The sequence below is a fragment of the Variovorax sp. PAMC26660 genome (assembly GCF_014302995.1).
In the GTDB taxonomy this organism is placed as follows: domain Bacteria; phylum Pseudomonadota; class Gammaproteobacteria; order Burkholderiales; family Burkholderiaceae_C; genus Variovorax.
This window is the reverse complement of the sequence record NZ_CP060295.1, coordinates 6,946,783-7,000,815: the sequence shown is the minus strand read 5'-3', so window position 1 is coordinate 7,000,815 and position 54,033 is coordinate 6,946,783. Positions and strand designations below refer to the sequence as shown.

The window sequence follows — 54,033 nt, the reverse complement described above, 5'->3', positions numbered from 1 at the left end:
TGCGCCGCGCCTGCTCGAACTCGCCGGTGTGAAGGTACAGCCAGGTCAGGACGTTGCGCCGCCCGGCCAGGGCGAAGTCGTCGGCGGCCGCCGGCGGTGTCAGCAGTTCCGGCAGCAGCCGGGAAACCGCGCCGTTGTCGTCGCTGCGGATGGCCAGCAGGCAGCCGAGCAGCGTGAGCCGGTAGCGCATGGCCAGATCGAGGCGCCCGGGCGCCGCGCGCAGCCGTTCGATGCTGCGGGCGCAGTCGTCGAGCCGGTAGTCGGCCAGTTCGACCCAGGCCATCCAGAGACCGAGATGGATGTTGTCGCCGATCGCGGCAGGGTCGAGCTGGCGCACCAGCGCGATCATCTCGGCGATTCCGCCCTTGACGAACAGCGTCACCGCGCCGTGCTCGACCAGCCGGGCGGCCGTGTTGCGGTCGCCGGCGGCCAGCGCGTGCCGCACGGCCTGGTGATGCATGCCGCGAACCGCGAACGACTGGCAGGCCGTGGCGTGCAGCTTCAGGCGCTCGGCCTCGGGCCATGCTGCGAAGTGCGACAGCAGCACGCTGCGCAGCAGCGGGTGCAGTTGCCACCAGCGCTCGCCGCCCGTGGCCGGCGTCTGCGGTACTGCGGACAGCAGGCCTTCGCGCGTCAGCGGTTCGAGCAGCGCGGCGCACATCGCCGAGGTGACGCCGGCGCCCGCGAGGTCGGCGCACAGCGGCGCGCTGAAGCGGGTGGGCGGGGCGCAGCAGGTGAGCAGGCGCAGTTGCGTCGCGGACAGGCGCGGGAACACATGGGCGTGAAAGTACGCGGCAAACGGCTCGGGGTCGGGCACGCCGTGGGCCAGCGGCGAACGCACGCCGCGCCGGCGACGGCGCACATCGACGCTCGCCAGCCGCAGCAGCGCCGGCCAGCCTTCGGTCAGCCGGTGGATCGCGGCGGCGGCGCGCGCGTCGAGGTCGGGCAATCGCATGCCGAGGTAGGCGATCGACTCCGGCAGGCTGAAGCGCAGGTCGTCGTTGCGCAGCTCCAGCACCGTCTTCGAGGCGGGGGCGTGCGCCAGGGTCATGGGCAGGTCGTCCTGGCTGGCGAACACGCACAGCAGGTTCGGCGGCGCGTACTCCACGAGCAGTTGCAGGGCGTGCAGCACATTGCCGCTCTGCGCGCAGTGCACGTCGTCCACGATCAGCACGAGCTTGCGGTCGCGCGCGCCAATGCCCCGCACCAGCGCGATGACCAGCCGCTCGATCGCGTCGGCGTCCGGCCGGGCGTGCGCCACGGCATGCCGGGTGATGGCTGCGTCGATGTCGCCCAGGGCGGCCATGAGCGCGGTCATGAAGTGCAGGTCGCCCTCGGCCAGGTCCGCGAGCCGCACCCAGGCGATGTCGGTGTCTGCCGAGACCAGTTCGCGCTGCCAACTGAGCAGAAGGGCGCTCTTGCCGAAGCCGGCAGGCGCCTGCAGAACCACGCAACGGCGATCGTTCGGGCCGGTGAGCCGATCGAGCAAACCCCGGCGCGCGAGCAGGCGGCGGCTTCGGGTGCGCAGCGCCGGTGTTCCGTGGGAAGAGGCAGGTTGCATCTGCCCGAATTCTCATTCATCCCGCGCGCCAATCGCATCCCATGTTCGAGGGTTTGCCCATCCCACCCTTCTCGGGTGGGGTGGCGCGCAGCAACGCTGCCGATGACCGAAAAGATCCCGCCACACTTTGGAGTCCCCCGCATGTTCGATCTTTCGAATCTCAAAATCGGAGCCCGTCTGGGACTGGGGTTTGCGTTGTTGCTGCTGCTTCAGCTCGTCATCACGGGCATCGGCCTGCACGAGATGGCGAACCTTTCGGACCGCATCGCCTTTGCGACCGAGGTGGGCGCGCGCAAGCTGGACCAGTTGAACAACGTGCAGTCGGCCATCGGCAAGCGCGCCATTGCGGCGCGCAACCTGGCGCTGGTGGAAGACCCGGCCGCGCAGAAGGGCGACGTCGAACTCGTCGGGACCTCGCAGCGCGAGATCGACAGCGGGCTGCAGAGCCTCGCGACAGTCATGGCCGACCCGGTCTCCGCGAGCGCCGAAGAGCGCAGGATGCTGGAGAAGCTGCGCGCGCTCGAGGCGCAGTACCTGCCCATCGCCGGGAACGTCGTGGCGCTCGCCACGTCGCATCAGACCGAGGCGGCCGTGAAGGCGCTGACGCAGGAATGCATGCCGCTGCTGAACCAGGTGCTGGCGCACGTGTCGGCCTTCCAGGCGCTGCTGAAGAAAAGTGCCGACGAAAGCTCGGCGTCGGCCCAGGCGGCCTACCAGCGTGCCAAGTGGCTCATCCTGTCGATCAGTTGTGCATCGCTGCTCGGCGGACTGCTGCTGGCGTTTCGCATGACGCGCTCCATCACCCGCCCGCTCGGGCAGGCGGTGACGGTGGCGCAGCAGGTGGCGTCGGGCGACCTGACGGCGCGCATCGAAGTGGCCGACACCTCGGAGTCGGGCATGCTGATGCGGGCGCTGCGCGCCATGAACGACGAGCTGGCCAAGGTGGTGGGCCAGGTGCGCGAGGGCACGGATTCGATTGCCAGCGCGTCGAGCCAGATCGCGTCGGGCAACCGCGACCTGTCGTCGCGCACCGAGGCGCAGGCCAGTTCGCTGGAGCAGACGGCGGCGTCGATGCAGGAGCTGACCTCCACCGTCAAGCAGAACGCCGACAACGCGCGGCTGGCCAACCAGCTGGCCGACTCGGCTTCGCAGGTGGCCTCGCGCGGCGGCGCGGTGGTCGACCAGGTGGTGGAGAAGATGGCGTCCATCAACGCGTCGTCGCGCAAGGTGGTGGAGATCATCGGCGTGATCGACGGCATTTCGTTCCAGACCAACATCCTCGCGCTGAACGCGGCGGTGGAGGCGGCCCGCGCGGGCGAGCAGGGGCGGGGCTTCGCGGTGGTCGCGTCGGAGGTGCGCAACCTGGCGCAGCGCTCGGCGGCGGCCGCGAAAGAAATCAAGACGCTGATCGGCGACTCGGTGGTCGAGGTTGACGCGGGCAGCACGCTGGTCAACGAGGCCGGCAAGACCATGGAAGAGATCATGGGCAGCGTGCGCCGGGTGACGGACATCATGGCCGAGATCACCGCGGCCAGCCAGGAGCAGTCGGCCGGCATCGAACAGGTCAACGACGCCATCAAGCAGATGGACCGCACCACGCAGCAGAACGCGGCGCTGGTGGAGCAGGCCTCAGCCGCCGCGCAGTCGATGAACGATCAGGCGGCGGGGCTGGTGCATGCGGTGCGCATGTTCAAGCTGGCCTGACCAGGGCAGGCCCGAAGCGGCGGCTGCTCAGTTCTTCTGACGCCACTGCTCGCGCCAGAGCTTGTCGAGCTGGGGTGCGAGCGCGGCGGGCGGCGTGCCCACCAGCCGGTTCTTGCCGCTGCGCTGCACCAGGCCGTAGATGCGGCCCGAACCCTGGTCGTACAGGGCGATCGCGTTGTTGTCGTAGCAGTCGTGCGGCTTGCAGAACGCATGCAGCAGGTAGCGCGTGCCATCGACCGTCACCCATTGCGGCTCGGGCGAAGGGCCTTCGCGGCGCACCAGCCAGCGGTCGGTTTCGCGCGTGCCCAGCGCAGTGCTCCAGGCTTTCTGCATGGCGGGGCCTTGTGCCAGCGCGGCGGGGCTGCCGGTGGGCGGCGGCGGCAGCTTGGCGGCCGGGGGCTCGGTGGGCGGCGTCGCGGCGTGGGCGGCACCGTCGCAATGCCAGTAGCGCTGTTTCATCAACTCAGGGCCGAGCTGGCCGGCAACCGGCTTGTCGGCGTCCAGCATGATCAACTGGCCGCGCACGTCGCGGTAGACGAGGAAGGTCATTGCGCCGGCCTTGCCTACGCTGCTTATCAACGCCAGGTCGAAATTCGCCGGCGGCGGGCGGTTGCCGAAAAAGCTGTGCGCCGTCAGCGGTGCGTTGCCGACGACGCGGCGCTTGCCGCTTTCGGCGATCAGCATGTCCTGGCGCACCTGCAGCGTGGGCGCGCCGGCATCGGCGCAGGCGGTCGACCAGCGGCCGCCGTACTGCGCCATGGCATCGGCCGGCAGGCCCGGCGAGGCGGCCTGCGACCACGACACGGCCGGCATGCAGGCCGCAAGGCCAAGCAGGGCCGCGGCGAGGAACGTGGTGCCGCGGGACGAGGTCTTCTTCGTTGTCATTCGGTGTCTGTGTGTGCGTGTCGGAGGTGTTCTTCAGGCCGTTTTCGGCGCGGGCGTCTTGGGCTTGTAGTCGCAGAAGGCGGCGACCGCGCATTCCCAGCAGCGCGGCTTGCGCGCTACGCAGATGTAGCGCCCGTGGAGGATCAGCCAGTGGTGCGCGTGCAGCCGGTACTCGGGTGGGACGCGCTTCTCGAGCTTCAGTTCCACCTCCAGCGGCGTCTTGCCCGGTGCGAGCCCGGTGCGGTTGCCGATGCGAAAGATGTGCGTGTCGACCGCGATGGTGGCTTCGCCGAAGGCCACGTTGAGCACCACGTTGGCGGTCTTTCGGCCGACACCGGGCAGCGCCTCGAGTTCGGCGCGCGTTCTCGGCACTTCGCCGCCGTGCAGCTCGATCAGCATGCGGCAGGTCTCGATCAGGTGCCTGGCCTTGCTGCGGTACAGGCCGATGGTCTTGATGTACTCCTCCAGCCCTTCCACGCCCAGGTCGTAGATGGCCTGCGGCGTGTTGGCTACCGGGTAAAGCTTGCGCGTGGCCTTGTTCACGCCCACGTCGGTGGCCTGGGCCGAGAGCAGCACGGCGGCCAGCAGCTCGAAGGGCGTGCTGTATTCGAGTTCGGTCTCGGGCGTGGGGTTGGCCGCCTGCAGGATGGCGAAGAAAGGGGGAATGTTGTCTTTTTTCATGAGGGCTCTGTGGGGCGCGACGCCCGCCTGCTGCGCGCAGGAGGATGGCCGTAGCGCAATATATCGTTGAAAGCCGATGGCCTTACGCAGCTTTATTGCCCGCTGCTTTCGCGACAATGACGCCCAGAAAGTGAGACTGACCATGCAATTCGCCTCCCGCCTCGACAACGTCGAAACCTCCGCCATCCGCGAACTCTTCAAGCTGCTGGGCAAGCCCGGCATCATCAGTTTCGCGGGCGGTTTCCCGGACAGCGCCATGTTCGACGTCGAGGGCCTCAGGGAAGCGAGCCAGAAGGCGCTGACCGAAGAGCCCGGCGCCGCCCTGCAGTACGGCGCCACCGAGGGCTACGAGCCGCTGCGCACGCAGCTCAGTTCTTTCATGAAGACCAAGGGCGTCGATGTCGACCCGAGCGGCCTGATCGTCACCACCGGCAGCCAGCAGGCGCTCGACCTGCTGGGCAAGACCATGATCTCGCCCGGCGACAAGGTGATCGTCGAAGGCCCGACCTTCCTGGCCACCATTCAGTGCTTTCGCCTGTATGGCGCGCAGCTCATCAGCGCGCCCATCGACGCCAATGGCGTAAAGACCGACGAGCTCGAAAAGCTCATCGCCGAGCACAAGCCCAAGTTCGTCTACCTGATCCCGACCTTCGGCAACCCGAGCGGCGCCACGCTGAGCCTGGAGCGCCGCAAGAAGGTGCTGGAGCTGGCGGTCAAGTACCAGACGCTGATCGTCGAAGACGACCCGTACGGCGATCTCTACTTCGGCGAAGCCCCGCCGCCATCGATCATGGCTTTGGCCAAAGACGTGCCCGGCAGCCGCGAACTGCTGGCGCACTGCGGCAGCCTGAGCAAGGTGCTCAGCCCCGGCCTGCGCATCGGCTGGATGATCGCGCCGGCCGAACTGCTCGCCAAGGCCACCATGTGCAAGCAGTTCAGCGACGCGCACACGAGCACCTTTTCGCAGGCCACGGCCGCGCAGTACCTCAAGAGCGGCCGCATGCCCGCCACGCTGGCGCATGTGCGCGAGGTGTACGGCCAGCGCGCACAGGCCATGGGCGCGGCGCTCAAGCGCGAGCTGGGCGATGCGGTGAGCTTCACGCAGCCCAACGGCGGTTTGTTCTTCTGGGCACGCCTGACGGGTGCCAACGGCAAGCTGGCCGACGCCAACGAACTGGCCAAGCGCGCCATCGAGAAGCTGGTGGCCTTCGTGCCGGGCGCGCCGTTCTTCGCGGAGAACCCCGATCTGTCGACCCTGCGCCTGAGCTTTGCAACGGCCGACGTGGCCAAGATCGAAGAAGGCGTGAAGCGCCTCGGTCAGGCGCTGTAAAGCGTCAGGGCGAGCGGTGCAGGCGGGGCGCCGCCAGCAGGTCGAGGTTGTCCGCAACGGCCGCATCCACGTTCGGATAGCGGCCTTTCATCTTGGACAGCGTCATGATGGTCTGCAGCGCCTTCAGGTCCTTGACCGAGGGCGCCACCTTGATTTGCGCGATGGCTGCAGAGGCGTTGCCCCCGTTGACCAATGCCATCACCTTGCTTGCCCAGTCGTTTGCGCGCGCCATGTCTTCACCTGCTTTCAATTGAACCGCCGACTGTACACAGCGCGGCGCGTTACGATCACCCATGAGAAAAACCTTTCAGCTCCAGGTCGAGGGCAAGCACCCCGACCGGCTTCTTGAAGCCATCAAACACGAGATCCGCAAGTACATCAAGCGCGAGCGCCGGCGCGTTCTGCCCGAAGGTTCCGACTTCTGGGACTTCGATTGCAAGTTCGGCGCGGCCGAAGAATCCGCCGAAGTCGTTCACCTTTCCGCCATCACCGGCCTGATCGACGGTGTGGTCAAGGAAGCCGGCAAGCAGTTCTACGTAGAGGTCGTGGCCAAGCCCGGCAAGCGCGCGCCGCGCCAGCCCGGAGAACGGGCGGAAGAGCCGCCCGAAGAAGACTGACCAGCCTTCAGATCAGATCACCAGCGCGCGGGCCAGCGCCAGCCCGTGGCGCTGTTCCGCCTCCTGCAGCGAACGCGCAATCGACGGGTGCAGCCGCACCCCGTTCTTCGACTGCCCCTCCCGACGCTTCAAACCGCCTTCGCCCGGCAGCCGCACCGGCTTTGCAGGGTCGACGGGTGTGTTGTCCCGGCACTGGGCCGCCACATGGTCCATCTGGCGCAGGAAGGCTTCCTTGCCGCCGAAGGCATGCAGGTCGTGCAGCGTGATGTGCACGGTGGCTCCCCAGCCTTCTGGCGGGTCCGCACGGCCAAAGCCGGCCAGGCCACCGGTCAATGTTTCCACCAGCAGCGCCATCCCGTAGCCCTTGTGCCCGTGGCTCAGTCCGCCGACCGGCAGCAGCGTGCCGGGTGGCTGGTCGAACAGCACCTGCGGGTTGTTCGACGGCTTGCCGGCCGCATCGATCAGCCATTCCTCGGCAAAGGTCTCGCCGGCTGCGCGCTTGCGGTTGCTCATGCCGTTGGTGGTGATCGAGGCCGAAATATCGACCATCACGCCCCCCTGCGACAGCGGAAAGCCCATGGCCAGCGGATTCGGCGTGAACACCGCCTGCGTGCCGCCGAAGGGCGCGACGCTGGCGGTGTTGGGGTCGGAGCAGGCCAGCAGCATCAGCATGTCTTCCTGCAGCGCGCGCAGCATGTAGACCGCGAGGCAGGCGATGTGGTGGCTGCGGCGGATGACCAGCGAGGCGGTGCCGAGTTCGCGCGCACGCGGAATCAGCAGGTCCATGCCCTGGTCCATGAGCCAGGGGCCGGGCAGGCGCTTGCCGTCCCACAGCACGGCGGCGGGGCGGTCCGACAGCATCTCGGGGGCGCCGTCGCGGGTCATGCCGCCCGATTCGATCTCCTTCACGTAGCCGGCCAGCAGTGCCAGGCCGTGCGTGTCGTGGCCCAGCAGGTCGCCTTCGACCAGCGTGCGCGCGACGCTGTCGGCCATCGATGCGGCGAGTCCTGCCTTTTGCAGCAGGGCGCTGGCGTAGTCCCGGAGCGCGTCGGCGCGGTAGAGCGGGGCGGTTGCTGTGGTCATGTTGTGGTCTCCTTTTTGGCTTGTGTGCCGGGCTCTTGTTCGGGGCAGCTGTTTTTCAGGGCGGGTGCGAATGACACCGGGTGCTCCCCTCCGCGAATGTCCCCCGCTTCGCTCCTCCTTTATTTCGCTGCGGGGAGCACCTGACGTCATTCGCACCTGGGCACGCTGCTTGTGTATCGCCGATCAACAGCCGCTCTGTCCAACGCTCACGTCGATACGGGGCTCTTTTTCGCGAAATAAAGGAGGAGCGAAGCGGGGGACATTCGCGAAAAAGAGCACCGTGTCGGCGTGAGCGACCCCCTGAACAGTGCCCCAAAACGCATCAGACAGAAAAACGGGAAGTCATCTCAGAATATCCAGCAGGCGGTCAAGCCCACCTTCATTGATGGCCACCATGGCCTGCTCGCGCACCTTCGGCTTGGCGTGGTAGGCCACTGAAAGGCCGGCTTCGCCCATCATCGGCAGGTCGTTCGCACCGTCGCCCACGGCGATGGTTTCCTGCGCAGAGATGCCCATGAGCGAGGCAATTTCGAGCAGCGTGCGTCGCTTCTCGGCGCCGTCGCAGATGTCGCCCCAGCTTTGCGTGACGACCTGGCCGGTGAGGTGGCCGTTGGCTTCGTCGAGCAGGTTGGAGCGCGCGAAGTCGATGCCCAGCCGCTCCTTCACACGGTTCGCGAAGAAGGTGAATCCGCCAGAGACCAGCAGCACCTTGAGGCCCGCTGCCTTGCAGGCCGCCACGAGTCGGTCGGCGCCCGGGTTGAGCTCCAGCCGCTCGTCGTACACCTGCTGCAGCGCCGCGACCGGCACGCCCTGCAGCAGCGCCACGCGGCGGCGCAGGCTTTCCTTGAAGTCCTTGATCTCGCCGCGCATCGTGGCTTCGGTGATTGCGGCTACCTCGGCCTTCTTGCCAACGGCATCGGCGATCTCGTCGATGCATTCGATGTTGATCAGCGTCGAGTCCATGTCGAACGCGATCAGCTTGAAGTCGGCCAGTGCCAGCGGCGGCTTCACGCGCTGGATGACGAGGCCGGGGGAGATTTCTGTAGCGCTCATGCGGGGGCGGGTTCCTTGACGAGGGGTTGTCCGAGGCTGCGCAGCACATCGCGCACCATCTGCGCACGCTCCTTCGGCTCTTTCAGTTCGCGCTCGATGCGCAGCTTTTCGTTGCCGGCGAGCTTGATGTGCTTGTTCTTCTGGATCAGCTGGATGATGGCCATCGAATCGACCGGCGGATCCTTCTTGAAGGTGATGTGGATGATGCCCGGCGCGGCATCCACCTTGACCACGCCATACGGCCGCGCCAGCACGCGCAGCCGGTGCGTGTCGATCAGCGTCTGCGCCTGCGGCGGCAGCTTGCCGAAGCGGTCGACGATTTCTTCGAGCAGCGTGTCGATCTGGTCGGAGGTCTTGGCGGTCGCGAGTTTCTTGTAGAACGACAGGCGCAGGTGCACGTCGCCGCAATAGTCGTCGGGCAGCAGGGCGGGGGCGTGCAGGTTGATCTCGGTGGTGACCGACAGCGGCGACAGCAGGTCGGGCTCCTGCCCGGCCTTGAGCGCGCGCACGGCTTCGCTCAGCATCTCGTTGTAGAGCTGGAAGCCGATTTCCATCATGTTGCCGCTCTGGTTCTCGCCGAGCACTTCGCCCGTGCCGCGAATTTCCAGGTCGTGCATCGCAAGGTAGAAGCCCGAGCCCAGCTCTTCCATCTGCTGGATGGCGTCCAGGCGCTGCGCGGCCTGCTTGGTCAGGCCCTCGATGTCGGGGACCATCAGGTAGGCATAGGCCTGGTGGTGGGAGCGCCCGACGCGGCCGCGCAACTGGTGCAACTGCGCCAGGCCGAACTTGTCGGCACGGCTCATCACGATGGTGTTGGCGGTGGGTACGTCGATGCCGGTCTCGATGATGGTCGAGCACAGCAAGAGGTTGTAGCGCTGCGCCACGAAGTCGCGCATGACGCGTTCCAGCTCGCGCTCGGGCATCTGGCCGTGGGCTACCGCGATACGGGCCTCGGGCAATATCTCTTCGAGCTTCTGGCGCCGGTTCTGGATGGTCTCGACCTCGTTGTGCAGGAAGTAGACCTGCCCGCCGCGCTTCAGCTCGCGCAGCACGGCTTCGCGGATCACGCCGGTGCCTTCGTTGCGCACGAAGGTCTTGATGGCCAGCCGGCGCTGCGGCGCGGTGGCGATCACGCTCAGGTCGCGCAGGCCTTCGAGCGCCATGCCCAGCGTGCGCGGAATCGGCGTGGCGGTGAGCGTGAGCACGTCGACCTCGGCGCGCATGGCCTTCATCGCCTCCTTGTGGCGCACGCCGAAGCGGTGCTCCTCGTCGATGATGAGCAGGCCCAGGTTCTTGAACTTGATCGACGGCGACAGCAGCTTGTGCGTGCCGATCACGATGTCGACCGTGCCCTCGGCCAGCCCCTTGGCGGCGGCCGAGATTTCCTTGGCCGAGCGAAAGCGGCTCATCTCGGCCACCCGCACGGGCCACTTGGCAAAGCGGTCGACCAGCGTCTGGTAGTGCTGCTCGGCCAGCAGCGTGGTGGGCGCGAGGAACGCCACCTGCTTGCCGCCGGTGACGGCGATGAAGGCGGCGCGCAGCGCCACTTCGGTCTTGCCGAAACCCACGTCGCCGCAGACCAGGCGGTCCATCGGCTGCGGCGAGATCATGTCCTGCACCACGGCGTGGATTGCAGCCTTCTGGTCGGCGGTTTCCTGGAAGCCGAAGTCGTTGGCGAACACCTCGTAGTCGGCGGCCGAATAGCGGAAGGCGTGGCCCTCGCGCGCAGCGCGGCGGGCGTAGATGTGGAGCAGTTCGGCGGCCGAGTCGCGTACCTGCTCGGCCGCCTTGCGCTTGGCTTTTTCCCATTGGCCGGAGCCCAGCCGGTGCAGCGGTGCTTCATCGGCGCTGACGCCGGTGTAGCGGCTGATCTGGTGCAACTGCGACACCGGCACGTAGAGCGTGGCCTTGTCGGCGTACTCCAGGTGCAGCATTTCCTGCAGCAGGGGCTTGCCTTCGGCATCGATGCCCTGGCCCAGGTCCATGTGGATCAGGCCCCGGTAGCGGCCGATGCCGTGCGCGGTGTGGACCACCGGGTCGCCGACATTCAGCTCCGACAGGTCCTTGATGAGCGCTTCGACGTCGCTGACCTGTTCCTGCTTCTTGTTGCGCCTGCGCGTGGTGGGCGCGGTGGCGAACAGCTCGGTCTCGGTGACGAGGTCGATGCTCTGCTCGCGCCATGCAAAGCCAGAGGCCAGCGCGGCGGTGGCGATGCCGATCTTTTCGTCGGGCGAGGCCTCGAACTCGGCCAGCGAGTCGAAGGCCGGCGGGCTCACGCCGCTGGCGCGCAGGAAGTCGAGCAGGCTCTCGCGGCGGCCGTCGCTTTCGGCGATCAGCAGCACGCGGTGCGGCGTGGCCTTGATGTGGGCCTTCAGGCCGACCAGCGGGTCTTCGGCGCCGCGCACCACCGCGAAAGGCGGCAGCTTGTCGAATTCGGCGTAGGGCGTTTCGGTGGGCACGTCGCCGCGAATGGCGAGCTGTGCATGGGGCTTGGCGCGCTGGTAGAACTGCTCGGCGTTGAGGAAGAGCGCCTCGGGCGGCAACGCCGGGCGCTCGGGGTCGCCTTGCACCAGCCGGTAACGCTCGTTCGTGTCCTGCCAGAAATGCTGGAACGCGGGCTCCAGGTCGCCGTGCAGCACGATGGTGGCGTCAGGGCCGAGGTAGTCGAACACCGTGGCCGTCTCGTCGAAGAACAGCGGCAGGTAGTACTCGATACCGGCGGTGGCCACGCCGTTGCCCATGTCCTTGTAGATGCGGCTCTTGGTCGGATCGCCCTCGAGCAGTTCGCGCCAGCGGCTGCGAAAGCGCCCGCGGGCGTCGTCGTCCATCGGGAATTCGCGGCCCGGCAGCAGGCGCACTTCGGGCACCGGGTACAGGCTGCGCTGGGTGTCGGGGTCGAAGGTGCGGATGGTGTCGATCTCGTCGTCGAACAGGTCGACGCGAAACGGCACCAGCGAGCCCATGGGGAACAGGTCGATCAGGCCGCCGCGCACCGCGTATTCACCGGGGCTTACCACCTGCGTCACATGGCTGTAGCCGGCCAGCGTGAGCTGGGCCTTGAGCTTGGACTCTTCCAGCTTCTGCTTGGCCCTGAAATGGAAGGTGTAGCCGGCCAGGAAAGCCGGCGGCGCGAGCCGGTAGAGCGCGGTGGTGGCGGGCACCAGCACCACGTCGGCCTCTTTCTGGCTGATGCGCCAGAGCGTGGCCAGGCGTTCGCTGATCAGGTCCTGGTGCGGCGAGAAGCTGTCGTAGGGCAGCGTTTCCCAGTCGGGGAACAGGGCACAGCGCAGATCGGGCGCGAAGAAGGCGATTTCGTCGATCAGCCGCTGCGCGTCGTTGGCGTCGGCCGTGAACATCGCGGTGGCGCGGCCGGCGGCCTTCTCGCGCATGCCCAGCTGCGCGAGCAGCAAGGCGTCGGCCGACAACGGGGGACGCGGCAGCGTGAAACGCTTGCCCGCCGTGAGGAGGGGGAGGTCCATGGAACGCTTACTGGAAATGCACAACACCCCGCGCCGGCTGGCGAGGGGTGTGCGAAGGGCAATTCTAGAATGGCGGCCCTTTATCCGCTTGTCGGCCATCGCCCCGTACAGGACCTCATGTCTTCTTCCCGACTTTTCGTGCTGATTCCCTGTGCCGGCTCCGGCCACCGCGCGGGGCATGCCCAGTCCACGCCGCCCAAGCAGTACCGGCGCCTGGCCGGCCAGCCGATGGTGGCGCACACGCTGGAGGCTTTTCGTGCGCTGGCGGGCCGGTTTGCCGGATTGGCGCTGGTGGTGTCGCCGGACGATCGCGATGTGGACGCAGCGCTGCCGCGCTTTCCGGCGCAGGACGAGCACTTGCTGCGCGTCGGCGGCCTGACCCGCGCGGCCACGGTGCGCAACGGCCTGCTGGCGCTGCGGCAGAAGGGCGCCGGCGCGCACGACTGGGTGCTGGTGCACGATGCGGCGCGCTGCCTCGTCACGTCGAGCCAGATCGAGGCGCTGATCGCGGCCTGCGAGCACGATGCCGTCGGCGGCCTGCTGGCGCACCGGCTGGCGGACACGCTGAAGGCATCCACCACCGAAAGCCGTGTGGCCCACACCCTGCCTCGCGCCGACAAATGGCTGGCGCAGACGCCGCAGATGTTTCGCCTGGGCATGCTGCTCGACGCGCTGGAGCGCGTGGGCGACGCCGTGACCGACGAAGCCAGCGCGATCGAGGCCATCGGGCTGTCGCCGCTGCTGGTGCCGGGCAGCGCGCAGAACTTCAAGGTCACCTTTCCCGAAGACTTTGCACTGGCCGAGGCGGTTCTGCTCGGTCGCAAGAAGGCCATGGCATGACGACGAAGCCGTTCAACATCCGCGTCGGCGAAGGCTGGGACGTTCACCAGCTCGCCGAAGGGCGCAAGCTGATCCTGGGTGGCGTCGAAGTGCCGCACATCACGGGCCTGCTCGGGCATTCGGATGCCGACGTGCTACTGCACGCGATCACTGACGCGCTGCTTGGCGGTGCCGGTCTGGGTGACATCGGCCGGCACTTTCCCGACACCGATCCGCAGTTTCGCGGTGCCGATTCGGCGGTGCTGCTGGCCGAGGCGGCGCGCCGCGTGCGGGCGGCCGGCTGGGAGATCGGCAACGTCGACAGCACCGTGATCGCGCAAGCGCCCAAGCTTGCACCGCACATTCCGGCCATGTGCCAGCGCATTGCCGACACGCTGGGGCTTGCGGTCGATCAGGTGAATGTGAAGGCCAAGACCGCCGAAAAGCTCGGCCCGGTGGGCGAAGGCCGCGCGATGGAAGCACGCGCGGCCGTTCTGCTGCACCGCTGAAGCCAGCCCCGGCGACGGGGCGGCATCAGTTTCAGATCTTCTTGCCCGGCGGCAATTCGGCCGGCTTGGGTGTCGGTTTGCCTTCGGGCATGGCGCGCGGCATGCGGATGTGCGCGGCAAGGCCGCGCCCCGGGGTGCTGGTCAGCGCGAAGGTGCCGCCCATGCGTTCGATGTTCTTCGCCACGATCGACAGGCCCAGGCCGGCGCCAGCCGCCGAGGTTCGCGCCGCATCGCCGCGGAAGAAGGGCTTGGTCAGCTGCGAGAGCAGGGCGGGCTCGACGCCCGCGCCGTGGTCGCGCACCTTGATCAGCACCGCGTCGTTGTTGGCCTGCGCCTGGATCGTGACGTCGGCCACGCCCGTGGATGGCGTCTTGCCATAGCGCCGCGCGTTCTCGACCAGGTTGGAGATCACGCGCGTGAGCTCGACCTCGTCGCCCAGCACCCGCAGGTCGGCGGGCACATCGACGGTGATGTTCATCTCTTCGTAGTCCTGCACCGCGTAGGTACAGGCATCGACCACATCGCGCAGCAGCACAGGGCGCGGGTCGACATGGTCGGGGCGGGCGTAATCGAGGAACTTGTCGATGATCGCGTCGAGCTGCGCGATGTCGGCGGCCATGTGGTCGCGTGCGTCTTCGTCGGCCACGCTCATCTCGGTTTCGAGCCGCAGCCGTGCGAGCGGCGTGCGCAGGTCGTGCGAGATGCCGGCCAGCATGATGGCGCGGTCTTGTTCGATTTTTGCGAGCTGATCGGCCATGCGGTTGAAGCCGATGTTGACCGCGCGGATCTCGTTGGTGCGGGCGCGCTCGTCGAGCCGGTGCGCCTCGTACTCGCCTTCGCGCACTTGCATCGTCGCGCGCGAGAGCTGCTTGAGCGGCAGATTGATGAGCCGCGTGATCAGCGCCGCGCCGGCCAGCGACAGGGCCATGGCCGTGCTCAGCCACACCAGCCAGGTGCGTCCGCCCACGCGGCTGAAGCGCGTGGGGTCGAGCAGCAGCCAGTAGGTGTCGCTCTCGATGGTGAAGCCGATCCACAGGCCGGCTTCGTCGTTCACGCGGCTGGCCACTGTGGTGCCTTCGCCGAGCTGGTCGATCAGCTCCTCGGTCACACGCAGGTCGAGCGCGCCGCTGGTGTAGGGCTGGAAACGGTCGTTGGGCTCGCGCGGCAGGATGCGAACGCCTTCCTGGTCAGCCAGCGTCTTGATCAGCGACACCCGGGTGATGGCGTCCGAATACACCAGCGCCGCGCGCGTGAGGTTCACGAGCGATGCGATCTGGTGCGCGGTTTGAATGGCACGCGGCTCGTATTCGAGCGAGCGGAATGTCTGCAGCCAGGCGACCGTACAGCCGATCAGCAGCAGCGCGAGCAGGAAGAAAGTGCGCCAGAAAAGACTGAAGCCGACCTTCAGGCCGGGGCGACGGTCACGCGCGCCGCTGCCCTCCAGAGGGCTCGGCATCGTGACCTGTGCACCGTCGTCCTGTGCGTGGCCGGGTCTGGCGGATTGGCCGATGGCCACCTCTCAACAGCGCGTCAGGCCGTGCCGTCCGGCACGAACACGTAGCCCACGCCCCAGACGGTCTGGATGTAGCGCGGCGCGGCGGCGTCGGACTCGACCAGCTTGCGCAGGCGCGAGATCTGCACGTCCAGGCTGCGGTCGAAGGGCTCGAACTCGCGCCCGCGCGCCAGCTGGGCCAGCTTTTCGCGCGACAGCGGTTGACGCGGATGGCGCACCAGCGCCTTCAGCATCGCGAACTCGCCGGTGGTCAGCGAGAGTTCTTCGCCATCCTTCTTCAGGGTGCGCGAGCCGAGGTCGAAGGCGAACGGGCCGAAAGTGACGGTCTCGTTCTCCGTGGAGGGTGCGCCCGGCGCTTCGAGCGGCGGACGGCGGCGCAGCACGGCGTGCACACGGGCCAGCAGTTCGCGCGGGTTGAACGGTTTGCCAAGGTAGTCGTCGGCGCCGACTTCGAGACCGACGATGCGGTCCACGTCTTCGCCCTTGGCGGTGAGCATGATGATTGGCGTGCGGTCGTTGGCGGCGCGCAGGCGGCGGCAGACGGACAGGCCGTCTTCGCCGGGCATCATCAGATCGAGCACGATCAAATCGACCGTGTCGCGCAACAGGATGCGGTTGAGCGCCTTGCCGTCTTCGGCCACGATCACTTCAAAACCTTCCTGCGTCAGGTAGCGGCGCAGGAGGTCGCGGATGCGGGCGTCGTCGTCGACGATCACGATCTTGTCGGTGCGAGCGGGAACTTGAGTCATTTCTACAACGATGAATTTGTAACAGGGCCGATTCTGAAGGCGTTAAGGTCCCGTTGAGCCAGATTTACTTATGGTTTGACACTAAGTTACAAAACTTGCGGACGCTCGCGGTCTGGTCATCCGACGTTCGCCCAGAGGTGGCAAAGTCCTTGGTACCCAATGACTTTTGCTCAATGAGACTACCTTTTTCTGCCTTGCCGTTCATCCTTGCTTGCGCCTGCGGTTCGGCGTTGGCGGCTTCCGGTGATTTCTTGAGGGTCGGCGAGGTGCGCCGCAGCGAGGTCCGCGATGCGGTGGCTGCGCACCGGGCGGCGCAGCGAGAGGAGATCCGTCGCGAGGAGGCCGTTGCCGGGCGTCGGCTCACGGCGGCCGAACTCTTCGAGCTGCGGCAGCAGGTCCGGGGCCAGTGGACGCCGCCAGCCGTGGGGGTTTCACTGAATTCGGCAGAATCGCAGCCAGCCGAGCGGATCGCACCGGCACCGCCGACCGCGGCCCGTCCGCTGACCGCACCGCGCAGCCAACGCCCCTGAGGGCGTCGGCGCGGGGCTTGTCTTTCATTCCAACCCAGGGAGTACTTCGTCTTGAAGAACACAATCAAATTGCTCGCGGCCTGCGCCGCTCTGGCCGTGGCCGGCACCGCGCTGGCCCAGAACGTCATCACGCCAGCGCCGCAGAACGTGCTTCAGCTCACCGCCTCCGGCACGGTCGAAGTCCAGCAGGACATGCTGAGCATGACGCTCGTGACCACGCGCGACGCGGCCGATGCGGCCACCGTGCAGACGCAGCTGAAGGCCGCGCTCGATGCCGCGCTCACCGAAGCCAAGAAGAATGCGCAGCCGGGCCAGCTCGATGTGCGCACCGGCAACTTCAGTCTGTCGCCGCGCTACTCGAAGGACGGCAAGATCAACGGCTGGCAGGGCTCGACCGAGCTGGTGCTGGAAGGGCGCGATTTCCCGCGCATCACCCAGGCCGCAGGCCGTATCACCACGCTCGGCGTCGGCAACGTGGGCTTCGGCCTGAGCCGCGAGCAGCGCACCAAGACCGAAACCGAAGCGCAGAACATCGCCATTGAGAACTTCAAGCAGAAGGCTGCAGAGCTGGCCAAGGGCTTCGGCTTCGGCGGCTACACGCTGCGCGAGGTGTCGGTGAATGCGAACGACAGCGGCCCGATCCATCCACGCATGATGGCAATGCAGGCCAAGTCGTTCTCGGCCGATTCGGCTGTGCCGGTCGAAGCCGGCAAGACCAGCGTGGTCGTGAGCGTGTCGGGCTCGGTCCAGCTCAAGTAAACAGGGCGTGCAGCGCTGGGCTACCCACTATTGGGCAGTCCAGCCGCCGTCCATGGCCCAGGCGACGCCTCGGACCTGGTCGGCCGCCGGCGAGCACAGGAAGACGGCAAGGCCGCCCAGTTGCTCGACGGTCGTGAACTGCAGCGAAGGCTGCTTTTCTCCCAGCAGTTCGTTCTGCGCCTGCGCGGCCGTGATGCCTTCGCGTGTCGCGCGGTCGTCGATCTGCTTTTGCACCAGTTGCGTCAGCACCCAGCCAGGGCAGATCGCGTTGACCGTGACGCCCGTCGTTGCGGTTTCGAGTGCCACCGACTTGGTGAAGCCGACGATGCCGTGCTTGGCCGCCACGTAGGCCGACTTCTGCGCCGAGGCCACGAGGCCGTGTGCCGATGCGATGTTGATGACGCGGCCCCAGTTGGCTTCGCGCATCGCGGGAATTGCCAGCCGCGTCGTATGAAATGCGCTCGTGAGGTTGATTGCGATGATTGCGTCCCAACGTTCGGCGGGAAAGTCCTCGACCTTGGCGACATGCTGGATGCCGGCGTTGTTCACGAGGACATCCACACGGCCGAACTTCGAAGCAGCGAACTTCATCATGTCTTCGATCTGCTCGGGCTTGCTCATGTCTGCGCCGTGGTATTCGACGCGAACGCCGAGCGCTTCGATCTGGGCCTTGGGTGCTTCGGCATCGCCGAAACCATTGAGCACGATGTTCGCGCCTTGCTGGGCGAGGGACTTTGCGATGGCCAGGCCAATGCCACTGGTGGACCCCGTGACAAGCGCGGTTTTGCCTTTGAGCATGAAGATCAATCTCCGGATGAATTAGGAGTGAGCCGACTGCATGGCCTTTCGCCATAGAGTTGCGAATTGCGGGCGTAGCTTCGCTTCCATCTCTGCGACGGTTTCCATGATGGGGAGGCCTGCGGTATCGGCCATGTAGGCGATCTCGCTTGCGTCCGGCTTCTCGGTGCCTTTCTTCCAGCGCGAGATCAGGCTTTGGTCTTTGCCTAGGTCTTGCGCCATCGCTCCGTAGCTTCCGCGCTTTTCTCTTGCTGTGTTGATGAGGTCGATCAGTTCCATATGACGCTCCTTCGTGTTTGGGGAATTCCCAAATAAGAACTCAGTATTTGGGGATTTCACAAATCCCGATAAAATTTGTGAAATCCACAAATTGGTGGATTTCACAAAAGTGATCCTACTTTAACTGGAGCCGGCATGCATCAGATTTCGTTCCCCGTCTTCGCGAAACAGCAAGCAGAGCGCGTCGCTGATTTCCTCGATTGCGCATCCCTGCCTGACTACGCCACGGCTGAAAGCTTGCCGGCTCCGGTCGTGGTGGGGCATGGGGTGCGCTCCCTGCGCGAGATTCGCCGTCAGCGTTGCTGCGCTGCGGTGACGGCTCGCATGCTCGACGGGCGGTTGTCGTCGTGGGGCCGATGGGTGTACGTCATTCACGGTTGTGACGGTCCGGTTGTTGGCCGCGTGATGTTGCGGCCCCAGCATGTGAATCGTTTTACGGATTATTTCGTCGAGTCGATTCATCGCGTGCAGGTGGCCGCATGACCATCGTCCGCGCCGCCGCTGGTCGGCCCCCTGTTCACACGGATATGCGCGGGTCTCCACCAGTGAGCAAGAAACACATCTGCAAATGGATGCGTTGCGCGTTGCTGGCGTCGAGCGGGTCTTTTCCGAAAAGGGAAGCTCGGTCGGCCCTCGGCCTGAGCTTCGGCGGGCTCTGTCCAGCTTGTCCCACGGTGACGTCCTGGTCGTTTGGAAGCTGGATCGGCTCTCTCGTGGACTGAAGGATCTTTTGGATCTGCTGGATCAGTTGAAGTTGAGCGGCTGCGGTTTCAAGTCATTGACCGAGCCTATCGACACGACAAACCCGTTGGGCGTCTTCATGCTTCAGATTCTTGGGGCCGTGGCGCAGTTGGAGCGGTCGCTCATACGTCAGCGCGTTCTCGCAGGGCAGGTGTCTGCATATCAGCGCGGGGTTCGGTGGGGTGGGAGTGCCCGTAAGTTGGACGACAGCCAGGTCGCGGAGTTGAGGAGGCTGCGGGCTGATGGTTTCACCATCATGGAGCTGGCGGAGCTATTTGGACTTGGGCGCTCTACCGTTTTTGACTATGTCAACGTCCGAAGGGTTAGCAAGCGTGAGCGGATGCCGGTGCTTGGCCCGCTGGTCGATTGTGGAGCTGGGGTTTCTGGGCGGTCGCTGTGAGGACGAAAGTCCGGTTGAAGTAGGATGCGACGAACCCATTATCCGCACCAGGACCCCACTGTTTTCATGACTGAACCGACGCTTCATTACGTGGCGTGCGACGACGCCCAGGGCGGCCATCGCATGGCCTATTGGCAATGGGGCGACGCACGCAGTGCGCGTGTCGTGATCTGCGTGCACGGGTTGACGCGCCAGGGGCGCGATTTCGACGCGCTGGCCCAGGCCATCGTGGCGCGCGCCGGTGGCAATGTGCGCGTGGTCTGCCCCGACGTGGTGGGGCGCGGCCGCAGCGACTGGCTGCGCGATCCGGCCTTCTATCAAGTGCCGGTGTATGCCGCCGACATGGTCGCGCTGATTGCGCAACTGCAGCGTGAACAGGCGATCGACACGCTCGACTACCTCGGCACCAGCATGGGCGGACTGATCGGCTTCGTGCTTGCGGGCCACAAAGAGCTGCCGTTGGCGCGGCCGATCCGGCGCTTCATCGCGAACGATGTCGGCCCGACGATCGAGCCCGCTGCGGTGCAGCGCATCGGTGCCTATGTGGGGCAGAGCGGCAGCTTCGCCAGCGTGCAGGCGGCTGCGGATGCGATGTGGGCGCTGTCGACCACGTTCGGCCCGCACACGCCTGCCCAATGGTTGTCGCTGTCGCAGCACATGGTGGTGCCCGCCTCGCAACGCACGGCGGATGGCGCGGCCAAGGTCGATGCGGGCGCCGACGATGCTGCGGACTCATGGGTGCTTCACTACGACCCGGCCATTGGGATTGCACTGCGTGCCATCACCCCCGAAGCCGCAGTACAGGGCGGCGCGATCATGTGGGGCCTGTACGACGCCATCGATGCGCGCACGCTGCTGTTGCGTGGCGCCGTCTCGGATCTGCTGTCGCGTGAAACGGCTTTGGCCATGACGCAGCGCGGCCCGCATGCAAAGCTGGTCGAGTTCGATGGTGTTGGCCATGCGCCGACCCTGGTCGATCCTGCACAGATCGCTGTCGTCACCGATTTCCTGTTCGATTGAGTGAAGCGTGAAGCGCGAGTCTTCGAGCCTCCAGACGGCACCCATGTCCGACACGGCCATGGTCGACTATCCGTTGTCCGCCGCAACGGCCGACCGCACGCCCGTGATCGAGAACATGCTCGCCCGCGCTCGTGCATTTGCCGAGCCGCTGATCGCAGATGAGAAGCTGGACACCGGTGAGAACACGCTCGCGCATGCGGATGCAGTAGCCACCATCGTCGCGAAGATGGGCGGCTCCGAAGCCATGCAGGCGGCGAGCTACCTGGTCTATTCCTGCCAGCACCTGAATCGCCCGCAGGAGGTGATCGCCAAGGTGTTCGGCGACAACTTCGCGGCGCTCGCGGTCGAGACCACCAAGCTGGTTCGCGTGCAGGAGCAGGCGCGTTCGGCCTCGCAGGGCAATCACCTTGAAGGCGCCGGCGCGCAGACAGAGAACGTGCGCAAGATGTTGCTCGCGTTCTCGCGCGATCTGCGCGTGGTGATGCTGCGGCTGGCTTCACGCCTGCAGACCTTGCGCCATGCGGCGGCCAGCAAGCAGCCGGCGCCCGAGAGCGTGGCGCGCGAGTCGCTGCAGGTGTTTGCGCCGCTCGCCAATCGGCTGGGCATCTGGCAGGTGAAGTGGGAGGTCGAGGATCTTTCCTTCCGCTTTCTCGAACCCGAAACCTACAAGCTGATTGCGCGGCTGCTCGACGAGAAGCGGATCGAGCGCGAGGGCCATATCGAGCAACTGCGCTCCCAACTCGAGGAAGAACTGCAGGCCGAGGGTGTGCATGCCGCGGTGCAGGGGCGCCCGAAGAACATCTACAGCATCGTCAAGAAAATGCGCGGCAAGTCGCTCGACTTCGCGCAGGTGTTCGACATCCTCGCGCTGCGCGTGGTGGTGTCCGACGTCAAGGATTGCTATGCGGCGCTGGCCTGGGTGCATTCGCATTTCGAGCCCATCGACGAAGAGTTCGACGACTACATCGCCCGGCCCAAGCCGAACGGCTATCAGTCGCTGCACACGGTGGTGCGGGAACTGGTCGACGGCAAGCCGGGCAAGCCCATCGAGATCCAGATCCGCACGGAGGAAATGCACGACCACGCCGAGCATGGCGTGGCCGCGCACTGGGCCTACAAGGAAGCAGGGCACAAAGGCTATGCGGGCGTCTGGGCGAGCGGCGAGTACGACGCCAAGATCGCGGTGCTGCGCCAACTGCTGGCATGGGAGCGCGATCTGTCGGGTGGCCTGCAGGGGCAGGGGTTGTTCGACGACCGCATCTATGTGCTGACGCCCGATGCGGCGATCGTCGAGTTGCCGCAGGGCGCGACGCCGGTCGACTTTGCCTACACCGTGCACACCACGCTGGGCCATCGCTGCCGTGGTGCGCGCGTTGACGGCGCGATGGTGCCGCTCAATACGCCGCTGTCGAATGGGCAGACGGTCGAGATCATCGCTGCCAAGGAGGGCGGACCGTCGCGCGACTGGCTCAATGCGGAGCTGGGCTATCTGGCCAGCCATCGTGCACGCGCCAAGGTGCGTGCATGGTTCAACGCGCAGATCACGCATGAGACCGTGGCGCGTGGACGCGAGGCGGTCGAGAAGTTGCTGCAGCGCGAAGGCAAGACGGCCATGCGGCTCGAAGACCTGGCCTCGCAGCTTGGCTTCAAGTCTGCGGATCATCTGTTCGAGGTCGTCGGCAAGGACGAGTTTTCGCTGCGCAACATCGAGACGCTGTTGCGTCCGCCGGAACCCGCGCCAGGGCCCGACGATGGTGTGCTGATCAAGAAGGCGCGCGGCAGCGAGAAGTCTGGCAAGGGCGGCGTGCTGGTGGTGGGCGTGTCTTCATTGATGACGCAACTCGCCAAGTGCTGCAAGCCCGCGCCGCCCGATGCCATTCGCGGCTTCGTCACCAGAGGCCACGGCGTCAGCGTTCACCGCGCCGATTGCAGCAACTTCCGCACGATGGCCACGCGAGATGGCGAGCGTGTGATCGATGTTGAATGGGGCGCCGCAAAGAAGGGCGCTGAAGTGCCGGTCTATGCGGTGGATGTGTCTGTGGAAGCTGCAGACCGCCAGGGCCTGCTGCGAGATATCTCCGACGTGTTCGCACGAGAAAAGATGAATGTGATCGGTGTGCAGACGCAATCGATCAAGGGCACGGCATGGATGACGTTCACCGTGGAAATCGCCGATGCAGCACGGCTCACACAGGTGCTTGGCGTGGTCACAGCAGTGATTGGTGTGCGATCTGCACGCCGCCGCTAAAAAGCGCGTTTTCTCCTGCTACAATAACTGCTTCTCGGACACATCCTTAGGCGCGTAGCTCAGCTGGTTAGAGCACCACCTTGACATGGTGGGGGTCGTTGGTTCGAGTCCAATCGCGCCTACCAATTTCTGTTCAACCCCGGCCAACCACCGGACCAGTTGAACAGAGCTTTCACCGGGTTCCCCGGTGTTCAAATCGTCCCTTGTGATGACGCAGCAAAAGACCTTAGCCATGTTGTTGTGCTACCTTGGTCGTTCTGCAAATCCTCTCCAATTTTCTTGATAAGCGATTCGATGAATACGCGATCGACGCTGGTTGATCGAGCGCATGCCGACAAGCGCGTGGCGGCACTGCTCAGGCAGGCTCCCATCGAGTTCGCGCGCGCCGTTTATGGCATCAACGACCATGCAAGTGGCCGAACTGACACCATGGCTGCGCGCGAGGTGGCGCGCGCCGAACGACAAGGCATGCCGCTGACCGAGGAGCGCGCCGAGCAGCGTGCCCGCGCCTACCTTCCGACCTTGGGTCAGGAGCACTGCCCGCGCTGCTGGGTGGTCTATGGACAGAAAAGTCCCTTGCGTTTTCGCGATGCAGTTGAAGAGCGCCCCGAGTCGGCGGTTTGCCACGCATGCGGTGCCGAGTACGCAACATCGCCGGACTGAGCAAAAGTGCGGGGCGCGGTCAGGGTAAACCTTGTCGCGGTGCAGCAAAACCGCTCCCTAGAATCATCCGATGACATGGGCGTCCATGTGAAGGAGTCCGCAGTGCAGAGCAAGAAGTCCGGGGTCAAGCCCGTACAACGTGTGATCAAGAAGTACCCCAACCGAAGGCTCTACGACACCGAGACATCCACGTACATCACGTTGACCGAGGTCAAGCAGTTGGTGATCCAGAACGCGCAATTCGTGGTGCGTGATGCCAAGACCGGCGACGACCTTACGCGCACCATCCTGCTGCAGATCATTCTCGAAGAAGAGGCGGGTGGCGCGCCGATGTTTACCGAGCCGGTGCTGGCCCACATCATCCGTTTCTATGGGCAGGCGATGCAGGGCTACATGGGGCCCTACCTTGAGAAAAACATCCAGGCGATGACCGAGGTGCAGGCCCAGCTTGCCGACAAGGCCGAGGGCCTGACGCCGGAGATGTGGTCGAAATTCATGACCATGCAGTCGCCAATGCTGCAGGGGCTGATGGGCAACTACGTCGAGCAATCGAAGAATGTCTTCCTGCAGATGCAGGAGCAGATGCAGAAAAACACCGAGCAGGTATTGGGGGCCTTTGGCATCAAGCGTCCCTGAATGCCCCGCCGTCACCGATAGCTGGGACAATAGAGGCATATGAGCGAAGTTGCCTCCCCCGAACGTACGATCAAGTCGACCGCCCCCAAGGTCGGCTTTGTGAGCCTGGGCTGCGCGAACGATACTTGAAATATACCCATGGCGACGCTGCCTCTATCGCACCCAATAGTGGACCAAGACGCTCCGGCATCGCCGCCTGAGGCTACTGCTGGAACGCAACGAGCGGCCCGAGGTGATGAGGTCGTCTCTGCGGTAGTTCCCCTGGCGATGGCGCATGTCACGAGGCTTGTGACTGGCGTGGCTGCGGCAAACCCGCGATCTCTTGGCCATGATCTTGCAGCTCAAATCGTCGCGGCGAGCATGCAGCAAATGGAAGATACGATCGCCCAGCAAAAAGCAGATTTGCGCTCGCTGTCGAAAGCGAATGACAGCCTGAAAGACGAAGTGGGGGAGCTGAAAACCGCGAACGAGGTTCTGCGTGAGCGCCTTGGCACCAAATCGAAGATCGAATCTCTCCGTGGTCTTTTTGGCGTTGGCGGTGCGGCGCTCCTAGGTGTCGCGATAGATCTCTATAAGGCGCAGTTTCCGATTGCCGTGGTTGTCGCAGCCGTGGGAGCCGTCCTGGTGGTATTCAGTGTTTTCGGCGTACCTGAGAGAAAAGCAAAATGATGCAAGGAACGTTAGGCGAACTGAGCCTGACAGGCGTGTTTGACCGTGGCATACCAAATGCTGAACGGATCGTGATCCGCGTGAATGAACACGTCGACATGGCCAGCTATGTTTTGATGCAAGGGTTGGCGAATGGTGGAGGTGGTGCAGTCCCGATCCGCGACGCAATGTTCTGGTTCGGCAACGGGTTGCTCGAACCGAACGACTGGATCTTCGTTTACACGGCCGCGGGCGAGCCAAGGTCGTTGGATCTTCCGCTGAACGATGGCAGCAATGGGACTCACAAACTTGTGATGCTGCATTGGTCGCGCACTCAAACCATGTTTCATGCCCCTAACATGGTGCCGATCTTGGCCCGGATTGACGCCCTCTTAACTAACCTTCCGGCACTGCCGCCTGTACCCGGTCTGGGCGTGCTCAGCGGTGTGTTCAATCGGAACACTCCAGATTCGGGCTGAGGGAGCCCGCTCGCTGCGGTATCCCTCAGCGCACCTCGTTCTTCGCGATGGGCTTGCTTAGCACGCGCAGAAATCCCTTTCCCTTGAGAAAGCCTCGGTAGCTGTTGACGGCCACGGCACGCGCCTCGCGGGCGACATCGACGCCGGCGGCGATGACCTCGCCATCCTCAGTTACGACTGCAAGGCGGGCAGGGCGACCGTCGACCGTGACCGTCAGTCCTTCGTGCGAAACCGCGCTGATTACGACGCCTTGGATGGCGCCAGTAGCTTGCGTTCCGATCATGTGGACGCTCCAAAGAGTGAAGGGAGAACACGGGAGCGGTCCTGACTGAGGCCGTTCGGTTTATCGAGTCGCCTCGGGTCGAGGTGCTCGCGGTAGCAGGCCTTGCAGCAGTAGAAAAGCTTGTGTACGCCTTCCGGTTCGCTGAAGAAGAACTCGCGGTCGGCCGGCCACCATTCGTCGCATTTGGCACAGAGCTTTTCAAGGCCCTCCGCAGTCTCGCGTAGCTCAACCGCGGCGAGCCCTGGTGGTCCTTCTCGGTCGCGGCCTCTAGCGCCTTGATTTGCAGCTTCTCGTCGGGGATGCGAGCGATGAGTAGGGCCTTGCTGCCGTCGATGTCGCCGGTCCGCAGCGCCTCACGCGGAGCACTTGTGAGCTCGAGCAGCTTCATGCGGCCATAGACGTAGCTGCGGCTCTTGCCAATGCGCTCGCCAACCTTGTCCTTGGCGATGCCGGTCTCGTCGCACAGCAGCTGGTAGCCCTCGGCCTCCTCGAGCTCGGACAAGTCGTCACGCTGCAGGTTTTCGACGATCTGGATCTCCAACACGGCCGCATCGCTGAGCTGGCGGATCATCGCGGGGATGGTGGGCTGTCCCGCGATCTTGCTGGCCCGGTACCGACGTTCGCCGGACACGAGTTCATAGGTGGGCAGCGGGTTGCCATCGCCGCGGTTGCGGAACGTGTCCTCGAGGCGATTGCTTGGCAGCGGACGCAGCAGGATGGGCTGGTGCACGCCGCTGGCGCGGATGCTCTCGGCCAAGTCCTGCATCTTGGCCTCGTTGAAGGTCTTGCGCGGGTTGGTGCGGCTCGTCGCAATCAGGTTGAGGTCAACGACTGCGAACTGGTCGACTGCGGCTGTGGTCTCTGTTTGCGCGTGGCCATCGGCCGCATCGAATTCTTTAAGGGACATGAGATCTCCAGCGGCTCAGGCCGCATCGGTGAGCCGAGGCGGCTCGGTGAGTGGGGGGAACGGGTAGATGCGATCGCCATCCGCGAAATGCTGGCGCAGCTGCAGGACGGCGAGATAGCCGAGCAGCAAACCGAGCTCGGCCTCGCGCAGGCTGAGTGCGTAGAGCGCGCTCAGTTGGTCGGGGGTGAACTTACTGGCGTCGCCCTGCTGCCCTTGACCAACTGGGCGGTAGTGCAGCTCTTCCGGAAGCGCGCGAAGGAACGCTGAGACTTCCGAGGACTCGTCTTTGGTCAGCGCGGTGACCGTGGCTGGTTGGATGGGCCAGAAGCGGCGGTTTTCATTGCCCGGAGACAGAAAGTCGCGGGCGCCGGTCGCAAAGACGATGTTCAGTTTCTCGCCCGTCGTTGGCATTTCTTTTCCAGCAGCTTGAACGGCGTGGAGCTCGTCGACCTCTGCACGCCATGCGGTTTGAAATGGTTCTGACGGAACGCGCGGAAGCGGAGCGGACCAGCCGGGAAGTGAAAAGCCCGTGTAGCCGTCAACGACCTGGCGCACCAGCACGCCATGCTTCAGGATTGGCTTGAAGGCGGCGGTGATCGCGCTGCGCTTGATGTCGAAGCGCTCGCAGATCTCGGCATGGGAGATGAACCCGCCCAAGGCTCGCAGATGAGCCAGCACCTTCGCCGGCGTGCTGCCTGCATGCGGTCGGTACTCGCCGCGCGGTTGGTAGACCGTTGGGAACTCGCGCGTCAGCGTGCGCGGCTCATCGATGCTGTTGCGTGGGCTGACCTTGAGCGGCTGCGGGGCGATCTCGCGTGGCACGTATACCGTTGCCGCCTCGTGATCGCCCGGCAGTCGCTTGCGCCCATTGAACAGGCTGGGAATAGCCATGGCGTCATAAGCACCAGGTCGGCTCGAACGCGTGAGCAACTCGGCGCCGGTGTATACGCCGGCCATCGCCATCTGGCGTGGTGCTGCGACGGTGCACACAATGAGTTCATCTGCCGGTTCGGCGCCCACGGCGTGGTCGTGCGCTGTTTGAAGTGGCGACGTCACAGGCACCCCGCCTTCTCGTATGCAAGGTGTACGGCACGCATCGCGCGCGCGTCCTCCAGCGCGTTGTGTGGCACCAGTGATTCAGCATCGAGATCGCGACGGATCTCCATGGTCAGCGGAGGGGTGTCGAGGCGTGTGCCGGGCCCGGTAATCAGCAGTCGACAGAAGTGGGCGATGTCTTCAGGCCAGTCCGCGACGAGGTGGATGCTCTCGTAGACCTCAAGCCACTGGGCAAGCGCACGCTGAAGGTACGCAAGCGTCCAGACATTGCTGGGCTGGCGTGAAGCGGGCGCTTTGCGCTCGGGGGCGAGACTGTAGAGGCCCAGAACAGGCAACACATTTGCGGCAACCCAAGGCTCGGGCTCTGCACAGTGCACGTAGCGATAGAAACTGGCCCCATCCTCGTCGACGAGAGCCAGCGAGATCAGTTCTCCCTCATGCCCGTTGAACTCGGTGTCGATCCAGATCCTCATGCTGGCACCGTCACGGTTGTGCCAACGATGCCGCTCTCGAGCGAGAGAAACTCGCCCAGCACCAGCTGCTGCAGGTGTCTGATGTCGTGGCTGTTGGTGAGGATGAGGTCCGGCGAAAACTCGCTGCCATCGGTCGCGCTGACGTGAGACCCTTCGGAGGTCGTTGCGTCGTTGATCCCCGGGCGCTTGATCTGCCAGATCTTCCCGTCCAGGCGGCGTACCGTGTCGGCTTCATTTTGGAAGCGGCAGTCCGTAATGACGATACGGCTCACTCCATCGCGCATGAGGTCAGTCGCGCGTTGCAAGAGTTGGCGCGACCAGTAATGCTCATGTTCCCGGCGGCGGTATTCGGTGCCCCACCACTGCAGGATCTGGCGTGGCGAACGCGGCTGGTCCAGCCACTCCGCAGAGATACGGCCCTCACTGTCGCGCGGTGCCGTACCTGGGGCCATGGCGACTGCAGCCAGGAACCCGATCGGTGCCTTGCGCATGGCCAATGCGCTCATTGGGTGGCAGCCAAGCGGCCGAACGGCTTCAAAGCACAAAGGCGATACGCAAGGAATTCCAGAACCTGCAGGCCGGACTGGCCGTCAGCGCGGCAAAGAACAACACACTGGAATCAGACAAGTACCAGGGCGAAGTCGCGAGGATTCAGCAGTCGTTGAGTGAGGCGCTCAAGCTCAACGACGACTACTACAACCAGCTCGATGCGAAGCGCACCGACTGGACAAACGGCGCAAGTACCGCGCTGCAGAACTACCTCGATGACGTCAAGAACGTGGCAAAGGGCACCGAGGAAGCGTTCACCAATGCGTTCAAGAGCGCAGAGGACTCCCTGACCTCGTTCATCATGACGGGCAACTGGCGACCTCTTTGCTGGGTGAGCCTGTCTCGCCACGTATGGCCGCAGTCGGCGACGTGGTGTTGTTGCTCAACGAAGGTCGTGAGCTGCTGGGTGTCTGCAACGGGGCGATCGCCATTGGCCCGGGGGAGAACGGCAGGCTTGCGCTCCAAATGTCGGCGGCCATCGTCGCCTGGAAAATCTGATGCCCACGCTCATTGCTCCAGTTGTTGCGTGGGCCACAGGACTCGGCGCCACCACCATGGCCGTGACGGCCATCTCGTGGGCCATCACGCTGGTTGGTGGCCTTGGGTTTTCCAGTATGCAAAAGCGCAAGGCTGAGCGTTCGCAGCGGGCGGCCTACGATGCTTCGGTGGTCGACCGCCTGGTCAACACGCAGACCACGGTCGGGCCGCGCGAGCTGGTGATGGGCCGCACGCGCAAGGGCGGCAACGTCTTCTTCCAGTCGGCAGTTGCCCCTTACAACTCCACGTTCGTGACCACCATCGCGCTCGCCGCGCATGAGATCGATGGTGTGGAGCGGATCTTCTTCAACGACACGCCGATCGACCTGGACGGCGCCGGCAATGTGACGACGGCGCCGTGGGGGAAGACAACTATCGAGAGCGTGATGCAGACCTCGATCTCGGCGGTCACGCTTCTGGATCGCACGCCGATTGCCGCATCTGTTCAGGTCGTCGAGTGGATCTCCCAAGGTAATGGCGAGGACGCTCAACACCAGCGAAGCCCGGTCCCGTTTTCGCTGAACGGCAATGTTGTGACCTTGACGAACCCCCCCGTTCAGGGGGCGACCTACTACATCAGTTATCAGTGGTCGAATTTCCTGTCAGTCGCGCGTGTCTACGTACACCTGGGCTCACCTGGCCAACCCGCTGACGCTCGGCTGCAGGCCTTCCTGCCAGGGACCTGGACCGCCGCGCACCGCGCCGCCGGCGTGGCCTATCTGCAGTGCGAGTTCGTCTACGAAGAGTCCGCCTTCCCGAACGGCCTGCCGAACGTGACTGCGCTGATTCGCGGCGCGCGCATGTACGACCCGCGAACCAACACTTTCGGCTGGTCCGAAAACCCCGCGCTGATGATGCGCAATGTGCTGACGCATCCCCAGTTCGGCAAGCGCACCAGCTTGACGGATGCGGAAGAGGCCCGGATCAGCGCCGCGGCCAATGCTTGTGACCTGCTGTGGAACTACACGGGCGCGGAATACGTTCCGATGTTCCGCGCCGCGCTGGTGGCCCAGTTCGGAGCTCCGGCGCGTGATGTGCTGGACGACTTGGCGCAGGCGATGGGCGGAGAGTGGGCCTTTGCGGCCGGCGAGTTCTTTGTACGTGCAGGCGTCTACCAGGCGCCGGTCATGAACCTGACCGATGCAGACCTGGCAGTCGTGCAGCGCAACAATGAGTCGGTCTCGCAGAGCTCGATCACGCTCAGCCCCCACAAGCCACGCAACGAGAAGATCAACATCGTTTCGGCGCGGATCTGGGACCAGGCCGCGAACTACGTCGAAACCCCGATCACGCCCTATCGGGCCGATGCGCTGGTGGCCGCCGACGGTGCTGAGCTGGCGCAGGAAGTGACGATGCCGGCCGTCTTCTATGCAGGGCAGGCGTTCCACATCGCCGGGATCATGTTGCGGGATGGGCGAGATCCGCTGACGGTCACGCTGCCGTTCAAGCTGCGGGCCTATCCCCTCGAGCTGTTTGACGGCATCACCCTCACTGTCCCTCGCTACGGTTGGACGGACAAGGAATTCCGGATCCTGTCTCGCACGTTCTCACCCGAGGGCCTGATGCTGACGCTCAAGGAGACGACTGCGCACATCTTTGTGCCTGGGCTGGCGTTCCTGCCGCAAGGCTATGCGCCGAACAGCGGGCTGCCGCGCCCGTGGGACATCCATCCGCCATCGATCGTTTCGGTCTTCAGCGGGGAGGACGAACTGATCGTTCAGAACGACGGGACCATCGTCAACGGTGTGCGCGTGACCTGGTTGCCGATTCAGGACGCCTCGATTGTCTCGAATGGCAACGTTGAGGTGCAGTACTTCGTGCTGCCGGATGGACCGTGGCGCAGCGTCGTCGTGCCGGGCAATGCGACCGAAGCGAAGTTCACAGGCGTTGAAGACTTGGCGATGGTGCTCATCCTCGCACGGACGCGGAATTCTCTTGCGGTCAGCGTCTGGAGCGCGCAAGTGCTTCACCAGGTCATCGGCAAGACCGAGCCGCCGCCCAACATGGAGAACCTGAACATCTCCGGGAGCGTGCTCACCTGGACGATGCCGCGACGTCCGCCTGACCTGGCCGGCTTTGTTTTCCGCTTCCACTATGGCAGCAATCTCGATTGGGGCAGCGCCACACGTCTGCACGACGAGGGCGTGGTCACCACTTCCCCCTACGACCTCGTGAGGCGCCCTGGTGGCGTTGTCACGATCATGGGCAAGGCTCGGGACACGAGTGGCAACGAGTCGCTGGCCACCGCCAACATCGTGATGAATCTGGGCGACCCTCCCATTGCGAACATCGTTGAGCAATGGGACTTCGCCGCCCTGGGCTGGCCGTTCGCGCCAGGCGAGCAATCGGGCTGGACGCTTGTCGGAGAGAAGCCCACAGCGGATGACCTCGATTCGTTCTACGGGACCGATGACCAGAGCTTCTACGGCCAGGACAACGACCCGTTCTACAAGGCCAGTTCCTATGCCCAGCTCATCTATGTAAGCCCGGAGGTCTCGCTGAACGCAGCGCTTGCGGGTTCGGTGATGACGGTCGTTGTCGAGACGCAGGGCATCGATCTGAAGATCGACTATCGGCTTTCGGGGCAGGGTTCGTTCTATGGGCCTGACGCCTCGTCGTTCTACGGTGATGACGACGAAGCACCGTTCTATCTGCCGCCCGGCGAATGGCAGCCTTGGCCCGGCCAGTTGGTGGTGTCAAACGACGTCTACCAGTTTCGCATCCGCCTTGGTGCAGGTGCCGTGCAGGGGGTGCTTGAGCAGCTGACCGTGATCGTCGACGCGCCCGACATCGAGGAAGAGATCGCAGATCTCCCGATCGCTGCAGCAGGGACTATTCCTCCCTTCACCAAGCCGTTCACTTCCATCAAGACCGTGCAGGTCACGTTGCAGGCCAACGGCAGCGGCGCGACGACCGCCGAAGTCAACAAGTCCGTGCCGCTGGCCCCTGTCGTCAGGTTGTTCAACGCGGCGCACGTCGCAGTTTCCGGCGCCACCGCCGACATCACTTTGAAAGGATATTGATATGCCCGCACCACCCGCAAGAGCCGAGCTCTCTGCCCCTTACCCCGCCCCATCCAGCGGCCAGGCCCGTGCAGGCATGGGCAAGTTGTGGGACTGGCTGACTGGGCTGCTCGGCGTCAACGGCGGAACTCCCGCCGAAGCCCGTGCGGCACTGGGCGCGCAGCTGGAGCCCGGCATCGTTTCCTATACCGCCGCGTCGACGCCGCCCGCTGGATGGCTGAAGCGAAACGGCGCGGCAGTTTCAGTCGCTGCCTATCCCGGGCTGGCGGCCGCCATCTACTGCGGTGACACCAACAACCCGACGGCGCTGTTTGGCTACCGCACCACCAGCACGTCGGCGCCATCGACGAACCGCAGCATTGCGGGTCAGTACATCGTTCTGCCTGACGGTCGCGGCGAGTTCGATCGCGGCTGGGACGATGCGCGTGGCGTGGATGTGGGGCGGGTTTTTGGCTCGGCTCAAGGCGATGCCTTCCGGGCTCACAACCACGGCATTAGCGGCGACAACGTGTTCGGCACAGCCGGCACTTTCTCGTACTACCCCGGCCCGGGGCGCACGCCCCACACCTCGGAGGTCGTTGGCGGCGCTGAAACCCGACCGCGCAACGTCGCCTACCTGCCGATCATCAAGTACTGAGGAACACCATGGACCAGAAAACCAAAACCGTCTTCGCGTTCGACCCTGCGACGCGCATCTATGTGGGGCCGGTGATCCTCGACGCCTCGGACCTGTCGCCAGTGGAAGAGGGCGTGTTTCTCATTCCCGGCAACTGTCTGGAGAGCGAGCCGCCGGCCGTGCCCGAAGGCATGCGCGCGATCGAGGCAGCCGGCGCATGGCTGCTCGAGCAGATCCCGGTCGTTCCGGTCGATCCGCCTGTCCCGCCGCTCACCGAAGCCCAGCGGATCGCGAACTTGCGCATCGACGTGCAACGCCACCTCGACGCCGCCGCCGTAGCGATGGGCTACGACGACATGCGCAACGCCGTGACCTATGCCGAAGAGCCGGCAGTGCCCAGGTTCCAGAACGAAGGGCGTGCACTGCGCGCGTGGCGCTCGCTGGTGTGGGCCAAGTGCTACGACGTGCTGGACGAGTGGAATGCGGGAGCCATCCAGGAGCCCACAAGCGCAGAGCTGATCGCAATGCTGCCCGAGCTGGTGATGCCGGCGTGAGCGGATGACGATTTTCATTGCCTGAAAGGACTTCATGCCTGAGCCCACCACCACCGCTGGCGTGATCGTTGGCGCCATCTCCATGGCCACGCTTGCATTGCTCGGCGTCGACTATTACTCGCTGCTCTGGGCGCTTGTGGGGGCGCTGCTCGCGCTCTACCAGGCCAATCCCATGGGCAAGGTTCGAACAGTGATCTTCATCCTGCTGTCGACGCTGATCGGTGCCGCGTGCGGTACGGGCGCGCTGGCTGCGATCAGCAGCGAATCGCGCCCTTTGCTGATCCTGGCCAGCCTCGTCGCAGGCTATGGCGCTCAGATCGTCGTGACAGCGCTTCTGAACGCGGGCATCAAGCGCATTGAAAAGCTGGGAGGCCAGTGATGGAGTCGATCCTTCGATATGCCGGCATCCTTGCCTGCGCACTCGTTCTCGCCGGCTGCATTTGCCGGATCGGGCTCATGCAGCGCAAGCGCAACCGGTTCGTCTGGTGGTTGATCTACGCGCTCCATGCCACGTACTCCGCTGGCGTGTTGCTCGATCTGCTCATGGCTCGGCGGGTCGATTGGTACGAGTTCGCCGGCGTTGGCGGTGTGCTGCTCTACCTCGAGGTGACGCGGCGCCAATGGCGCCACGGGCCGCCCCCTGAGACTCGATCCGATCGCGCGCCGCTAGGGCCATTATGACCAGGCGCACCGCATCCGAATGGGCTCGCATCCTCACCTCGTGCGGCGTGGCGGCCGCGACGGCCAGCCTGTGGGGGCAGGTCTTCAGCGAAGAAGTCAACGAGAGCACCTTCAGCCAGGGCGACGCTGACCTGGCCGACTTCCTGCCGAACATCCTGCACGAGTCGACGCTGTTGCAGCAGCTCGAGGAGAACCTGAACTACAGCGCGGCCGCGCTTGTGCCCACGTTCGGCGCGCACCGCATCACGCCGGCGCAGGCGCAGCGAGTTGGGCGCATCCCAGGCAAGCAGGCGGCCGACCAGCGCGCGATCGCGAACATCGTCTACGGCGGTGACTGGGGCCGAAAGAATCTCGGCAATGTCTTGCCGGATGACGGTTGGACCTTTCGGGGGCGTACGCCGATCGGCCTGACTGGGCGTGGCAACTACGAAAGGGTCGGTGACCTCGTGGGCCAGAACCTGGTGGGGATTCCGGATCTGGCGGCCCAACCGCGGTACTCGCTGGAGATCTGCATCGCCTGGTGGGAGGACAAGATCCCCGACAGCATGCTGGGCGAGACGACCGCCATTCGAAAGCGGGTGAACGGTGGCGACCTCGGCCTGGCCGAAGTCAAGGCGCTGACCTCTACGGTTCGCCGTGCACTGGGAGGACGTTGATGTACGCGTATGTCGCAACAGCCATTGCCGCGCTGCTCATCGGTTTCGCGGGCGGATGGAAGACGCAAGCCTGGCGCTTCGACGCCGCCGAGCTCGAGCGCGCGCGCGTCGAAGCCCGGGACCAGTTCAAGAAGATCGAGCGCGGCGATGTTGCCGCCGCAAACCATGAGGCTTTCAAGGCCGAGGAGCAAGTTCGCTATGTCTACCGCACGCAGCAAGTCGATCGGATCGTGGAACGTCCTGTGTATCGCGATGCTTGCTTTGATGATGACGGCCTGCGCGTCCTCAACGACGCGATCGCAGGACGTGCCCCTGCAGGCGAGCCTGCGACAACCCTGCCCGGACCTGGAGCCGGTGCCCGATAGCACGGGGAAGACGCTGCTTCGGTGGGCGTTGGCGACAGTGAAGGAATACCGGATCTGCCAGAACCGACAGATCAGAGCCACCGAGGCTGTGCAGACGCCTGCACCGATGGCTCAGTAAGACGTGGGGCCCTGACGTTGAGTCTTGCGCCAGTCCCAGGGCGCTACTGGATCGGCGTCGTGCCACAGGCCCACGCGCTTGGCCTTCGCCTCGGTCTCCGCGAACTCGTACTGCCCGCGCTCCTGCCGCGTCTGTTCGCGCGAGTAGGCGCGGTACCACCACGCCATGCCAACGGTGATCATCGCGAGGCCGGCGTCCAGAGTCTGCGGTCCATCTGGATTTGAAGCTGGGGCCACCATCACCTTGCACACGCTGCGCCGGTAGCGGTCGGTCTTAAAGCAGTCGAGTTCGATGTCCTTCATGTAGACCAGATCGGACATAGCCTGCTTGGCACGTTCGCCGAACGGCTGCTTTTTCTCGGGCGCGTCGATGCCGTTGATGCGTACCTTGACTTGCTCATACGCACCAGGCTCGCCACAGCGCGCGGTAATGGTGTCGCCGTCGCTGACGCCGACCACCAGGCAGTCGCGCGGCTCGGCCGCGGCGAGCAGGGGCAGGGCGAGCAGGCCGGCCAGCAGGAGCGAGCGGAACCCGTTCACTGCGGCGTGACCTCGGTGCCGTCGGCGGCCACCATCACGCCCGGGGTGTTCTCGGCGATCTCGATCAGCACGCCCATGTGCTGGGGATCGCCAATGGTCTTCGGGTCTGCCCCACACATCCGGCAGGACTCGTCGTACTCGTGCCGCTGCGCTGGCGTCAGCACGAACTTCTGTGGGTATGCGTTGTTGTTGGCTTTCCAGTGCGCAGAAAGCTTTTCGGTCATCGAGAGGTACAGGGTTGCCATGCTTGGATCGTAGCGGCCCGCGTGGGCTTAAAAGAGGTCGAGCTGGGGTGGCGGTGGCTTCGGCGTGCCTTTGGCTGCGCGCTTGGGCTCCCGCTCGCCGACGGGCCTCTCCTTTTTCGCCCGTGGAGCCAGCGGAGCTGGGTAGGTGTCGAGCTGGCCCATCCACTGCTGAAGGAACTTAGGTGCCAGGTGCACAGGGCAGGTTAGCCAGTCGTCGTAGTCTTCGGGATCGAGGATCACCACCATGCGCTTCTCGTCCCCTGGCTTGTGAAAGCGGGACATCACGGGATGGCCGTCCGCATTGATCGTGATCATCGCGAAACTGAACAGGTCTTCGCCGGTTTCCGGGTTGTGCCACTTGTCCCAAATGCCGGCGAGGCCCATGGGCACCTCGCCGGGCTGCTGGATGCGGTAGCGCACGGATTGGCCTTCGGCGGTCTCGTAGTAGGGCTCGAAGATCGCTTCGGCCGGGACCACGCAGCGCTGGCCCATGCGCCACGCGGTGCGGTAGCTGGGTAACGTGGCGATGGTCTCCGCCTTGGCGTTGTGCGTCTTCTTCCCGTACACGAGCTCTTTCGCCCAGCCGGGCAGCAGGCCGAAGGCGCCATCGTCGACGCGGCGGTTTCCCGAGCCGTCCTCGGCCAGCCGGACAAAAGGAGCCATGCCGGTCGGCCAGGTGAGCACAGGCCGTTCATCGTCTTCTCGAATGACCCCGAAAAATGACAGCAGACGGTCCGCGCGGGAGACGGTTTCGTAGTTGCTGCACATGGTGGGTCAAAAATATCCCGGTGAGTTGCCTGAGGCGGTCGCAGGGTCATAGGGCATCCGGCGCGTCGACCTTCTCGTCAATGTCTCGCCGATCTGTCGCGCCCCGTGCGACTCTTCCTGCTCGCGTTCGCGTGCCTGGCGGCGCGATTCGGCCGGACTGGTTTGGTGGTCCTCGTCATCGTCAAACCCGCCACGAGGGATGACCACTGGCCGGCAGAACCAGGTCTGTGGGTAGTTGTCGGACTTGATGTTTTTCGAGCCCATGCCGCGCGCGATCACCTCCACGCCGGAGATCAGGATGCCGCCCTTGATCCTTCGCAGGCGTGCCCGATCAAGGGGCGGGATCACATACGTTTCGCCATCCGGCTGCAGCAGCGTCGCGAGGAAGATGCTGCGCCCTGGCCGTGGGTCGTAGATGCGCTCCATGTACGTGAGCTCGCCAACCCTACGGGTGTGCTTGACCACCTCCACCGATTGGAGCTTCCCACCTTCGAAGCGGGTTCGGAATACCTCGTGGACGATTAGCGCTGACACTGTTTAAATATACAGTATCATCGCCAAAATGGAAGACTTGATGCCCCTGGAACAATGGGTTGCCTCATGTGCCAAGCAGCTCAAATGCCACTGGCGCACGGTCGACCCGGACCAGCTCGAGGAGCTGGCAGCCGACTTGGCCCGCGATGCGCGCCTGCGTGCGATGCACCCGATCTCGGCGGCGCTGACTTGGCAGGAGCCGGTCCTGCCTTCTGACGACGCCAAGCAGGGCGTTTAGTCGTCTGCGACGCTTTCGGCTGCCACCCAGCCGCCCTTGCGGTCGATGCGAAGCACGCGCGCCGTGCCGCCACCCTTGGCGCGCAGCATCAGATCGACAATGCCGCGGGGCGTCGTCGAGGGGTCGATGCCGCGCTGGAAGACCACGATCTCCTCGAAGGTGTCGGCCACGAGCTGGCGGGCTTGGAGGCGTGCGTCTAGATCCTGTGATTCGACGCCGGCGGCTAATTTGGTCCAGATCTCGTCGGCGCCTTGCAGATCCGTCCGCGCTACTGAAGCTAGCTCTCGCTCGGCGGCAGCGACTTCCGCGGCCGCATCGTTCTGCTCGACCTCGAGCGCGCGTGCGCGCTTGGCAAAGGTGGCCGGGGTTCCCCCGTCTTCGGCCGCCTCGAGCATCGCGTCGGTCAGACGCTCGAGCTTGGCCGTGAGGTCAGCATGCTTCGCGCGCGCGCTGGCCAGCCTGGCACGCGGACTCGCGGCGCGATCGCCGACATAGAGCGCTTGCAGGTTGAGCATGTCCGAGCAGTAGGCCATCAGCGCGCGCTCGATGGGGGCCACCGAGCTTGAGCCTGGCACTGGGCAACCGCCGTTGCTGTAGCTCGTGCAATGAAGCCGTCGGTGGCCATCTTGAATGCCGCCATCTGCCCGCCGATTCCGTGTGCCGATGTTCTGGCCCACAAGGGCGCGGCCGCAGTAGCCGCAGCGCGCTATCCGCATACCGGTGATGATGCCGGGCACGTCCCCGTGCTTGGCGGCACGACGGCCGCGGCTGGACGTCAATGTCTGCAGGTCATCCCACTCGGAAACGGTCAACAGGGCGGGGTAGTAGCCTGGCAGACGGTAGTTCTCCCCGTCGACCACGATCTCTTTCTCGCCCAGCAGCGCGCGCTGCTTGATCAGTCGGTAGATCTGCAGCGTCTGGGGCCCGCCCTCAGTGAGGGAGAGCTTGCGTTCGACCATCACGTCGAGGATGCGTGTGGCGCTGTATCCGCGCCGATAGAGGTCGAGGGCAACGCGGGCCGCTTCAACGCGCTCGGGAATCAGCGTCCACTTGTCGTCGACCAGGCGAAGCCAAACCGGGTCCTTGCCATTGCGGATCAGGCCCTCGTAGGTGCCGGCGATCCAGTTCTGGCACAGCCGTACGATGCTCGCCTTCACGCGCTTGCTCTTCGTGTCGGATTCTTCGTGAGCGCGGATCATCACGAGCAGCGAATAGACCAGGTCCATCGGGTTGGCCTTCAGGCGTTCGCGGCTGTAGGCCTTTCCATCGCTCGCCGTCACGACAGTGATGCCTGCATTTACAATCTGTGCCAGCTGGCCCTGTGCCTGAATCGGCTCAGCCCGCGAAAGGCGGTCCAGGCCCTCGACGACCAGGACGGATCCGGGTGGGACTTTCCCACTTTCGATCGCTGCCAGAAACACCCCCAGAGCCCCCGACTTGACGTGGTTCTGGTGATACGCCGAGAGACCTTCGTCCCGCAAGGTCAACGACTCGTCAAGTTTTAATCCATGTTCTGCAGCCCAGCGCGCCGCATAAGCCGCTTGACGCTCTAGACTGGACCCCTTTGCCTGACGCGGGTCGGAAAATCGGCTGTAGCTATAAACAAGACCTGACAAATGAGTTCCCCCATGAGTACCGTAGAAGAGCGCCCGAAGACCCGTCGTCCGAGTATAGGAATGGTATCGCTAGGGTGCCCCAAGGCCCTGACCGATTCCGAACTGATCCTGACCCGGCTGAGCGCCGAGGGTTACGAGACCTCCAAGACCTTCGAGGGTGCCGATCTGGTGATCGTCAACACCTGTGGCTTCATCGATGATGCGGTGAAGGAAAGTCTGGACACCATCGGCGAAGCGCTGGCCGAGAACGGCCGTGTGATCGTCACTGGTTGCCTGGGTGCCAAGACCGGTGACCAGGGTGGCAATCTGGTGCGCCAGATGCACCCGAGTGTGCTGGCCGTCACCGGCCCGCATGCGACGCAGGAGGTCATGGATGCAGTGCACGCGAACCTGCCCAAGCCGCACGACCCGTTCATCGATCTGGTGCCGAACGCTTTTGGCATCGCCGGCCTCAAGCTGACGCCGCGCCACTATGCGTATTTGAAGATCAGCGAAGGCTGCAACCACCGCTGCACCTTCTGCATCATTCCCTCGATGCGTGGTGACCTCGTGTCGCGGCCGGTCGGCGATGTGCTCGGCGAAGCCAAGGCCCTGTTCGAAGGCGGCGTGAAAGAGCTGTTGGTGATCAGCCAGGACACCTCGGCCTATGGTGTCGATGTGAAGTACCGCACCGGGTTCTGGGATGGCAAGCCGGTCAAGACCCGCATGCTCGAGTTGGTGCGTACGCTTGGTGAAATCGCCGAGCCCTACGGCGCTTGGGTTCGTTTGCACTATGTGTACCCGTACCCGAGCGTCGACGAAATCATTCCGTTGATGGCGAGCGGCCAGGTGCTTCCGTACCTCGACGTGCCGCTGCAGCACAGCCATCCCGATGTGCTCAAGCGCATGAAGCGTCCGGCCAGCGGCGAGAAAAACCTGGAGCGTCTGGCGCGTTGGCGCGAGGTGTGCCCAGAGCTTGTGATTCGCAGCACCTTCATTGCCGGCTTCCCTGGCGAGACGGAGCAGGAGTTCGAGCATCTGCTTGATTTCATCCGCGAAGCGCAGATCGATCGTGCGGGTTGCTTTGCCTACAGTCCCGTCGAAGGCGCGACCGCCAACGACATTCCGGGCATGCTGCCCGAAGCCGAGCGCGAAGCGCGCCGAGCCCGCTTCATGGAAGTCGCCGAAGCTGTATCGATTGCCAAGCTGCGAAAGCGAGTCGGCTCGACGATGCAGGTGCTGGTCGATTCAGCGCCCGGCATGGGTCGCAAGGGTGGAGTGGGGCGCACATACGCCGATGCGCCGGAGATCGACGGCACGGTTCGCCTGCTGCCGCCCGAGAAGATCAGCAAGACGCTGAAGGTCGGTGAGTTCACTCGCGCGCGCATCGTTGGCGCCGAGGGTCATGATCTGATCGCGCTGCCCGTTTGATGTTTCTGATTCAAGCGGACAAGAAAAAAGCCACCGGAGGCCGGTGGCTTGAATCGAATGACCTGGTAAGGGTCTGTTTGAATCTGGTGCCCAGAAGAGGACTCGAACCTCCACGATGTTACTCGCTAGTACCTGAAACTAGTGCGTCTACCAATTCCGCCATCTGGGCTATTTTTGCTTTTCAGCAAAGTCTTCGATTATACATATTTTGGTGCTGTCGTTTTGGCAATGCGCCGAAATTCGGTGAGTTTGCTCGTGCGCGCATGTGTCGTGCCGAAGGGCGCGGCCTGATCGCGTCGGTCGTTTGATGCGGATTCAAACGGCCATGAAAAAAGCCACCGGAGACCGGTGGCTTGAATCGAATGACCTGGTAAAGGTCTGTTTAAACTTGGTGCCCAGAAGAGGACTCGAACCTCCACGATGTTACTCGCTAGTACCTGAAACTAGTGCGTCTACCAATTCCGCCATCTGGGCCCACATAACTGCAGAAGCAGGTATGTTTTGAATTTCAGGAAAGAAGGAGATCATATCAAAAATAATGTCACTTCCAGCGGCTTGCTGGATGAATTCGAAGGCACTGTTCAAGGGCATCGCGATGGGCACGGCTTCGTGCAACGCGACGACGGCGAGGCAGACATCTATCTGCCCCCGAACGAGATGCGCGCAGTGCTTCACAAGGACCGCGTCAAGGCGCGTGTCGTGCGACAGGACCGGCGCGGTCGTCCCGAGGGGCGCGTGGTCGAGATCGTCGAGCGTCCCGAGCAGCCGATCATCGGCCGCCTGTTGCACGAAGGCGGCATCTGGCTCGTCGCACCCGAGGACAAGCGCTACGGCCAGGACGTCCTGATTCCCAAGGGTGCGACCGGTCCCGCGAAGGTGGGGCAGGTCGTCGTGGTGCAACTCACCGAGCCACCGGCCCTGTTTGGCCAACCCGTGGGCCGCGTGAAGGAAGTGCTGGGCGAGATCGACGACCCCGGCATGGAAATCGAGATCGCCGTGCGCAAGTACGGTGTGCCGCACGAGTTTTCCGCAGAGTGCCTGGCCGAAGCCAAGGCACTCCCCGAGAAGGTCCGTCCCGCCGACAAGAAGGGCCGTGTCGACCTGACCGATATCCCACTCGTCACCATCGACGGCGAAGACGCACGCGACTTCGACGACGCCGTGTACTGCGAGCCCGCGAAGGTGGGCCGTGGCAAGGGCTGGCGCCTGCTGGTTGCGATCGCCGACGTCAGCGCCTACGTGCAGACCGGCTCCGGCATCGACATCGATGCCTACGACCGCGCCACCAGCGTCTACTTTCCGCGCCGCGTCATTCCGATGCTGCCCGAGAAGCTGTCGAACGGCCTGTGCTCGCTCAACCCCGAGGTCGAGCGCCTGTGCATGGTGTGCGACATGCTGGTGGCGGCCGACGGCGAGGTCTACGCCTACCAGTTCTATCCGGCCGTGATGTTCAGCCACGCGCGCTTCACGTACACCGAAGTGGCCGCGATTCTCGGCAACACGCGGGGGCCTGAAGCTGCCAAGCGCAAGGACCGCGTGAAGGACCTGCTGAACCTCGCCGATGTCTACAAGGCGCTGCTCAAGCAGCGCGGAAAGCGTGGGGCGGTCGACTTCGAGACCACCGAAACGCAGATCATCTGCGACGACGCTGGCCGCATCGAGAAGATCGTGCCGCGCACGCGCAACGAGGCGCACCGACTCATCGAAGAAGCGATGCTCGCAGCCAACGTCTGCAGTGCCGATTTCATCGCCGAGAGCAAGCACCCGGGCCTGTTCCGAGTGCACGAAGGTCCGACGCCCGAGAAAAAAGAAATCCTGCGTGGTTACCTCAAGGCCATGGGCGTGGGCTTGAGCATCACCGACGATCCCAAGCCCGGTGAGTTCCAGGCGATTGCCGAGGCCACCAAGGAACGCCCCGACTCGCAGCAGATCCACACCATGCTGCTGCGCTCGATGCAGCAGGCGATCTACACGCCGTTCAACAGCGGCCACTTCGGCCTGGCCTACGAGGCCTACACGCATTTCACCAGCCCGATCCGGCGCTACCCCGACCTGCTGGTGCACCGTGTGATCAAGGCGATCCTCCACAAGACGCGCTATCAGTTGCCGATGCTGCCGACGCCAGGCGAGGCGCATGCCAAGCTGGCCAAGCGCCTGGCTTCGCGCGTGAAGGCGCCAACGACCAAGCCGCAAAAGGCGACGATCGCGCCGACCAAGGAAGTGCTGGCGTGGGAAGCCGCAGGCCTGCATTGCAGCGCCAACGAGCGCCGTGCCGACGAAGCCAGCCGCGACGTCGAGGCCTGGCTCAAGTGCAAGTACATGCGCGAGCACCTGGGCGAGGAATACGGCGGCGTGGTCACCGCGGCCACGACCTTCGGCATCTTCGTCACGCTCGACGCGATGTACGTCGAAGGCCTGGTGCACATCACCGAACTCGGTGGCGAGTACTTCAAATTCGACGAGATGCGCCAGGAACTGCGCGGCGAACGCACCGGTATCCGCTATGCCATCGGCACGCGTGTACGGGTGCAGGTGGGCCGCGTCGACCTGGACGGTCGCAAGATCGACTTCCGCCTCGTGCGCGAAGGCGAAGACCTGACGGCGCGTGCCATGAAGGACAAGGGTACGACGTCAGGCGGTGTGCCGGTCAAGGCATCGGCCAAGCGCAGTTCACGCCACAAGGCCGAAGCGAGCAGCGAGCAGCGGGCGGACCGCGGTGCGGTCGCTGTTGCCGCAGGGCCGCAGTCGGCCATGCAGGCCTTCAAGTCGGCAGTCAAGAAGGCTGCCAACAAGATGAAGGGGCGCAAGCCCCGTCGCGGATGACAGCAGGCATCACCTCACAAACGACAGACAAGCCAGAAGGAGACATTGAGCATGAGCGTTGAGAACAACAAGGGCCGCATCGCGATCGTCACGGGCGCGGGTTCGGGCATCGGCCGGGCGGCGGCATTGGCGTTGCTGGGCGACGGCTGGAGCGTGGCCCTGGCCGGCCGCCGCCTGGAGCCGCTGGAGCAGGTGGCCGAGGAGTCGGGCGCTGGTGCGCGCGCCTTCGCTGTGCCTACCGACGTGGCGAATGCCGAGTCGGTGCAGGCCTTGTTCGCGGCTGCCGTGGAGCGCTTCGGTCGTGTCGACCTGCTGTTCAACAACGCCGGCGTGGGCAACCCGCCGGGTCCGTTCGAGGACTGGACGCCCGAGCAGTGGAAGGGCGTGGTCGACATCAACCTGAGCGGCATGTTCTTCTGCATCCAGCAGGCGTTCCGCACGATGAAGGCGCAAACGCCGATGGGCGGCCGCATCATCAACAACGGCTCCATCTCGGCGACCACGCCACGGCCGAATTCGGCGGCCTACACGTCGACCAAGCATGCCGTTGAGGGACTGACCAAGACGGCATCGCTCGACGGTCGCAAGTACGACATCGCCGTGGGGCAGGTCGATGTGGGCAATGCCATGACCGAGCTGGCTTCGCGCATGGCCAAGGGCGTGCCGCAAGCCAATGGCGAACTCGGGATCGAGCCGCTGATCGATGTCAAGATCGTCGGCCAGTCCGTGCTCTACATGGCGAACCTGCCGCTGGAAGCCAACGTGCTGTTCCACACCATCATGGCGACGAAGATGCCCTTCGTCGGACGCGGCTAAAGAAGGCTCAGGCGGGCGCGCGGCGGGCCAGCGTGCCTGCCGTCAGCGGGGCTGCATCGGCGGGCCAGGTGTCTGCTATCTGGCCGTGTTGCCAGACGGCCTCTTGCGCGGCTTCGAAGGCCGGCCGATGGGCTGCCAGTGCGGCGCCGATCATGCCCGCCAGCACGTCGCCGGTGCCGGCGGTTGCGAGCCGGGCATTGCCGGTCAGATTGATGACGGCGGGCGCATCGCCCGTGCCTGCAATCACGGTGCCGGAGCCCTTCAGGACCACCACAACGCTGAAGCGCGAGGCGAGCGCGCGGGCTGCGGCCAGCCTGTCGGCCTGGACTTCGCCGGCCGTGCAGCCCAACAGGCGTGCCGCCTCCAGCGGATGCGGCGTGATCACGGTAGGCCGCCCGCGCTTTCCTCTCGATGCCAGTTGCGTTTGCAAGGCGCTGTCGGTGGCGATGGCATTGAGGGCGTCGGCATCGATCACCAGGGCAGCGGCCGTCGCCAGCACGCGCGGCAGCAGTTCGCGCACCGCCGTTCCGCCACCACAGCCGCAGACCGCCGTCATGCCCGACAGGTCCAGCGCATGGGCCTCGCGCAGCATCAATTCGGGTTGAGACGTGTCGACCGCCGCGGCGCTCGGGTCCAGCAGCCCCACGAACACGCGGCCTGCCCCGGCGTGCAGCGCCGCAGAGCCGGCCAGCAATGCAGCGCCGGCCATGCCGGGCGCGCCTCCGATCACGGCAACGTCGCCATAGCTGCCTTTGTGCGACGCATGCGTGCGTGATTGCGCCTTGGGCGAGCCGGCAAGGCGCGCGATGGGCCGGTCGGTGAGGGCCCCGCGCCCCAGGTCGTCGAACCAGACGGTGCCCGCCGCATCGCGTCCTTGGGCGGTGAAGAGGCCCGGCTTCAGGGTGAGGAAGGTGAGGCAGGCCCGGAGCGGCGCCGTGTCCGAAGGCGAGGGATCGACGTTCAGTGAAAGAGCGCCGGTGTCTGCGTTCAATCCGGACGGCACATCGACGCTCAGCACCGGTTGCGCGGTCGCGTGCATCTGTCGCAGCCACTCGGCGAGCGTGCCTTCGGGCGCTCGGGAGGCGCCGATGCCGAGCAACGCATCGATGGCCAGTTCGTACGCATCGGGCGGGTTCGGCGCAAAAAGCACACCGGCATCGCGCGCACGCTGCAGCGAAGCCTTGGCGTCCGGTGGCAGTCGAGCCTCGACGCCCGCGAAAGTCACGACCGGAAAAAAGCCCCGATGCCGCAACTGTGCAGCCGCCTCGAAGCCGTCGCCGCCGTTGTTGCCCGGCCCGCAAGCCACCCAGATCGTGCGCGCATGCGGCGCGATGGCCATGGCGAGCCGCGCCACCGCGAGGCCCGCGCGCTGCATCAGCGTGTGGGCGGGAAGGGCGGCTGCCGCGGTCTGTTCGATGCGCCGCGTGGCTGCAATGTCGAACAGATCGGCGACGGTGGCGGACGTGATGCGTTGCATCGATCCATTGTCGCGCCACCTATCATCGCCCGATGAAATTCAAGAGCCTTGGCTGGCTGCTGCTCCTGCTGCTTGCGTGGTTTGTCTTCTTCGTGGTCGCGACGCTGGCGTGGACGATCAGCATCGGGTGGGCCCTTGGCGTGCTGGGTGTCGTGTGGGGCACTTTCCTGCTGGCCGACGTGAAGCGATGGGTGCCGTTGCGGGATCTGGCCTGGGCCGCAGGCGTCGGCTACGGCTTCAGCGTTGTTCGCTGGCTCGAGGTGCCAGTCGAGGACGCTCCCGGCCTGATGCGCTGGCTGGTGCTGGGCGGCTACGCGCTGTGCCTCGCATTCTTTGCGCTGATCGCGCCCGCACTGCTGGGGCTGTTTGCCCAAAGATTCAGGCCGCCAGCGGAACCCGAGCCGCCGGTCGAGGCACCGGCCAGCCCGGAAATGCTGCGCCGGTGGGACCCTAAAGACTGAGCCGTTCGACGCCCAGGCCTTCGAGATCGACGCCCGGGTCCTGTCCGGCGATCAGATCGCCCAGCACGCGCGCGCTGCCGCACGACAGGGCCCAGCCGCTCGAACCGTGGCCGAGGTTGAGCCACACGCCCGGAATGCCGCTGGCGCCCAGCACTGGCGGGCCGTCGGGCAGCATGGGCCGTGCGCCTTTCCATTGCTGTACGCCCGATTGCAGCGTGGCCGCACCCGGAAACCAATCGTGCAGCACCTTGTAGAGCGTCTGCACGGCGGCGGGATTCATGGTGTCGAGCGAGCCACCGATTTCGGCGCTGCCGGCCACGCGAACGCGTTGACCCAGGCGTGAAATCGCGACCTTGTAGCGCTCGTCCATCACTGCGCTGCGCGGCGCATTGAGCGGTTCGCGAATGGGGGCGCTGACGGAATGGCCGTAGATCGGTGCCATCGGGATGCGCAGGCCCAGCGGGCGCAGCAGCGTGGCCGAAGCGAGGCCGGCGCACACCACGATGGCGTCGAAGCGAAGGGCGTCCGAGCCGCTCGCCAGTGCCAGCGAGGTGGGCGCCGCACGGCTCAGCGGCGCAATGTCGCAGTTGAAATGAAACTGTGCACCGAGCGCCTCGGCCTCCCATTTCAGAAGCAGCGCGAACTGGCGGCAGTTCGCGACTTCGTCTTCCGGCAGGTGGATGGCGCCGGCCAACGGCGTGTCGGCGTTGAGGGCGGGCTCGATCAGCCGGGCCTCGTCGGCATCGACTTCCTTGAACACGCTGCCGGCCGCGCGCAGCACATCGAGCCCGGGCTGGATCAGTTTTTTCTCGCGCTTGGAGCGCAGCAGCACCAGGTAGCCGTCGCTGCGCTCGTAGCTGAGTTCGCGCGCCTCGGTCACCTCGTGCAGCCGGGTGCGGCTGTAGAAGGCAAGGCGTTGCATGCGGGCGCGGTTGGCCAAATAGGTTTCGAGCTTGCAGGCTTTTTGCCAGCGCGACATCCAGCCGATGTCGCGCGAATTCAGCGGCCAGCGCAGCTTGATCGCACCATGCGAGGAGAGTAGCGAGCGCAGCACCTTGCCGCGCATGCCGGGCGCGGCCCATGGTGTGACGTATCCGGGTGCGACCACGCCGGCATTGGCGAAGCTGGCTTCCTCGGCGGCGGCGCCGCGGCGCTCGAAAACGGTCACTTCATGGCCGTCGGAAACCAGTTCCCAGGCGGTGGTGACGCCGATGATGCCGGCGCCCACGATCGCGATTTTCATTGAGTGTTCTAGATAAAAGAGGCAGCTGTCGCCCGTGGGGTGGGCGAATGCAGCTATTGATTTTGCAGCGTGCGCTCGACTTGCAGTGCCATTGCGAGCACGGCGTCGTCGTGCAGCGCGGCGTGCCACAGCATCAGGCCGACCGGCAACTCGCCGGTGGCGTGGCAGGGCAGCGAGATGGCGCAGCCGTCGAGCATGTTGATGATCGACGGATTGCGCAACAGCAGCGCGTTGACGCGGAAAAATTCTTCATCGCGCTCGGCGCCCGGGGCCACGCTTGCGATGGAGGGGGCGGTGATTGGCACCGTGGGCGACAGCACGGCGTCGAAAGGCGACAACGCTTTTTCGACGCGGGCAATCCAGTCGCGACGGGCGTGGATCAGGTCGATGTATTCGTGCGCCTTCATGCTGGCGCCACGCAGGATGCGGTGGGCCACCCGCGGGTCGTAGCCGGCGCCACTGCGCTCCAGCAACAACCGGTGCCAGGCGTGGGATTCGGCCGCAGAGAAGCCGCCGGTGGCGTTGATGGCCGGCAGGTCGGCCAGCTCGGGCAGCTCGATCTCTTCGATGCGGGCGCCTGCGGCACGCAGTGCTTTCAGCGAGCGCTCGAAGGCGTTGGCCACGGTGGGCTCGATGCCGTCGAAGAACACGTTCTTCACGACGGCCAGCCGGTAGGCGCCCAGCGAGGCCGAGCCGGCGGTCACGCGCCGTGCGGCCAGAATTTCGTGCGCGGTGATGGCGTCGCGCACCGAGCGCGTCATGGCACAGACCGTGTCGAGCGTGGTCGACAGCGGCAGCGCGCCGTCGGCAGGGGTCAGCCGGGCTGTGTTCTTGAAGCCGACGATGCCGTTCAGCGCCGCCGGAATGCGGATCGAGCCCCCGGTGTCGGAGCCCAGGCCGATGAAGGCGGCTCCGCTGGCGACCGAAATCGCCGCGCCGGACGACGAGCCGCCCGGGATGCGCGGCGTGGCGAGATCGCTCACATTGGCTGGGGTGCCATAGTGCGGGTTGACGCCAACGCCGGAAAACGCGAACTCGCTCATGTTGGTGCGGCCGGTCAGCACGCCGCCCGCTGCGCGCAGCCGGGCGACTGCGAGGGCATCGGCTTTGGCGGCCGGGGCGTGGGACAGGACCATCGAGCCGGAGGGCGTGGGCTGCCCTGCCACGTCGAACAGGTCCTTCGACGTGAAGGCCAGCCCGGCGAGCCTGCTTTCCGGATGCGACCCGGCGGTAGCCTGGCGGGCCTCGTCGAACATGGCCCGGGTGAAAACGTGGGCACAAGCCGGAGACCCGGAGATGTCGATGGCACGCTCCATTTCGGTGCGTGCATCGGAGCCGCCTGCCAGAAGGGTGAGACGGGTGGCGTGAAGGTCGTTCATGGGTGGCTGCTGCTGCCGCGTGGACGGCTCGGGTTCAGAAAAGAGGGGTGTCGGCCGTGCTATACTCTTTGGGTTTCGCTGGTTGAGCGACGGCTCCCGTTGCATCCAGTCAAACACATCCGCAAACCGGCCCAATCAAGGTGTTGTGACTCCATTCAGAAGGAGCGCAAAACGGGCTGGATTTTAGACCCAACCTTTGGAGTAATTTCAATGTCTACCACCATGCGCGAAATGCTGGAAGCCGGTGTCCATTTCGGTCACCAAACCCGCTTCTGGAACCCCAAGATGGCTCCGTTCATCTTCGGTCACCGCAACAAGATCCACATCATCAACCTGGAAAAGTCGCTCCCGATGTTCCAGGACGCGATGAAGTACGCCAAGCAGCTCACCGCCAACCGCGGCACGATCCTGATGGTCGGCACGAAGCGTCAGGCCCGTGAAATCGTGGCGGCTGAAGCCCGTCGCGCCGGCGTGCCTTTTGTCGACACCCGCTGGCTCGGCGGCATGCTGACCAACTTCAAGACCGTCAAGACCTCGATCAAGCGTCTGAAGGACATGAAGGCCCAGCAAGAAGCCGGCCTCGACAGCCTGAGCAAGAAAGAGCAGCTGACGTTCTCGCGCGAAATCGCCAAGCTCGAAAAAGACATCGGCGGCATCCAGGACATGGCTGCGCTGCCGGACGCCATCTTCGTGATCGACGTGGGCTTCCACAAGATTGCCGTGGCTGAAGCCAAGAAGCTCGGCATTCCGCTGATCGGCGTGGTTGACTCCAACCACTCGCCCGAAGGCATCGACTACGTGATCCCTGGCAACGACGACTCGTCGAAGGCTGTGATGCTGTACGCACGCGGCATCGCCGACGCGATCATCGAAGGCCGCAACAGCGCCGGTGGTGATGTGGTCAAGGCTGTCGCCGAAGGCAGCAGCGACGAATTCGTCGAAGTCGAAGAAAGCGCTTCGGCCTGATTGGCGCGCTCGCGAGCCTGAAGAAGGGGCTTTGGTGCCCCTTTTTTTTAACCTGATTTTTGGATTTACGGAGATACAACAATGGCTGCAATCACCGCAAGCATGGTCGGCGAACTGCGCGCAAAGACCGACGCGCCGATGATGGAGTGCAAGAAGGCCTTGACCGAGGCCGACGGCAACATGGAAAAGGCCGAAGAGCTGCTGCGCATCAAGCTCGGCAACAAGGCTGGCAAGGCATCGGGCCGCATCACCGCCGAAGGCGTGGTCACGGCTTATGTCGACGGCGCTGTCGGCGGCATGATCGAGATCAACTGCGAAACCGACTTCGTCACCAAGAACGACAGCTTCCTGGCCCTGGCCAACGCTGCCGCCATGCTGGTCGCCAAGCACAACCCCGCTGACATCGCTGCGCTGGGTGCGCTGGCTTACGCGCAGGACGGCTTTGGCCCCACGCTCGAAGACGTGCGCAAGGGTCTGATCGGCAAGATCGGCGAGAACATGAGCTTCCGCCGCTTCAAGCACTTCACGGGCAACGGCAAGCTGGCTTCGTACCTGCACGGCACGCGCATCGGTGTGATGGTCGAGTTCGAAGGCGACGACACGTCGGCCAAGGACGTGGCGATGCACATCGCCGCCATGAAGCCGGTCGCCATCCAGGCGTCGGACGTGCCTGTCGAGCTGATCGAAAAAGAGCGCGCCGTGGCTGCCGGCAAGGCTGCCGAAGACCGCAAGGTCGCCGAGGCCGAAGGCAAGAAGCCCCAGCCCGACGACATCGTTGTCAAGCGCATCGAAGGCGGCGTGCAGAAGTACCTCAAGGAAGTCTCGCTGCACAACCAGCCGTTCGTGAAGAACGACAAGCAGACCGTCGAGCAGATGCTCAAGGCCGCCGACACCTCGATCAAGGGTTTCACCCTGTACGTGGTCGGCGAAGGCATCGAAAAGAAGGTCGACGACTTCGCTGCCGAAGTGGCTGCGCAAGTTGCTGCTGCCAAGGCTGCTGCCTGAGCCAGCAGCCACAAAAGCGGCGGTGCGCGAACGCGTGCCGCCGCTTTTTCACCGCTACGTTTTACACTCGCCCCCGCCAACTCAAGGAAAATGCCCATGTCTGATGCCCGCCCAGCCCACAAGCGAATCTTGTTGAAGCTGTCGGGAGAGGCACTGATGGGCGATGACGCCTTCGGCATCAACCGCGCCACCATCGTCCGCATGGTCGAGGAAATCGCGGAGGTGGTGAACATGGGCGTCGAGGTGGCCGTGGTCATCGGCGGCGGCAACATCTTTCGCGGCGTCGCAGGCGGCTCGGTCGGCATGGACCGCGCCACGGCCGACTACATGGGCATGTTGGCCACGGTGATGAACGCGCTGGCGCTCGCCGACGCAATGGACAAGCAGGGGCTGATCGCCCGCGTGATGTCCGCCATTGCCATCGAGCAGGTGGTCGAGCCCTACGTGCGCCCCAAGGCCTTGCAGTACCTCGAAGAGGGCAAGGTCGTGGTGTTCGCTGCCGGCACCGGCAACCCGTTCTTCACCACCGACACGGCCGCTGCGCTGCGCGGTGCCGAAATCGGCGCCGAACTGGTGCTCAAGGCGACCAAAGTCGACGGCGTCTATTCCGCCGACCCCAAGACCAATCCCAATGCAACGCGCTACGTCTCGCTGACTTTCGACGAGGCGATCGCGCAAAATCTCGGCATCATGGACGCCACGGCCTTCGCGCTGTGCCGCGACCAGAAGCTGCCGATCAAGGTGTTCTCGATTCTCAAGAACGGCGCATTCAAGCGCGTCGTGATGGGCGAGGACGAAGGCACGCTGGTGCATGCCTAGGAGTATTTGAGATGACCATTGCAGACATCCGCAGTGCGACCGACGTGAAGATGAATCAGTCGCTCGCCGCATTCCAGAACAACCTCACCAAGATCCGTACGGGTCGTGCCAATTCGGCGCTGCTCGACTCGATTCACGTCGACTACTACGGCTCGCAAGTGCCGCTGAGCCAGGTCGCGAACGTGTCGGTGCTCGACTCGCGCACCATCAGCGTCCAGCCCTGGGAAAAGGGCATGGGCGCCAAGATCGAGAAGGCCATCCGCGAAAGCGACCTGGGCCTGAACCCCGCGTCGATGGGTGACCTGATCCGCGTGCCGCTGCCCGCCATGAGCGAAGAGCGTCGCAGGGAAATGACCAAGCTGGTTCGCAACGAAGGCGAAACCGCCAAGATCGCGACGCGCAACCTGCGCCGCGATGCGAACGAATCGGTCAAGAAGCTGGTCAAGGACAAGCTTGCTTCCGAAGACGACCAGAAGCGCGCCGAAGCCGAGATCCAGAAGGTCACCGACCGCCATATCGCGGAAATCGACCGGCTGGTCGCGGCCAAGGAAGCGGAGATCATGGCCGTTTGAGGCCTGCCATGGCCTCGTCATCGCCGCGTATTCCCCATCACATTGCCATCGTCATGGACGGCAATGGTCGTTGGGCGACGCGGCGGTTCTTGCCTCGCGTGGCGGGGCACAAGCAGGGCGTCGAATCGCTTCGCCGGTGCGTCAAGGCCTGTGCCGACCGCGGGGTGGGCGTGCTCACGGTGTTCGCGTTCTCCTCCGAGAACTGGAATCGCCCTGTCGAAGAGGTTTCCGGGCTCATGGAGCTCATGGTCGGCGCGCTTGGTCGTGAAGTGCCCCGGCTCAGCAATGATGGCGTGCGGCTGCATTTCGTCGGCGAACGCGCCGGCCTGTCGCCCAAGATGGTGAAGGGCCTGGTCGATGCCGAGACCGCCACCGCACAGAACACGCGCATGGTGCTCAACGTCTGCTTCAACTACGGCGGTCGGTGGGACATTGCGCAGGCGGCCGCCAGGTTGACGGAGCGGGGCGAGGCGATCACCGAACTCAGCCTCGATCGCGCGATGGCCCTGGCCCATGTGCCAGACCCCGACCTGTTCATCCGCACCGGCGGTGAGCAGCGGTTGTCCAATTTCCTGCTCTGGCAAAGCGCCTACGCCGAGCTGTTCTTCAGCGACAAGCTGTGGCCCGAATTCGACGAGGCCGCGTTGGACGAGGCCATCGCCGCGTTCCAGAGCCGCGAGCGCCGCTTCGGCCAAACCTCGGCACAGGTCTCGACGGCCACGGCCTGAAGACCCCAACACTTCCCGCATGCTCAAACAACGCATCCTCACGGCGATCGTGCTGCTCGCGATCCTGCTGCCGGCGCTGTTCTACCGAAACTACATTCCCTTTGCCTGCGTGATGCTCGTGCTGATCGGCGCGGGGGCGTGGGAGTGGGGGCGCCTCAATGGCTACGGCCAGAAGGTGTCGCTGTTTCTGGGCGTCGAGACCGTGTTGCTTTGCGGGCTTTCGTGGTGGCTGGGTTTGCTCGAACAGCCGCTGGTATTGATGTGGACCTTGGCCAGCGCGGCCTGGGTGCTGGGCGGCGCGGCGCTTTTGCGCGTGGCGGTGCCTGGATGGCCGCGAATTCCCCGCGGGCTGCGATTGGTCGGCGGCCTGCTGGCCCTGTGGGTTGCGTGGCTGGCTGCGGTGCAGGCGCGCATGGTCGGTATCAACTTCCTGTTGTCGATCCTGGTGCTGGTGTGGGTGGCGGACGTGTTCGCCTATTTCGCCGGCCGCGCCTTTGGCCTCAGGTTCACCCGCAACAAGCTCGCACCTGCCATCAGTCCGGGCAAGAGCTGGGAAGGTGTCTGGGGCGGAATGATCGGCGTGGTGGTGCTGGCGTTCGCCTGGGTCTGGGCCGACAAGGCCGCTGGCGCAACCGTGGCCAGTCTCTACACCCGCCTGAATGAGCGCGGCTGGTGGCTGCTGCTGCTGGGTGCTATTTTTCTCGCTGCGATGAGTGTCGTGGGCGATCTCGTCGAATCTCTGATCAAGCGCAGTGCCGGCGCCAAGGACAGCAGCCGGCTGCTGCCCGGCCACGGCGGTGTGCTCGACCGGGTGGATGCTCTCTTGCCGGCGCTTCCCATTGCCATGATGCTGGCCTTCCTGTGAATACTCCCAAACAACGCGTGACGGTGCTCGGCTCGACCGGTTCGGTCGGTGTCAGCACGCTCGATGTCATTGCACGGCACCCCGAGCGTTTCGAGGTGTTTGCGCTGTCCGCTGCCACCAAGGTGGATGAACTGCTTGCGCAGTGCGTGCAGTTTTCGCCGCGCTTTGCGGTCATGGCGAGCGCGCCGCATGCAGTGTTGCTGGCTGAAAAGATCAAGCGGAATGGCTTGAAGACGCGCGTCCTGACTGACATTGATGCTATTGAAAAAATAGCTTCTCACGAAGAGGTCGATGCCGTCATGGCTGCCATCGTCGGCGCCGCAGGGCTTGGCCCGTGCCTGGCCGCAGCGCGTGCCGGCAAGCGTTTGCTGCTGGCCAACAAGGAAGCCCTGGTCGTCGGCGGCGAACTCTTCATGCGCACGGTCCGCGAGGGCGGCGCCACGCTGCTGCCCATCGACAGCGAACATTCGGCCATCTTCCAGTCGCTGCCCGAAGACCCGTCCACGTGGTCGCGCCGCATCGACAAG

58 protein-coding genes, 3 tRNA genes and 1 pseudogene (2 of these 62 cut by a window edge) are annotated in these 54,033 nt (G+C 64.8%); 37 read left to right on the top strand and 25 right to left on the bottom strand.

Annotated features, from left to right (window positions below; all coding sequences use genetic code 11):
* Positions 1 to 1,561: the 5' portion of a LuxR C-terminal-related transcriptional regulator gene (locus tag H7F35_RS32850; RefSeq protein WP_187110654.1), read on the bottom strand. The gene continues 1,208 nt to the left of window position 1, outside the view; only the first 1,561 of its 2,769 coding nucleotides appear in the window; it begins with the start codon at positions 1,559 to 1,561; its stop codon lies off the left edge, out of view.
* 141 nt (positions 1,562 to 1,702) lie between these two features.
* Between H7F35_RS32850 and H7F35_RS32845 the strand changes: the two genes are divergently transcribed.
* Positions 1,703 to 3,265, top strand: coding sequence for a methyl-accepting chemotaxis protein (locus H7F35_RS32845; protein ID WP_187110653.1), 1,563 nt, complete (start codon positions 1,703 to 1,705; stop codon positions 3,263 to 3,265).
* A 27-nt stretch (positions 3,266 to 3,292) separates the two neighbouring features.
* Here the strand turns inward: H7F35_RS32845 and H7F35_RS32840 are convergent, their stop codons facing one another.
* Both H7F35_RS32840 and nth read right to left on the bottom strand, forming a co-directional pair.
* Positions 3,293 to 4,150, bottom strand: a complete 858-nt coding sequence (locus H7F35_RS32840) for an Ivy family c-type lysozyme inhibitor (RefSeq protein ID WP_187110652.1) — start codon at positions 4,148 to 4,150, stop codon at positions 3,293 to 3,295.
* Between the two features lie 33 nt (positions 4,151 to 4,183).
* Positions 4,184 to 4,831 carry an endonuclease III gene (gene nth, locus H7F35_RS32835; protein WP_187110651.1) on the bottom strand — a complete coding sequence of 216 codons (648 nt, stop codon included), beginning with the start codon at positions 4,829 to 4,831 and terminating at the stop codon, positions 4,184 to 4,186.
* Between the two features lie 142 nt (positions 4,832 to 4,973).
* Here nth and H7F35_RS32830 point away from each other — a divergent pair, with 142 nt between their 5' ends.
* On the top strand, positions 4,974 to 6,161 hold the full coding sequence (locus H7F35_RS32830) for a PLP-dependent aminotransferase family protein (protein WP_187110650.1): 1,188 nt from the start codon (positions 4,974 to 4,976) through the stop codon (positions 6,159 to 6,161).
* Between the two features lie 4 nt (positions 6,162 to 6,165).
* Here H7F35_RS32830 and H7F35_RS32825 read toward each other — a convergent pair whose 3' ends face one another.
* Complete coding sequence (locus H7F35_RS32825; RefSeq protein WP_187110649.1) at positions 6,166 to 6,393, bottom strand: hypothetical protein; 228 nt, start codon at positions 6,391 to 6,393, stop codon at positions 6,166 to 6,168.
* Between the two features lie 61 nt (positions 6,394 to 6,454).
* Here H7F35_RS32825 and H7F35_RS32820 point away from each other — a divergent pair, with 61 nt between their 5' ends.
* Positions 6,455 to 6,778, top strand: coding sequence for a DUF6172 family protein (locus tag H7F35_RS32820; RefSeq protein ID WP_187110648.1), 324 nt, complete (start codon positions 6,455 to 6,457; stop codon positions 6,776 to 6,778).
* 12 nt (positions 6,779 to 6,790) lie between these two features.
* On the opposite strand, the gene H7F35_RS32815 is transcribed toward H7F35_RS32820, so the two are convergent.
* From H7F35_RS32815 to mfd, 3 genes are all read right to left on the bottom strand, one after another.
* Positions 6,791 to 7,861 carry an Ldh family oxidoreductase gene (locus H7F35_RS32815; RefSeq protein ID WP_187110647.1) on the bottom strand — a complete coding sequence of 357 codons (1,071 nt, stop codon included), beginning with the start codon at positions 7,859 to 7,861 and terminating at the stop codon, positions 6,791 to 6,793.
* A gap of 342 nt (positions 7,862 to 8,203) precedes the next feature.
* On the bottom strand, positions 8,204 to 8,914 hold the full coding sequence (serB, locus tag H7F35_RS32810) for a phosphoserine phosphatase SerB (RefSeq protein ID WP_187110646.1): 711 nt from the start codon (positions 8,912 to 8,914) through the stop codon (positions 8,204 to 8,206).
* Positions 8,911 to 12,393, bottom strand: a complete 3,483-nt coding sequence (mfd, locus tag H7F35_RS32805; protein WP_187110645.1) for a transcription-repair coupling factor — start codon at positions 12,391 to 12,393, stop codon at positions 8,911 to 8,913. Before mfd ends, serB begins: the two co-directional genes overlap by 4 nt.
* A gap of 117 nt (positions 12,394 to 12,510) precedes the next feature.
* Here mfd and ispD point away from each other — a divergent pair, with 117 nt between their 5' ends.
* Together ispD and ispF are read left to right on the top strand one after the other, a co-directional pair.
* The gene (gene ispD, locus H7F35_RS32800; RefSeq protein WP_187110644.1) at positions 12,511 to 13,233 is read left to right on the top strand and encodes a 2-C-methyl-D-erythritol 4-phosphate cytidylyltransferase; all 723 of its coding nucleotides are present in this window, start codon (positions 12,511 to 12,513) and stop codon (positions 13,231 to 13,233) included.
* Positions 13,230 to 13,721, top strand: a complete 492-nt coding sequence (gene ispF, locus H7F35_RS32795) for a 2-C-methyl-D-erythritol 2,4-cyclodiphosphate synthase (protein ID WP_187110643.1) — start codon at positions 13,230 to 13,232, stop codon at positions 13,719 to 13,721. Before ispD ends, ispF begins: the two co-directional genes overlap by 4 nt.
* A 31-nt stretch (positions 13,722 to 13,752) precedes the next feature.
* Here the strand turns inward: ispF and H7F35_RS32790 are convergent, their stop codons facing one another.
* Together H7F35_RS32790 and ompR are read right to left on the bottom strand one after the other, a co-directional pair.
* Positions 13,753 to 15,177 (bottom strand): sensor histidine kinase, encoded by a 1,425-nt coding sequence (locus H7F35_RS32790; RefSeq protein WP_187114495.1) that lies wholly within the window; start codon positions 15,175 to 15,177, stop codon positions 13,753 to 13,755.
* 74 nt (positions 15,178 to 15,251) lie between these two features.
* Positions 15,252 to 15,983 (bottom strand): two-component system response regulator OmpR, encoded by a 732-nt coding sequence (gene ompR / locus H7F35_RS32785; protein ID WP_007837017.1) that lies wholly within the window; start codon positions 15,981 to 15,983, stop codon positions 15,252 to 15,254.
* 194 nt (positions 15,984 to 16,177) lie between these two features.
* Here ompR and H7F35_RS32780 point away from each other — a divergent pair, with 194 nt between their 5' ends.
* Entirely contained in the window at positions 16,178 to 16,513 is a 336-nt protein-coding gene (locus tag H7F35_RS32780) for a hypothetical protein (RefSeq protein WP_261803454.1), read from the top strand.
* 51 nt (positions 16,514 to 16,564) lie between these two features.
* Positions 16,565 to 17,272, top strand: a complete 708-nt coding sequence (locus H7F35_RS32775; RefSeq protein ID WP_187110641.1) for an SIMPL domain-containing protein — start codon at positions 16,565 to 16,567, stop codon at positions 17,270 to 17,272.
* Between the two features lie 27 nt (positions 17,273 to 17,299).
* Here H7F35_RS32775 and H7F35_RS32770 read toward each other — a convergent pair whose 3' ends face one another.
* On the bottom strand, positions 17,300 to 18,070 hold the full coding sequence (locus tag H7F35_RS32770) for a 3-hydroxybutyrate dehydrogenase (protein WP_187110640.1): 771 nt from the start codon (positions 18,068 to 18,070) through the stop codon (positions 17,300 to 17,302).
* A gap of 21 nt (positions 18,071 to 18,091) precedes the next feature.
* Positions 18,092 to 18,349 (bottom strand): helix-turn-helix transcriptional regulator, encoded by a 258-nt coding sequence (locus tag H7F35_RS32765; protein ID WP_187110639.1) that lies wholly within the window; start codon positions 18,347 to 18,349, stop codon positions 18,092 to 18,094.
* A gap of 135 nt (positions 18,350 to 18,484) precedes the next feature.
* On the opposite strand from H7F35_RS32765, the gene H7F35_RS32760 reads away from it, so the two are divergent.
* The 9 genes from H7F35_RS32760 (at position 18,485) to H7F35_RS32720 (ending at position 25,184) form a co-directional block, all read left to right on the top strand.
* Complete coding sequence (locus tag H7F35_RS32760; protein ID WP_187110638.1) at positions 18,485 to 18,832, top strand: hypothetical protein; 348 nt, start codon at positions 18,485 to 18,487, stop codon at positions 18,830 to 18,832.
* 85 nt (positions 18,833 to 18,917) lie between these two features.
* Positions 18,918 to 19,490 carry a recombinase family protein gene (locus tag H7F35_RS32755; RefSeq protein WP_187110637.1) on the top strand — a complete coding sequence of 191 codons (573 nt, stop codon included), beginning with the start codon at positions 18,918 to 18,920 and terminating at the stop codon, positions 19,488 to 19,490.
* A gap of 24 nt (positions 19,491 to 19,514) precedes the next feature.
* The gene (locus H7F35_RS32750) at positions 19,515 to 20,510 is read left to right on the top strand and encodes an alpha/beta fold hydrolase (RefSeq protein WP_187110636.1); all 996 of its coding nucleotides are present in this window, start codon (positions 19,515 to 19,517) and stop codon (positions 20,508 to 20,510) included.
* 43 nt (positions 20,511 to 20,553) lie between these two features.
* Positions 20,554 to 22,758, top strand: coding sequence for a RelA/SpoT family protein (locus H7F35_RS32745; protein WP_410010748.1), 2,205 nt, complete (start codon positions 20,554 to 20,556; stop codon positions 22,756 to 22,758).
* 48 nt (positions 22,759 to 22,806) lie between these two features.
* Positions 22,807 to 22,883, top strand: a tRNA-Val gene (locus H7F35_RS32740).
* Positions 22,884 to 23,052: 169 nt separating this feature from the next.
* Positions 23,053 to 23,421 carry a hypothetical protein gene (locus H7F35_RS32735; RefSeq protein ID WP_187110634.1) on the top strand — a complete coding sequence of 123 codons (369 nt, stop codon included), beginning with the start codon at positions 23,053 to 23,055 and terminating at the stop codon, positions 23,419 to 23,421.
* Between the two features lie 75 nt (positions 23,422 to 23,496).
* Positions 23,497 to 24,057: a polyhydroxyalkanoate synthesis repressor PhaR gene (phaR, locus tag H7F35_RS32730; RefSeq protein WP_187110633.1), complete on the top strand. Its 561-nt coding sequence runs from the start codon at positions 23,497 to 23,499 to the stop codon at positions 24,055 to 24,057.
* A 297-nt stretch (positions 24,058 to 24,354) separates the two neighbouring features.
* Positions 24,355 to 24,726, top strand: a complete 372-nt coding sequence (locus H7F35_RS32725) for a hypothetical protein (RefSeq protein WP_187110632.1) — start codon at positions 24,355 to 24,357, stop codon at positions 24,724 to 24,726.
* Positions 24,723 to 25,184, top strand: coding sequence for a hypothetical protein (locus H7F35_RS32720; RefSeq protein WP_187110631.1), 462 nt, complete (start codon positions 24,723 to 24,725; stop codon positions 25,182 to 25,184). The genes H7F35_RS32725 and H7F35_RS32720 overlap by 4 nt, the downstream gene beginning before the upstream one ends.
* Positions 25,185 to 25,351: 167 nt before the next feature.
* On the opposite strand, the gene H7F35_RS32715 is transcribed toward H7F35_RS32720, so the two are convergent.
* The 4 genes from H7F35_RS32715 to H7F35_RS32700 are packed head-to-tail and all read right to left on the bottom strand — an operon-like array spanning position 25,352 to position 28,409.
* The gene (locus H7F35_RS32715) at positions 25,352 to 26,374 is read right to left on the bottom strand and encodes a ParB/RepB/Spo0J family partition protein (protein WP_187110630.1); all 1,023 of its coding nucleotides are present in this window, start codon (positions 26,372 to 26,374) and stop codon (positions 25,352 to 25,354) included.
* A gap of 15 nt (positions 26,375 to 26,389) precedes the next feature.
* Positions 26,390 to 27,394, bottom strand: a complete 1,005-nt coding sequence (locus H7F35_RS32710; protein WP_187110629.1) for a MarR family transcriptional regulator — start codon at positions 27,392 to 27,394, stop codon at positions 26,390 to 26,392.
* Between the two features lie 32 nt (positions 27,395 to 27,426).
* Positions 27,427 to 27,903, bottom strand: coding sequence for a 3'-5' exoribonuclease (locus tag H7F35_RS32705; RefSeq protein WP_187110628.1), 477 nt, complete (start codon positions 27,901 to 27,903; stop codon positions 27,427 to 27,429).
* Positions 27,900 to 28,409 carry a hypothetical protein gene (locus H7F35_RS32700; RefSeq protein ID WP_187110627.1) on the bottom strand — a complete coding sequence of 170 codons (510 nt, stop codon included), beginning with the start codon at positions 28,407 to 28,409 and terminating at the stop codon, positions 27,900 to 27,902. Before H7F35_RS32700 ends, H7F35_RS32705 begins: the two co-directional genes overlap by 4 nt.
* Here H7F35_RS32700 and H7F35_RS35210 point away from each other — a divergent pair.
* The 9 genes and pseudogenes from H7F35_RS35210 to H7F35_RS32660 all read left to right on the top strand — a co-directional run.
* Positions 28,400 to 28,702 (top strand): annotated as a pseudogene (locus H7F35_RS35210) (phage tail tape measure C-terminal domain-containing protein); the annotation flags it as partial. The gene H7F35_RS32700 and the pseudogene H7F35_RS35210 overlap by 10 nt on opposite strands.
* A 101-nt stretch (positions 28,703 to 28,803) precedes the next feature.
* The gene (locus H7F35_RS34975) at positions 28,804 to 28,950 is read left to right on the top strand and encodes a DUF6950 family protein (protein WP_261803452.1); all 147 of its coding nucleotides are present in this window, start codon (positions 28,804 to 28,806) and stop codon (positions 28,948 to 28,950) included.
* Positions 28,950 to 32,012: a phage tail protein gene (locus tag H7F35_RS32690; protein ID WP_261803451.1), complete on the top strand. Its 3,063-nt coding sequence runs from the start codon at positions 28,950 to 28,952 to the stop codon at positions 32,010 to 32,012. Before H7F35_RS34975 ends, H7F35_RS32690 begins: the two co-directional genes overlap by 1 nt.
* 1 nt (position 32,013) lies before the next feature.
* A complete protein-coding gene (locus H7F35_RS32685) occupies positions 32,014 to 32,649 on the top strand; it encodes a phage tail protein (protein WP_187110624.1) in 636 nt (211 codons plus the stop codon).
* An 8-nt stretch (positions 32,650 to 32,657) separates the two neighbouring features.
* A complete protein-coding gene (locus H7F35_RS32680) occupies positions 32,658 to 33,182 on the top strand; it encodes a hypothetical protein (RefSeq protein ID WP_187110623.1) in 525 nt (174 codons plus the stop codon).
* 34 nt (positions 33,183 to 33,216) lie between these two features.
* Positions 33,217 to 33,561, top strand: coding sequence for a hypothetical protein (locus tag H7F35_RS32675; protein WP_187110622.1), 345 nt, complete (start codon positions 33,217 to 33,219; stop codon positions 33,559 to 33,561).
* On the top strand, positions 33,561 to 33,863 hold the full coding sequence (locus H7F35_RS32670) for a hypothetical protein (RefSeq protein WP_187110621.1): 303 nt from the start codon (positions 33,561 to 33,563) through the stop codon (positions 33,861 to 33,863). The genes H7F35_RS32675 and H7F35_RS32670 overlap by 1 nt, the downstream gene beginning before the upstream one ends.
* A complete protein-coding gene (locus tag H7F35_RS32665; RefSeq protein WP_187110620.1) occupies positions 33,860 to 34,519 on the top strand; it encodes a glycoside hydrolase family 19 protein in 660 nt (219 codons plus the stop codon). The genes H7F35_RS32670 and H7F35_RS32665 overlap by 4 nt, the downstream gene beginning before the upstream one ends.
* Complete coding sequence (locus tag H7F35_RS32660) at positions 34,519 to 34,884, top strand: hypothetical protein (RefSeq protein WP_187110619.1); 366 nt, start codon at positions 34,519 to 34,521, stop codon at positions 34,882 to 34,884. The genes H7F35_RS32665 and H7F35_RS32660 overlap by 1 nt, the downstream gene beginning before the upstream one ends.
* Before the next feature lie 111 nt (positions 34,885 to 34,995).
* Here the strand turns inward: H7F35_RS32660 and H7F35_RS32655 are convergent, their stop codons facing one another.
* The 4 genes from H7F35_RS32655 to H7F35_RS32640 are packed head-to-tail and all read right to left on the bottom strand — an operon-like array spanning position 34,996 to position 36,980.
* Positions 34,996 to 35,541, bottom strand: coding sequence for a thermonuclease family protein (locus H7F35_RS32655; protein ID WP_187110618.1), 546 nt, complete (start codon positions 35,539 to 35,541; stop codon positions 34,996 to 34,998).
* Positions 35,538 to 35,786, bottom strand: a complete 249-nt coding sequence (locus tag H7F35_RS32650; RefSeq protein ID WP_187110617.1) for a hypothetical protein — start codon at positions 35,784 to 35,786, stop codon at positions 35,538 to 35,540. Before H7F35_RS32650 ends, H7F35_RS32655 begins: the two co-directional genes overlap by 4 nt.
* Positions 35,787 to 35,813: 27 nt before the next feature.
* Entirely contained in the window at positions 35,814 to 36,554 is a 741-nt protein-coding gene (locus tag H7F35_RS32645; protein ID WP_187110616.1) for an SOS response-associated peptidase, read from the bottom strand.
* A gap of 6 nt (positions 36,555 to 36,560) precedes the next feature.
* Positions 36,561 to 36,980: a hypothetical protein gene (locus tag H7F35_RS32640; RefSeq protein ID WP_187110615.1), complete on the bottom strand. Its 420-nt coding sequence runs from the start codon at positions 36,978 to 36,980 to the stop codon at positions 36,561 to 36,563.
* A gap of 148 nt (positions 36,981 to 37,128) precedes the next feature.
* Between H7F35_RS32640 and H7F35_RS32635 the strand changes: the two genes are divergently transcribed.
* Positions 37,129 to 37,326, top strand: a complete 198-nt coding sequence (locus H7F35_RS32635; RefSeq protein ID WP_261803450.1) for a hypothetical protein — start codon at positions 37,129 to 37,131, stop codon at positions 37,324 to 37,326.
* Here the strand turns inward: H7F35_RS32635 and H7F35_RS32630 are convergent.
* Positions 37,323 to 38,942, bottom strand: a complete 1,620-nt coding sequence (locus tag H7F35_RS32630; protein ID WP_187110613.1) for a recombinase family protein — start codon at positions 38,940 to 38,942, stop codon at positions 37,323 to 37,325. The genes H7F35_RS32635 and H7F35_RS32630 overlap by 4 nt on opposite strands.
* A gap of 12 nt (positions 38,943 to 38,954) precedes the next feature.
* On the opposite strand from H7F35_RS32630, the gene rimO reads away from it, so the two are divergent.
* A complete protein-coding gene (gene rimO, locus H7F35_RS32625) occupies positions 38,955 to 40,352 on the top strand; it encodes a 30S ribosomal protein S12 methylthiotransferase RimO (RefSeq protein ID WP_187110612.1) in 1,398 nt (465 codons plus the stop codon).
* 84 nt (positions 40,353 to 40,436) lie between these two features.
* On the opposite strand, the gene H7F35_RS32620 is transcribed toward rimO, so the two are convergent.
* Positions 40,437 to 40,521: transfer RNA gene (locus H7F35_RS32620), tRNA-Leu, on the bottom strand.
* A gap of 220 nt (positions 40,522 to 40,741) precedes the next feature.
* Positions 40,742 to 40,826: transfer RNA gene (locus tag H7F35_RS32615), tRNA-Leu, on the bottom strand.
* 81 nt (positions 40,827 to 40,907) lie between these two features.
* On the opposite strand from H7F35_RS32615, the gene rnr reads away from it, so the two are divergent.
* A complete protein-coding gene (gene rnr, locus H7F35_RS32610; RefSeq protein WP_261803449.1) occupies positions 40,908 to 43,175 on the top strand; it encodes a ribonuclease R in 2,268 nt (755 codons plus the stop codon).
* Between the two features lie 51 nt (positions 43,176 to 43,226).
* A complete protein-coding gene (locus H7F35_RS32605; protein ID WP_187110611.1) occupies positions 43,227 to 43,991 on the top strand; it encodes an SDR family oxidoreductase in 765 nt (254 codons plus the stop codon).
* Between the two features lie 7 nt (positions 43,992 to 43,998).
* Here the strand turns inward: H7F35_RS32605 and H7F35_RS32600 are convergent, their stop codons facing one another.
* Positions 43,999 to 45,468: an NAD(P)H-hydrate dehydratase gene (locus H7F35_RS32600; protein ID WP_187110610.1), complete on the bottom strand. Its 1,470-nt coding sequence runs from the start codon at positions 45,466 to 45,468 to the stop codon at positions 43,999 to 44,001.
* A 32-nt stretch (positions 45,469 to 45,500) separates the two neighbouring features.
* Here H7F35_RS32600 and H7F35_RS32595 point away from each other — a divergent pair, with 32 nt between their 5' ends.
* Positions 45,501 to 45,929, top strand: a complete 429-nt coding sequence (locus H7F35_RS32595) for a hypothetical protein (protein ID WP_187110609.1) — start codon at positions 45,501 to 45,503, stop codon at positions 45,927 to 45,929.
* On the opposite strand, the gene H7F35_RS32590 is transcribed toward H7F35_RS32595, so the two are convergent.
* Positions 45,919 to 47,172, bottom strand: a complete 1,254-nt coding sequence (locus H7F35_RS32590; protein WP_187110608.1) for a D-amino acid dehydrogenase — start codon at positions 47,170 to 47,172, stop codon at positions 45,919 to 45,921. The two genes, H7F35_RS32595 and H7F35_RS32590, sit on opposite strands and share 11 nt — an antisense overlap.
* 53 nt (positions 47,173 to 47,225) lie before the next feature.
* Positions 47,226 to 48,551, bottom strand: coding sequence for an amidase (locus tag H7F35_RS32585; protein ID WP_187110607.1), 1,326 nt, complete (start codon positions 48,549 to 48,551; stop codon positions 47,226 to 47,228).
* Between the two features lie 210 nt (positions 48,552 to 48,761).
* Here H7F35_RS32585 and rpsB point away from each other — a divergent pair, with 210 nt between their 5' ends.
* The 7 genes from rpsB to ispC all read left to right on the top strand — a co-directional run.
* Positions 48,762 to 49,517 carry a 30S ribosomal protein S2 gene (rpsB, locus tag H7F35_RS32580; protein ID WP_187110606.1) on the top strand — a complete coding sequence of 252 codons (756 nt, stop codon included), beginning with the start codon at positions 48,762 to 48,764 and terminating at the stop codon, positions 49,515 to 49,517.
* An 81-nt stretch (positions 49,518 to 49,598) separates the two neighbouring features.
* Complete coding sequence (gene tsf / locus H7F35_RS32575) at positions 49,599 to 50,522, top strand: translation elongation factor Ts (protein WP_187110605.1); 924 nt, start codon at positions 49,599 to 49,601, stop codon at positions 50,520 to 50,522.
* 96 nt (positions 50,523 to 50,618) lie between these two features.
* Positions 50,619 to 51,341, top strand: a complete 723-nt coding sequence (pyrH, locus tag H7F35_RS32570; RefSeq protein WP_187110604.1) for a UMP kinase — start codon at positions 50,619 to 50,621, stop codon at positions 51,339 to 51,341.
* A gap of 11 nt (positions 51,342 to 51,352) precedes the next feature.
* Positions 51,353 to 51,913 carry a ribosome recycling factor gene (gene frr / locus H7F35_RS32565; RefSeq protein WP_187110603.1) on the top strand — a complete coding sequence of 187 codons (561 nt, stop codon included), beginning with the start codon at positions 51,353 to 51,355 and terminating at the stop codon, positions 51,911 to 51,913.
* Positions 51,914 to 51,921: 8 nt separating this feature from the next.
* On the top strand, positions 51,922 to 52,641 hold the full coding sequence (gene uppS / locus H7F35_RS32560) for a polyprenyl diphosphate synthase (protein WP_187110602.1): 720 nt from the start codon (positions 51,922 to 51,924) through the stop codon (positions 52,639 to 52,641).
* Positions 52,642 to 52,660: 19 nt separating this feature from the next.
* Positions 52,661 to 53,506: a phosphatidate cytidylyltransferase gene (locus H7F35_RS32555; RefSeq protein ID WP_187110601.1), complete on the top strand. Its 846-nt coding sequence runs from the start codon at positions 52,661 to 52,663 to the stop codon at positions 53,504 to 53,506.
* On the top strand, positions 53,503 to 54,033 hold the start of the coding sequence (ispC, locus tag H7F35_RS32550; protein ID WP_187114493.1) for a 1-deoxy-D-xylulose-5-phosphate reductoisomerase. The gene runs 657 nt beyond the window's last position; 531 of the gene's 1,188 nt are visible here — the first part of the coding sequence; the start codon lies at positions 53,503 to 53,505; the stop codon falls past the right edge of the window. The genes H7F35_RS32555 and ispC overlap by 4 nt, the downstream gene beginning before the upstream one ends.

Coding starts and splice junctions, on each gene's coding strand:
- H7F35_RS32755 (WP_187110637.1), top strand. CDS start 18,918: ATGGATGCGTTGCGCGTTGCTGGCGTCGAGCGGGTCTTTTCCGAAAAG.
- H7F35_RS32670 (WP_187110621.1), top strand. CDS start 33,561: ATGGAGTCGATCCTTCGATATGCCGGCATCCTTGCCTGCGCACTCGTT.
- H7F35_RS32650 (WP_187110617.1), bottom strand. CDS start 35,786: ATGGCAACCCTGTACCTCTCGATGACCGAAAAGCTTTCTGCGCACTGG.
- uppS (WP_187110602.1), top strand. CDS start 51,922: ATGGCCTCGTCATCGCCGCGTATTCCCCATCACATTGCCATCGTCATG.
- H7F35_RS32715 (WP_187110630.1), bottom strand. CDS start 26,374: ATGTCCCTTAAAGAATTCGATGCGGCCGATGGCCACGCGCAAACAGAG.
- H7F35_RS32720 (WP_187110631.1), top strand. CDS start 24,723: ATGATGCAAGGAACGTTAGGCGAACTGAGCCTGACAGGCGTGTTTGAC.
- H7F35_RS32690 (WP_261803451.1), top strand. CDS start 28,950: ATGCCCACGCTCATTGCTCCAGTTGTTGCGTGGGCCACAGGACTCGGC.
- H7F35_RS32595 (WP_187110609.1), top strand. CDS start 45,501: ATGAAATTCAAGAGCCTTGGCTGGCTGCTGCTCCTGCTGCTTGCGTGG.
- H7F35_RS32830 (WP_187110650.1), top strand. CDS start 4,974: ATGCAATTCGCCTCCCGCCTCGACAACGTCGAAACCTCCGCCATCCGC.
- H7F35_RS32605 (WP_187110611.1), top strand. CDS start 43,227: ATGAGCGTTGAGAACAACAAGGGCCGCATCGCGATCGTCACGGGCGCG.
- H7F35_RS32675 (WP_187110622.1), top strand. CDS start 33,217: ATGCCTGAGCCCACCACCACCGCTGGCGTGATCGTTGGCGCCATCTCC.
- H7F35_RS34975 (WP_261803452.1), top strand. CDS start 28,804: ATGGCCGCAGTCGGCGACGTGGTGTTGTTGCTCAACGAAGGTCGTGAG.
- H7F35_RS32700 (WP_187110627.1), bottom strand. CDS start 28,409: ATGAGCGCATTGGCCATGCGCAAGGCACCGATCGGGTTCCTGGCTGCA.
- rpsB (WP_187110606.1), top strand. CDS start 48,762: ATGTCTACCACCATGCGCGAAATGCTGGAAGCCGGTGTCCATTTCGGT.
- H7F35_RS32665 (WP_187110620.1), top strand. CDS start 33,860: ATGACCAGGCGCACCGCATCCGAATGGGCTCGCATCCTCACCTCGTGC.
- rimO (WP_187110612.1), top strand. CDS start 38,955: ATGAGTACCGTAGAAGAGCGCCCGAAGACCCGTCGTCCGAGTATAGGA.
- H7F35_RS32645 (WP_187110616.1), bottom strand. CDS start 36,554: ATGTGCAGCAACTACGAAACCGTCTCCCGCGCGGACCGTCTGCTGTCA.
- serB (WP_187110646.1), bottom strand. CDS start 8,914: ATGAGCGCTACAGAAATCTCCCCCGGCCTCGTCATCCAGCGCGTGAAG.
- ompR (WP_007837017.1), bottom strand. CDS start 15,983: ATGACTCAAGTTCCCGCTCGCACCGACAAGATCGTGATCGTCGACGAC.
- H7F35_RS32840 (WP_187110652.1), bottom strand. CDS start 4,150: ATGACAACGAAGAAGACCTCGTCCCGCGGCACCACGTTCCTCGCCGCG.
- H7F35_RS32600 (WP_187110610.1), bottom strand. CDS start 45,468: ATGCAACGCATCACGTCCGCCACCGTCGCCGATCTGTTCGACATTGCA.
- H7F35_RS32770 (WP_187110640.1), bottom strand. CDS start 18,070: ATGCTCAAAGGCAAAACCGCGCTTGTCACGGGGTCCACCAGTGGCATT.
- H7F35_RS32660 (WP_187110619.1), top strand. CDS start 34,519: ATGTACGCGTATGTCGCAACAGCCATTGCCGCGCTGCTCATCGGTTTC.
- ispF (WP_187110643.1), top strand. CDS start 13,230: ATGACGACGAAGCCGTTCAACATCCGCGTCGGCGAAGGCTGGGACGTT.
- H7F35_RS32590 (WP_187110608.1), bottom strand. CDS start 47,172: ATGAAAATCGCGATCGTGGGCGCCGGCATCATCGGCGTCACCACCGCC.
- frr (WP_187110603.1), top strand. CDS start 51,353: ATGACCATTGCAGACATCCGCAGTGCGACCGACGTGAAGATGAATCAG.
- H7F35_RS32765 (WP_187110639.1), bottom strand. CDS start 18,349: ATGGAACTGATCGACCTCATCAACACAGCAAGAGAAAAGCGCGGAAGC.
- H7F35_RS32680 (WP_187110623.1), top strand. CDS start 32,658: ATGGACCAGAAAACCAAAACCGTCTTCGCGTTCGACCCTGCGACGCGC.
- H7F35_RS32640 (WP_187110615.1), bottom strand. CDS start 36,980: ATGGAGCGCATCTACGACCCACGGCCAGGGCGCAGCATCTTCCTCGCG.
- H7F35_RS32790 (WP_187114495.1), bottom strand. CDS start 15,177: ATGCCGAGCCCTCTGGAGGGCAGCGGCGCGCGTGACCGTCGCCCCGGC.
- mfd (WP_187110645.1), bottom strand. CDS start 12,393: ATGGACCTCCCCCTCCTCACGGCGGGCAAGCGTTTCACGCTGCCGCGT.
- ispD (WP_187110644.1), top strand. CDS start 12,511: ATGTCTTCTTCCCGACTTTTCGTGCTGATTCCCTGTGCCGGCTCCGGC.
- H7F35_RS32685 (WP_187110624.1), top strand. CDS start 32,014: ATGCCCGCACCACCCGCAAGAGCCGAGCTCTCTGCCCCTTACCCCGCC.
- H7F35_RS32705 (WP_187110628.1), bottom strand. CDS start 27,903: ATGAGGATCTGGATCGACACCGAGTTCAACGGGCATGAGGGAGAACTG.
- H7F35_RS32735 (WP_187110634.1), top strand. CDS start 23,053: ATGAATACGCGATCGACGCTGGTTGATCGAGCGCATGCCGACAAGCGC.
- H7F35_RS32820 (WP_187110648.1), top strand. CDS start 6,455: ATGAGAAAAACCTTTCAGCTCCAGGTCGAGGGCAAGCACCCCGACCGG.
- H7F35_RS32555 (WP_187110601.1), top strand. CDS start 52,661: ATGCTCAAACAACGCATCCTCACGGCGATCGTGCTGCTCGCGATCCTG.
- pyrH (WP_187110604.1), top strand. CDS start 50,619: ATGTCTGATGCCCGCCCAGCCCACAAGCGAATCTTGTTGAAGCTGTCG.
- H7F35_RS32635 (WP_261803450.1), top strand. CDS start 37,129: ATGCCCCTGGAACAATGGGTTGCCTCATGTGCCAAGCAGCTCAAATGC.
- H7F35_RS32760 (WP_187110638.1), top strand. CDS start 18,485: ATGCATCAGATTTCGTTCCCCGTCTTCGCGAAACAGCAAGCAGAGCGC.
- tsf (WP_187110605.1), top strand. CDS start 49,599: ATGGCTGCAATCACCGCAAGCATGGTCGGCGAACTGCGCGCAAAGACC.
- phaR (WP_187110633.1), top strand. CDS start 23,497: ATGGGCGTCCATGTGAAGGAGTCCGCAGTGCAGAGCAAGAAGTCCGGG.
- H7F35_RS32825 (WP_187110649.1), bottom strand. CDS start 6,393: ATGGCGCGCGCAAACGACTGGGCAAGCAAGGTGATGGCATTGGTCAAC.
- H7F35_RS32585 (WP_187110607.1), bottom strand. CDS start 48,551: ATGAACGACCTTCACGCCACCCGTCTCACCCTTCTGGCAGGCGGCTCC.
- nth (WP_187110651.1), bottom strand. CDS start 4,831: ATGAAAAAAGACAACATTCCCCCTTTCTTCGCCATCCTGCAGGCGGCC.
- H7F35_RS32750 (WP_187110636.1), top strand. CDS start 19,515: ATGCGACGAACCCATTATCCGCACCAGGACCCCACTGTTTTCATGACT.
- H7F35_RS32845 (WP_187110653.1), top strand. CDS start 1,703: ATGTTCGATCTTTCGAATCTCAAAATCGGAGCCCGTCTGGGACTGGGG.
- H7F35_RS32815 (WP_187110647.1), bottom strand. CDS start 7,861: ATGACCACAGCAACCGCCCCGCTCTACCGCGCCGACGCGCTCCGGGAC.
- H7F35_RS32745 (WP_410010748.1), top strand. CDS start 20,554: ATGTCCGACACGGCCATGGTCGACTATCCGTTGTCCGCCGCAACGGCC.